The 57,671-nt window shown below is 70.8% G+C and carries 46 protein-coding genes (2 of these 46 cut by a window edge); 26 read left to right on the top strand and 20 right to left on the bottom strand.

What is annotated here, in order from left to right; all coding sequences use genetic code 11:
• The 4 genes from ABZ780_RS07060 to ABZ780_RS07045 all read left to right on the top strand — a co-directional run.
• Positions 1-1,020: the 3' portion of a condensation domain-containing protein gene (locus ABZ780_RS07060; RefSeq protein WP_357484876.1), read on the top strand. The gene continues 279 nt to the left of window position 1, outside the view; 1,020 of the gene's 1,299 nt are visible here — the last part of the coding sequence; its start codon lies beyond the left edge, outside the window; the stop codon is at positions 1,018-1,020.
• A gap of 158 nt (positions 1,021-1,178) precedes the next feature.
• Positions 1,179-2,279 carry an LLM class flavin-dependent oxidoreductase gene (locus ABZ780_RS07055; protein WP_357484873.1) on the top strand — a complete coding sequence of 367 codons (1,101 nt, stop codon included), beginning with the start codon at positions 1,179-1,181 and terminating at the stop codon, positions 2,277-2,279.
• Positions 2,276-2,890 (top strand): NAD(P)H-dependent oxidoreductase, encoded by a 615-nt coding sequence (locus tag ABZ780_RS07050; RefSeq protein ID WP_357484870.1) that lies wholly within the window; start codon positions 2,276-2,278, stop codon positions 2,888-2,890. The genes ABZ780_RS07055 and ABZ780_RS07050 overlap by 4 nt, the downstream gene beginning before the upstream one ends.
• 45 nt (positions 2,891-2,935) lie before the next feature.
• Positions 2,936-3,223, top strand: a complete 288-nt coding sequence (locus ABZ780_RS07045; RefSeq protein ID WP_357004556.1) for a phosphopantetheine-binding protein — start codon at positions 2,936-2,938, stop codon at positions 3,221-3,223.
• 56 nt (positions 3,224-3,279) lie between these two features.
• Here the strand turns inward: ABZ780_RS07045 and ABZ780_RS07040 are convergent, their stop codons facing one another.
• Positions 3,280-4,368, bottom strand: a complete 1,089-nt coding sequence (locus ABZ780_RS07040; RefSeq protein ID WP_357484867.1) for a methyltransferase domain-containing protein — start codon at positions 4,366-4,368, stop codon at positions 3,280-3,282.
• A gap of 184 nt (positions 4,369-4,552) precedes the next feature.
• Here ABZ780_RS07040 and ABZ780_RS07035 point away from each other — a divergent pair, with 184 nt between their 5' ends.
• Positions 4,553-5,689, top strand: a complete 1,137-nt coding sequence (locus ABZ780_RS07035) for an acyl-CoA dehydrogenase family protein (RefSeq protein WP_357484864.1) — start codon at positions 4,553-4,555, stop codon at positions 5,687-5,689.
• Positions 5,690-5,706: 17 nt separating this feature from the next.
• Here the strand turns inward: ABZ780_RS07035 and ABZ780_RS07030 are convergent, their stop codons facing one another.
• Positions 5,707-6,147, bottom strand: coding sequence for a hypothetical protein (locus ABZ780_RS07030; RefSeq protein ID WP_357004548.1), 441 nt, complete (start codon positions 6,145-6,147; stop codon positions 5,707-5,709).
• Positions 6,148-6,442: 295 nt separating this feature from the next.
• Positions 6,443-7,900 (bottom strand): aldehyde dehydrogenase family protein, encoded by a 1,458-nt coding sequence (locus ABZ780_RS07025; RefSeq protein ID WP_357004546.1) that lies wholly within the window; start codon positions 7,898-7,900, stop codon positions 6,443-6,445.
• A gap of 220 nt (positions 7,901-8,120) precedes the next feature.
• Between ABZ780_RS07025 and ABZ780_RS07020 the strand changes: the two genes are divergently transcribed.
• Positions 8,121-9,809: an MFS transporter gene (locus ABZ780_RS07020; protein ID WP_357484861.1), complete on the top strand. Its 1,689-nt coding sequence runs from the start codon at positions 8,121-8,123 to the stop codon at positions 9,807-9,809.
• 155 nt (positions 9,810-9,964) lie between these two features.
• On the opposite strand, the gene ABZ780_RS07015 is transcribed toward ABZ780_RS07020, so the two are convergent.
• The gene (locus ABZ780_RS07015; protein ID WP_357484858.1) at positions 9,965-10,528 is read right to left on the bottom strand and encodes a DUF4188 domain-containing protein; all 564 of its coding nucleotides are present in this window, start codon (positions 10,526-10,528) and stop codon (positions 9,965-9,967) included.
• Positions 10,529-10,661: 133 nt separating this feature from the next.
• Between ABZ780_RS07015 and ABZ780_RS07010 the strand changes: the two genes are divergently transcribed.
• Positions 10,662-11,456, top strand: a complete 795-nt coding sequence (locus ABZ780_RS07010) for a DUF427 domain-containing protein (protein WP_357484856.1) — start codon at positions 10,662-10,664, stop codon at positions 11,454-11,456.
• 69 nt (positions 11,457-11,525) lie between these two features.
• On the opposite strand, the gene ABZ780_RS07005 is transcribed toward ABZ780_RS07010, so the two are convergent.
• Positions 11,526-14,264, bottom strand: coding sequence for a sugar-binding protein (locus ABZ780_RS07005; protein ID WP_357484853.1), 2,739 nt, complete (start codon positions 14,262-14,264; stop codon positions 11,526-11,528).
• Positions 14,265-14,788: 524 nt separating this feature from the next.
• On the opposite strand from ABZ780_RS07005, the gene ABZ780_RS07000 reads away from it, so the two are divergent.
• From ABZ780_RS07000 to ABZ780_RS06965, 8 genes are all read left to right on the top strand, one after another.
• Positions 14,789-15,940, top strand: coding sequence for an ROK family protein (locus ABZ780_RS07000; RefSeq protein ID WP_357004532.1), 1,152 nt, complete (start codon positions 14,789-14,791; stop codon positions 15,938-15,940).
• A gap of 256 nt (positions 15,941-16,196) precedes the next feature.
• Positions 16,197-17,255 (top strand): extracellular solute-binding protein, encoded by a 1,059-nt coding sequence (locus tag ABZ780_RS06995; RefSeq protein WP_357484851.1) that lies wholly within the window; start codon positions 16,197-16,199, stop codon positions 17,253-17,255.
• Between the two features lie 62 nt (positions 17,256-17,317).
• Positions 17,318-18,391, top strand: a complete 1,074-nt coding sequence (locus ABZ780_RS06990; RefSeq protein WP_357004525.1) for an ABC transporter ATP-binding protein — start codon at positions 17,318-17,320, stop codon at positions 18,389-18,391.
• Positions 18,388-20,136, top strand: a complete 1,749-nt coding sequence (locus ABZ780_RS06985; protein ID WP_357004521.1) for an iron ABC transporter permease — start codon at positions 18,388-18,390, stop codon at positions 20,134-20,136. Before ABZ780_RS06990 ends, ABZ780_RS06985 begins: the two co-directional genes overlap by 4 nt.
• Entirely contained in the window at positions 20,124-20,999 is an 876-nt protein-coding gene (locus ABZ780_RS06980) for a creatininase family protein (RefSeq protein ID WP_357004518.1), read from the top strand. Before ABZ780_RS06985 ends, ABZ780_RS06980 begins: the two co-directional genes overlap by 13 nt.
• Before the next feature lie 46 nt (positions 21,000-21,045).
• A complete protein-coding gene (locus ABZ780_RS06975) occupies positions 21,046-22,503 on the top strand; it encodes a lyase family protein (protein WP_357004513.1) in 1,458 nt (485 codons plus the stop codon).
• Between the two features lie 98 nt (positions 22,504-22,601).
• Positions 22,602-23,501 (top strand): ROK family protein, encoded by a 900-nt coding sequence (locus ABZ780_RS06970; RefSeq protein WP_357004510.1) that lies wholly within the window; start codon positions 22,602-22,604, stop codon positions 23,499-23,501.
• Positions 23,502-23,662: 161 nt separating this feature from the next.
• Complete coding sequence (locus ABZ780_RS06965; protein ID WP_357004507.1) at positions 23,663-24,919, top strand: PP2C family protein-serine/threonine phosphatase; 1,257 nt, start codon at positions 23,663-23,665, stop codon at positions 24,917-24,919.
• On the opposite strand, the gene ABZ780_RS06960 is transcribed toward ABZ780_RS06965, so the two are convergent.
• Positions 24,920-25,282 carry an STAS domain-containing protein gene (locus ABZ780_RS06960; protein ID WP_357004504.1) on the bottom strand — a complete coding sequence of 121 codons (363 nt, stop codon included), beginning with the start codon at positions 25,280-25,282 and terminating at the stop codon, positions 24,920-24,922.
• A gap of 198 nt (positions 25,283-25,480) precedes the next feature.
• On the opposite strand from ABZ780_RS06960, the gene ABZ780_RS06955 reads away from it, so the two are divergent.
• Positions 25,481-25,960 (top strand): ATP-binding protein, encoded by a 480-nt coding sequence (locus ABZ780_RS06955; protein WP_357004500.1) that lies wholly within the window; start codon positions 25,481-25,483, stop codon positions 25,958-25,960.
• Here ABZ780_RS06955 and ABZ780_RS06950 read toward each other — a convergent pair whose 3' ends face one another.
• Together ABZ780_RS06950 and ABZ780_RS06945 are read right to left on the bottom strand one after the other, a co-directional pair.
• Complete coding sequence (locus tag ABZ780_RS06950; RefSeq protein ID WP_357484848.1) at positions 25,961-28,813, bottom strand: hypothetical protein; 2,853 nt, start codon at positions 28,811-28,813, stop codon at positions 25,961-25,963.
• A 150-nt stretch (positions 28,814-28,963) separates the two neighbouring features.
• Positions 28,964-29,182, bottom strand: a complete 219-nt coding sequence (locus ABZ780_RS06945; protein ID WP_357004494.1) for a hypothetical protein — start codon at positions 29,180-29,182, stop codon at positions 28,964-28,966.
• Between the two features lie 241 nt (positions 29,183-29,423).
• On the opposite strand from ABZ780_RS06945, the gene ABZ780_RS06940 reads away from it, so the two are divergent.
• Positions 29,424-30,224, top strand: coding sequence for an SDR family oxidoreductase (locus ABZ780_RS06940; protein ID WP_357004491.1), 801 nt, complete (start codon positions 29,424-29,426; stop codon positions 30,222-30,224).
• A gap of 7 nt (positions 30,225-30,231) precedes the next feature.
• Here ABZ780_RS06940 and ABZ780_RS06935 read toward each other — a convergent pair whose 3' ends face one another.
• Positions 30,232-31,299: a DUF2855 family protein gene (locus ABZ780_RS06935; RefSeq protein WP_357484845.1), complete on the bottom strand. Its 1,068-nt coding sequence runs from the start codon at positions 31,297-31,299 to the stop codon at positions 30,232-30,234.
• A 355-nt stretch (positions 31,300-31,654) separates the two neighbouring features.
• Here ABZ780_RS06935 and ABZ780_RS06930 point away from each other — a divergent pair, with 355 nt between their 5' ends.
• Positions 31,655-32,386, top strand: a complete 732-nt coding sequence (locus tag ABZ780_RS06930) for a SigB/SigF/SigG family RNA polymerase sigma factor (RefSeq protein ID WP_357004871.1) — start codon at positions 31,655-31,657, stop codon at positions 32,384-32,386.
• A gap of 36 nt (positions 32,387-32,422) precedes the next feature.
• On the opposite strand, the gene ABZ780_RS06925 is transcribed toward ABZ780_RS06930, so the two are convergent.
• The 6 genes from ABZ780_RS06925 to ABZ780_RS06900 all read right to left on the bottom strand — a co-directional run bounded on the left by ABZ780_RS06925 (position 32,423) and on the right by ABZ780_RS06900 (position 39,137).
• Positions 32,423-33,886, bottom strand: a complete 1,464-nt coding sequence (locus tag ABZ780_RS06925; RefSeq protein ID WP_357004486.1) for a glycosylase — start codon at positions 33,884-33,886, stop codon at positions 32,423-32,425.
• Complete coding sequence (locus ABZ780_RS06920) at positions 33,883-34,935, bottom strand: glycosyltransferase (RefSeq protein ID WP_357004483.1); 1,053 nt, start codon at positions 34,933-34,935, stop codon at positions 33,883-33,885. Before ABZ780_RS06920 ends, ABZ780_RS06925 begins: the two co-directional genes overlap by 4 nt.
• The gene (locus ABZ780_RS06915; RefSeq protein ID WP_357004480.1) at positions 34,932-36,068 is read right to left on the bottom strand and encodes a glycosyltransferase; all 1,137 of its coding nucleotides are present in this window, start codon (positions 36,066-36,068) and stop codon (positions 34,932-34,934) included. Before ABZ780_RS06915 ends, ABZ780_RS06920 begins: the two co-directional genes overlap by 4 nt.
• Positions 36,069-36,185: 117 nt before the next feature.
• Positions 36,186-37,193 (bottom strand): glycosyltransferase family 4 protein, encoded by a 1,008-nt coding sequence (locus ABZ780_RS06910; protein WP_357004478.1) that lies wholly within the window; start codon positions 37,191-37,193, stop codon positions 36,186-36,188.
• Positions 37,190-37,363 (bottom strand): hypothetical protein, encoded by a 174-nt coding sequence (locus ABZ780_RS06905; protein ID WP_357004476.1) that lies wholly within the window; start codon positions 37,361-37,363, stop codon positions 37,190-37,192. Before ABZ780_RS06905 ends, ABZ780_RS06910 begins: the two co-directional genes overlap by 4 nt.
• A gap of 226 nt (positions 37,364-37,589) precedes the next feature.
• Positions 37,590-39,137 (bottom strand): MFS transporter, encoded by a 1,548-nt coding sequence (locus ABZ780_RS06900; protein WP_357004473.1) that lies wholly within the window; start codon positions 39,135-39,137, stop codon positions 37,590-37,592.
• Positions 39,138-39,242: 105 nt separating this feature from the next.
• Here ABZ780_RS06900 and ABZ780_RS06895 point away from each other — a divergent pair, with 105 nt between their 5' ends.
• The 4 genes from ABZ780_RS06895 (at position 39,243) to ABZ780_RS06880 (ending at position 47,179) form a co-directional block, all read left to right on the top strand.
• Positions 39,243-39,722, top strand: a complete 480-nt coding sequence (locus tag ABZ780_RS06895) for a helix-turn-helix domain-containing protein (RefSeq protein ID WP_357004470.1) — start codon at positions 39,243-39,245, stop codon at positions 39,720-39,722.
• A 337-nt stretch (positions 39,723-40,059) separates the two neighbouring features.
• Positions 40,060-41,310 (top strand): DUF222 domain-containing protein, encoded by a 1,251-nt coding sequence (locus ABZ780_RS06890; protein ID WP_357004467.1) that lies wholly within the window; start codon positions 40,060-40,062, stop codon positions 41,308-41,310.
• A gap of 330 nt (positions 41,311-41,640) precedes the next feature.
• The gene (locus tag ABZ780_RS06885; RefSeq protein ID WP_357484842.1) at positions 41,641-44,655 is read left to right on the top strand and encodes a S8 family serine peptidase; all 3,015 of its coding nucleotides are present in this window, start codon (positions 41,641-41,643) and stop codon (positions 44,653-44,655) included.
• A 55-nt stretch (positions 44,656-44,710) separates the two neighbouring features.
• Positions 44,711-47,179, top strand: a complete 2,469-nt coding sequence (locus tag ABZ780_RS06880) for an AAA family ATPase (RefSeq protein ID WP_357484839.1) — start codon at positions 44,711-44,713, stop codon at positions 47,177-47,179.
• Between the two features lie 79 nt (positions 47,180-47,258).
• On the opposite strand, the gene ABZ780_RS06875 is transcribed toward ABZ780_RS06880, so the two are convergent.
• From ABZ780_RS06875 to ABZ780_RS06855, 5 genes are read right to left on the bottom strand one after another with little or no spacing between them, the layout of a single operon-like run.
• A complete protein-coding gene (locus ABZ780_RS06875) occupies positions 47,259-49,481 on the bottom strand; it encodes a glycoside hydrolase family 27 protein (protein ID WP_357484836.1) in 2,223 nt (740 codons plus the stop codon).
• A 45-nt stretch (positions 49,482-49,526) separates the two neighbouring features.
• Positions 49,527-51,614: an alpha-galactosidase gene (locus ABZ780_RS06870; protein WP_357484833.1), complete on the bottom strand. Its 2,088-nt coding sequence runs from the start codon at positions 51,612-51,614 to the stop codon at positions 49,527-49,529.
• A complete protein-coding gene (locus ABZ780_RS06865; protein ID WP_357004452.1) occupies positions 51,611-52,432 on the bottom strand; it encodes a carbohydrate ABC transporter permease in 822 nt (273 codons plus the stop codon). Before ABZ780_RS06865 ends, ABZ780_RS06870 begins: the two co-directional genes overlap by 4 nt.
• Complete coding sequence (locus ABZ780_RS06860) at positions 52,432-53,349, bottom strand: sugar ABC transporter permease (protein WP_357484830.1); 918 nt, start codon at positions 53,347-53,349, stop codon at positions 52,432-52,434. The genes ABZ780_RS06865 and ABZ780_RS06860 overlap by 1 nt, the downstream gene beginning before the upstream one ends.
• Position 53,350: 1 nt before the next feature.
• Positions 53,351-54,646, bottom strand: a complete 1,296-nt coding sequence (locus tag ABZ780_RS06855; protein ID WP_357484827.1) for an extracellular solute-binding protein — start codon at positions 54,644-54,646, stop codon at positions 53,351-53,353.
• 159 nt (positions 54,647-54,805) lie between these two features.
• On the opposite strand from ABZ780_RS06855, the gene ABZ780_RS06850 reads away from it, so the two are divergent.
• The 4 genes in view from ABZ780_RS06850 to ABZ780_RS06835 are tightly spaced (at most 40 nt apart) and all read left to right on the top strand, a layout consistent with a single transcriptional unit that may run on beyond the window.
• Positions 54,806-55,552 (top strand): SDR family oxidoreductase, encoded by a 747-nt coding sequence (locus tag ABZ780_RS06850; protein ID WP_357004442.1) that lies wholly within the window; start codon positions 54,806-54,808, stop codon positions 55,550-55,552.
• A 40-nt stretch (positions 55,553-55,592) separates the two neighbouring features.
• Positions 55,593-56,303, top strand: a complete 711-nt coding sequence (locus ABZ780_RS06845; RefSeq protein WP_357004440.1) for a FadR/GntR family transcriptional regulator — start codon at positions 55,593-55,595, stop codon at positions 56,301-56,303.
• The gene (dgoD, locus tag ABZ780_RS06840) at positions 56,300-57,445 is read left to right on the top strand and encodes a galactonate dehydratase (RefSeq protein WP_357484824.1); all 1,146 of its coding nucleotides are present in this window, start codon (positions 56,300-56,302) and stop codon (positions 57,443-57,445) included. Before ABZ780_RS06845 ends, dgoD begins: the two co-directional genes overlap by 4 nt.
• Positions 57,439-57,671 carry the 5' portion of a hypothetical protein gene (locus ABZ780_RS06835; RefSeq protein ID WP_357004434.1) on the top strand. The gene runs 682 nt beyond the window's last position, so only the first 233 of its 915 coding nucleotides appear in the window; its start codon is at positions 57,439-57,441; its stop codon lies off the right edge, out of view. The genes dgoD and ABZ780_RS06835 overlap by 7 nt, the downstream gene beginning before the upstream one ends.

Genomic DNA, 57,671 nt, shown 5'->3' with positions numbered 1-57,671 from the left:
GACGCGGCGCTGGCCCGGGAACTCCAGACGCCGATCGACGCCGGGGAGTGGCCGGCGCGGGCCAGCGTGTGGCGGGTCGGCCCACGGGAGCACCTGTTCTGCCTCAACCTGCACCACCTCGTCACCGACGCGTGGTCCACCGGCATCCTGCTGCGCGACCTGGTCGCCTGCTACGACGCCGCCTGCGGCGGGGCCACCGTCGGCACACCCGCGGGTTGGCAGATGTCCCGCTTCGCGCAGGCGCAGCAGGAGCTGCTGGCCTCGGACCGGCTCGCCCGGTACCAGCGGTACTGGCGACGCCAGTTGGAGGGCAGCCAGATCCCCCGGCTCGACGCGCTCTATCCGGCCCCGGACGCCACCGACGCGGCCGCCGGGGCGACCCGGTCCGTCGCGGCGGAGCTTCCGGCCGCGACGGTGGCCGGGCTGCGCGAGCTGGCCAGGCGGGAGAAGACGACCATGTTCACGGTGCTGCTGGCGGCCTTCCACGCCCAGCTGCACCGCCTGACCGGTCAGCCCGACCTGGCGGTCGCGTCGATGTTCGCCAACCGGTCCCGGCCCGAGGTACGCGACACCGTCGGCCTGCTTGCCGGCATGGTGCTGCTGCGCGCCCAGGTCGCCCGTCAACACCGCTTCACCGACCTGGTACGCCACGTGCACGGTGCGGTGATCAGCGCGTTCGCGTACCAGGATCTGCCCTTTCACCTGCTGCCGACCGGCATCGTCGACACCGGCGGCGGGCGGGCCGACGACGTGATGTTCAACGTGATGTCACCGCTGCGACATGACCTGACCGGCGGCGGGGCGCGCTTCGAGCTGGTGGTTCCCACGGAGATCGGCAGCCGCTTCCCGTTCGAGCTGGCCCTGGCTCCGGTGGGCGAGCACCGGGTGCAGGCAGTGCTGTTCCGCGCCGGAGGTTGGGCGGACCCGGCGCTCGGGCAGGACTTCCTGGCCGGCTACCTGGACGTGGCGGCAGCGGCGGCGCGGCGTCCGGACGTCGCGCTGCCGTCGCCCGGGCGGTGACGGGTCACGGCCACGGGTATTGACAGCGTTGTGGGCATCCTGAGAACCTTCCAGCACATACTCGTAAATGCACGTGGATAGCAGGAAAGACAAGTGCGCACGGGGATGGCAGGTCAATCCGGGGCCGGTCGGCCGGCCCGAGGCGGAAGGGACCGTTGATGACAATGCGACTGCACTGGTTCCTGCCATTGCACGGCGACGGCCGGGAGGTCTCCAAGAGCGCGGACGGTGCGGACGGGACCAGGAACATCCGCCGGGAGCCGGGGCTGAACTACCTCAGCCAGGTCGCCCAGGCCGTCGACGGGCTCGGCTTCGCCGGCGCGTTGGTGCCGACCGGCCTGTTCTGTGAGGATCCCTGGCTGGTGTCGGCAGCGCTGTCGCAGCAGACCCACACCATGCACTTCATGATCGCCTGCCGACCCAACGCGCAGCCGCCGATGGTGTGCGCCCAGTCGGCCGCGACGTTCCAGCGGCTCTCCGGCAGCCGGCTGATGCTCAACATCGTCACCGGCGGGGACGCCGACGAGCAGCGACGCTACGGCGACTGGCTCGACCACGACGAGCGCTACGCCCGCACCGAGGAGTTCCTCGACGTCTTCCACCGTGCCTGGCGCGGTGAGCCGTTCGACTTCCACGGCAAGCACTACCAGGTCAAGGCCGGGATGCTGAGCCGTCCCCACCACACCCGACCGACGATCCTGCTGGGTGGCTCGTCCGCTGAGGCGCAGCGAGTCGCCGCCACGCACGCCGACGTCTACCTGGCCTGGGGCGAGCGTCCGGACGGGCTGGCCACCCTCACCAGCCGCGTCGCCGAACTGGCCGCCGCCCAGGGCCGCACTGTCGAGTTCGGCACCCGGTTCCACGTCATCAGCCGGGACACCGCGCAGGAGGCGTGGGCGGTGACCCGTCGGCTGCTCGACGGCATGGACGCAAGCCGGATCGCCGACGCACAGCGGCGGTTCCGCCGCACCGACTCGGAGGGGCAGCGCCGGATGGCCGCCCTGCACGGCGGCCAGGTCGACGACCTGGAGGTGTACCCGAACGTGTGGGCCGGTTACGGCCTGGTCCGCCCTGGCGCCGGTGCCGCGCTCGTCGGCAGCCACGAGCAGGTGGCCGAGCGGATAGCGGAGTACCACGCGTTGGGCATGACCCATCTCATCCTCTCCGGGCAGCCCCACCTCGAGGAGGCGTACAACTTCGCCGAGGGCGTGCTGCCGCTGCTGCGGCGCCAGGGGTTGCTCGGGCGGGAGGCCTCGTGACGGACCGGAGCGCGCTGGTGGAGACGACGCTGCTGCTGGGCAGCCCCCGTGCGGGTTCCCGTACCAGCGGCATCGCCATCCGGCTGGTGGAGGAGCTGTCACTCGCCCTCGCCGCGGAGGGCGTCGAACTCGCCGGGCCGGACATCGTCGACCTCGCCGACATCGGCGCCGCGCTGCCGCTGCGCGCCAGCCGCAGCGTGCCACTGGGGCCGGAGATAGAGCGGGCCCTGGGCCTGGTCCGCCGCGCCGGCCTGCTGGTGGTGGTCAGCCCGACGTTCAAGGGCACCTACACCGGCCTGCTGAAGCTGTTCCTGGACATGCTTCCGATGGACGGGCTGACCGACTGCGTCACCGTCGGCGCGATGACCGCGGGCTGGGCCAAGCACCGCGGCGCGGGGGACCAGTACCTGCGTCCGCTGCTGACGGAACTCGGCGCGACCGCGCCGGTGCCCTGCCTGTCGGTCCTCGAAGACGAGTTCGAGGACGTGCCAGAGGTCGTCGCGGCGTGGTCGCGCCGTTGGGCGCCCGCGCTCGGGGCGGTGGTGCGCCACCAGCGCCACAGCTTCTCCGCCCCTCGTGTCCACCCGCTGACGGGCGCTCGGGCCTCCTGAGCGACCCATTCAACCGTCATGCCAGCAGCACAGAGGAGATCGACCATGACCGAGCAGACCGCTCCCGCCCGCCGTACCGAGGAGGAGATCCGCGCTGCCGTGGCGGCGGTCATCTCCGACATGGCGCCGAAGGACGGCGTGGAGGTGACGACGGAATCCCACCTCATCAAGGACCTGGGCTACCACTCCCTGGCCCTGATGGAGGTGGCGTTCGCCATCGAGGACGAGTTCGACCTCGATCCGATCGACGAGGACACCGCACGCAAGATCACCACTGTCGGGGCAGTGCAGGATCTGGTGGTCCAGCGGCTCGAGGAGCGCGACGGGGCCTGAGCACGGGTCGGGTAGGGTCCGGGCCGCCCGGACCCCTCCCGAACCACGGGCGCGGGTCAGCCCTTCAGTCGGTAGAGCCGGTGGAAGCGGTCGTTGACCGCCAGGATCGTCATCCCCGAGAAGCCGGCCCGCAACGCCATCTCGCGCACCATCCCGGGGCGCAACACCGTGCCGGTGCCCGTCGAGTCCTCCCCGGTGCGGCTCGCCGGCAGGCAGTGCAGCACGCTCGTGCCGTACTGGAACCGCTCCACGTCGTCGCCGGGGGCGGTGAAGGCCGGCGCGACCTTGGCATCCATCACGAGCACGGCGCCGTCGGCGGCACGCAACTGCCGGCACGCCTGAAGCACGGCGACCGGCTGGGACACCTCGTGCAGCGCGTCGAAGAGGCACACCAGGTCGTACTCGCCCGCCAACTGCGGGTCGGCGGCGTCGCGACAGGCGAAGCGGACCCGGTCGGCGACACCCGCCTCGGCGGCGTTCCGCTCGGCCTGCCGCAGGGCGGCTCCGTCCAGGTCCAGGCCGGTCACCTCGGCACGCGGGTACGCGCGGGCCAGCGCGATGCTCGACCAGCCGGTCCCGCAGGCGACGTCGGCGATGCGTTTCCCGGGCGCGTCGAGGCGGGCGTGCACGTCGGGCATCTGCTCGACGATCCAGCCGGCGAGCTGGTGGGCGAACAGGGCCCGGTTCGCGCCGGAGTGGCCGTCGCGCCAGTCCACACCGAACACGTCGTCGGGCACACCCGCGCCGCTGCGGTAGGCCGCCACGAGGTCCGGCAGGGCGGCGGCGATGCCGCCGAGCGGCAGCACGGCGAGGGAAGCCAGGGACATCGGGTCGTCCGAGACCGTCAGGACGGCGGCGTGCCCGGCGGGGAGCCGGTACGCGCGACGTTCGGCCGGTAGCCGTACATCGTCGGTCTCGACGATGCCGCAGACGGCCTGCTGCTCCAGCCACTCCCGGGCGTACCGGGGGGCGATGTCGGCGGCACGGGCCAACTCGTCCGGGCGCAACGGCCCCGGCGCGGCGGCCAGCGCCTCGTACAACCCGAGCTTGACCCCCAGGTACGCCGACAGCAGCTCCTGCGTGGCGAGAAGAGACTTCCACATTCTCATCGCGAACACGTGTGTCTGCGCGTCAGACGCCGTCATGAGACACCTCCCCGGGCAGCACAGCTGCGCTTGTGGAGTGTCTACACACAACACTCCTATGTCTGTTGCACGATACATGCAGACAGTAGGATGGTCATCGGTCGTTCCGAGCCGCCCGCGGTGGCCGGAGCAGGCGCGGCCCGGCACTCGGACCGACACGTCAGACCGGAGGGCGAGGCTCGGCATGACGACTCTGCAACTGGTCCGTGATCTCCTTCCGGAGATCGCCAAACACGCCGACGAGGTCGAGCGGGGCCGGGGTCTCCCGGACCATCTGCTCGACGGGCTGCGCGCGGCGGGCTGCCTGCGCATGCTCGCGCCCGTGGAGCACGGTGGCGCCGGCCTGAGCGTGCCGGACACGCTACGGGTCGTCGAGACGTTGGGCACGGCGGACGCGTCGGTGGCCTGGCTGGTCGGCCAGGTCGCCCTGTCCCAGCTCATCATCGGCTGTGCGCCGGCGGCGACCGTCGCGGCTATCTTCGCCGACGGCCCGGACGTCTACGCCGCCGGCGCGGTGGCGCCCAAGGGCCGGGCCACCGAGGTCGACGGAGGGTGGCGGATCTCCGGCCAGTGGCCGTTCGTCACCGGCTGCGAACGCGCCGCCTGGGTCTACCTCAACTGTGTCCTGGTACGGGGGCGCGCGGTGGCGCTGAACGACGGCCGGCCCGCCACCCGGATCATGCTGCTGCCCGCCGCCGACGTCACAGTGGTCGACACCTGGCACACCCTGGGCCTACGCGGCACAGGTAGCCACGACCTCGCCGTCTCCGGCGGCTACTGCCCCGCGGAGCGAGCCGTGGAGTTGGTGCCCGGTTCGGCGAGCGCGGCGCGGGCGTCGATGAGCATCGCGCAGTCCAGCCTCATCATCGCGGCGGCGGCGCTGGGCATCGCCGAGGCGGCCCTGCGGAACGTCGTCGAGCTGGCGGCGGGCGGCAAGCGGCCGGCGCTGAGCGCGACGCGGCTGGCGTCCTCGGCCGCCTTCCAGGAGCGGCTGGGCGAGGCTCGGATGGTGGTACAGGCGGGTCGGGCGCTGCTCTACGACCAGGCCGGTGACGAGTGGGGCGGGTTCGCGGGCCCGGATGCGGCGCTGCGGCGAGCGCAGGTCCGGGCTGCGGCCGCGCAAGCGACCGCTCTGGCGGTCCGGGCGACCGACGCGGCCTTCGAGCTGGCCGGCGGGACAGCGGTGTACGACTCGTCGCCCCTGTCCCGGAGGCTGCGGGACGTCAACACCGCTCGGCAGCACTTCGTGGCCAGCCGCAACTCCTACACGGCCCTCGGCGCGCACCTGGTCGGTGAGGGCGGTGACGGCGGCCCGCTGTGACCGGCGGGCCTCGGGGTTCACTTCACGCTGGGGATGACACCCTTGCGGCGCAGCCGGGTGATCCACCCCTGGGCGGTGTGGGTGGGCACGCCGTAGTGTTTGGCGACACCGGTGACGGTGCGGTTCTTCAGATAGATGTTCTTGAGCTCGCTCGGGTCCGGCATGCGACGGTAGGCGCGGTCCGACTTCGCCGTCCGGCTCGGCGTGGAGACGCGGTAGGGCCTGGTGGCCTCCGAGCTCTCGGCCGACACGGCGGCGGTTGCCGCTGCTGCGGGACGCTTCGCGGCGAACGCCTGCATCAACAGGTCCAGGTCGACCTGGAGCAGGTCGGCAGCGCCGAGCTTGACGTCATCCGCGACGCGGACGGTCAACTCTTTGATGTAGACCTGGCCGTCCTCGGCGAACACGCGCATCGTGGTGCGGGAGGACTCCTCTCCCGCGTCTTTCGCACCAAGCACCGGAGTGATCGTGACGATGTACTGAGCCATTGCCTCTGCCCTTCTTCCCTACCAACATCCGGTGCCCGCGAGACGCTAGGCCACAGTCTCATACGTTGCGTAGATTTAGTTGGCCCCTCCGGACGTACACGGCAAACCCTCCGCACCCAAAGTCACTCCAGCATAACGGAAAGCGACTCTCAGACCCACCATCGACACCGGTGGTTGTCGAAGGATCACTTCACGTGTGAACAGCGCGAAAAGCACGTTCCGAAGCTTCCTAGTGTCACCAAGATTACTCGGTCGTTACGAGCGTTCAGACTGGCATCCACACGTTCTTCGGCCGGAGAAACTCGCGCAGGCCGGCGAGGCCGCCGATACGCGCGGAACCACTCTGTTTCACCCCGCCGAACGGCGCCGACGGCATCAGGCCCGGTGCGCCGTTCACCCATACGCTGCCGGCCGCGACGGCCCGGCTTACCCGGTGGGCGCGGCGCAGGTCGTTCGTGTGCAGGTACGCCCCCAGGCCGTATCGGGTGGCGTTGGCCAGCCCCACCGCCTCCTCCTCGGTGTCGAAGCTCGACACCGCCAGCACCGGCCCGAACACCTCCTCCTGAACGAGTTCGGTGTCGTGGTCGGCGTCGACGAAGACCGTCGGTTCCACGAAGAAACCGTCGGCGAGTTCCCCGCCGCAGCGCCCGCCACCCGCCAGCAACCGCGCGCCCGACGCACGGGCCCGGTCGACCACACCGAGGATCCGGTCGCACGCCTGCCCGGAGACCACAGGACCCATCACGGTGGCCTCGTCGGCCGGGTCGCCCACCCGGACGCGACGCAGCCGCGAGGTCAGTGTCTGCAGCACCTGCTCGCGGACGGCCGAGTGCACCAGCAACCGGGTGCCGTTCGCACACCCCTGCCCCGACAGGGCCACCACGCCGCTCATCGCGTACCGCGCCGCCGACCGCAGGTCGGCGTCGTCGAAGATGACGTGGGGGGACTTGCCGCCCAACTCCAACGCCACCGGCGTCAGGTTCCGGGCCGCCTCGGCGAGCACCTGCCGGCCGGTCGCCGCGCTGCCGGTGAAGTGCACCTTGTCGACGCCGGGGTGCCCCGCCAGGGCCGCCCCGGCCGGCGGCCCGCCGGGCACGACCACCACCACCCCCCGCGGCACCCCTGCCTCCACCGCCAGCTCGGCGAACCGCTGGCCGACGAAGGGCGCCAGCTCCGACGGCTTGACCACGACGGCGTTGCCGGCAGCGAGCGCCGGACCGAGCAGTTGCGCCATCGACATCAGCGAGCCGTTCCACGGGATGATGCCGGCCACCACGCCGTACGGCTCGTCGAGGGTGTAATCCAGGCTGCGCCCGGGCCAGGTGGGCACCACCTCGCCGCCGATTTTGTCGCACCACCCGGCGTAGTACCGCAGGTGGTCGGCCGCCAGCGCCGGCAGCCGCCGCGCGAGTTGCGTCGGCAGGCCGATCTCCAGGCTCTGCACCGCGGCGAGGGAATCGGCGTGGACGAGCAGCAGGTCAGCCAGCCTCAGCAACGTGTCGCGTCGGACCGCTGCCGAGCTGTCCCTCCACAGGGGCAGACTCGCCCTCGCCAGCGCCACGGCCTGGTCGATCTCGGCCGGTCCGGCGAGGACGACCTCGGTCGTCGGCTTCCCGGTCGCGGCGTAGACGTGTTCCGCCCGCCCGCCGGAGGACTCCACCACCCGCTCCTCGCCGATCCACAGCGCCGGCTCGGGCAACAGGTGCGTGGGTGGTTCGCTCATTCCCATCGCGCGCTCCTCACGTCGAGGCGGGTTACCGGTCGTACGGTGCTTTCAGAATCCCATCAAAGCCTCGTAAGAAACCAGAGGCATCTTTGATAGACACTCTCACACACCGTAGATAGCCTGTCTCCAGCAACCGAACCGGCAGCAGTATCCGTGCTGGTCGCACCGCCTTCCCAGCCGGCAAAGACGCGTAAAAACGATCATGGAAGGTACGCGAATGACACCATCGAGGACGCGACCGTCCCCCAGTCCTGCGGAGACCCCTCCGAAGCCGGCTCCGATCGCCGGTCGGGCGCGGTCCATCGCGCTCTTCGCCGTTCTGGTCGGCCTGCTGCTCGACCTGCTCGACATCGTGATCGTCAACGTCGCCCTGCCGACCATTCAGGAGGACATCGGCGCCACCAGCTCGAACATGCAGTGGATGGTGGGCGGGTACACCCTCGCCTTCGCCACCATGCTGGTGACCGGTGGCCGGCTCGGCGACATCTACGGCCGCAAGCGCGTCTTCATCATCGGCATGGTCGGGTTCGCCGCCGCCTCGCTCGTCGCGGGGCTCGCGGCAAACCCGGAACAGCTGATCGTGGCCCGCTTCATCCAGGGCGGCATGGGTGCGCTCATGGTCCCGCAGGTGCTGTCGATCCTCCAGGTCATGTACCCGCCCAACGAGCGGGCACGCGCCTTCTCCGCCCTGAGCGTCGTCTTCGCCGTCGGCACGGTGGCCGGCCCCATCGTGGGCGCCCTGCTCACCGCCGTCAACGTCGGTGGCCTCACCTGGCGCACGATCTTCCTGGTGAACCTCCCCATCGCCGCGGTATGTCTCCTGGTCACCGCGAAGCTGGTTCCCGAGTCCAAGGGTGCGTCGGCCCAGCGGCTGGACGTGAAGGGCGCCATCCTGGTGGGTCTCGGCATGCTGCTGCTGGTGTTCCCCCTCATCCAGGGTCCGCAGCAGGGCTGGCCGGCGTGGACCCTCGTCAGCCTGGCCGCCTCGATGCTGGCCTTCGCCGCGCTGGTGGCGGTGCAGCGCCGCCGAACGGAATCGCCGCTCATCCCGGTGTCGCTGTTCTCCCACCGCTCCTTCCGCGGCGGCCTCGCCGTCTCCCTGTTGTTCATGAGCGGCGTCATGCCGTTCTTCCTCGTCAACACCCTCTACCTACAGTTCGGGCAGGGGTTCTCGGTGATCAAGGCCGGCCTGATCGGCGTGCTGTGGGGCTTCGCCGTCCCCCTGTTCACCGCCATCTCCGCCCGCCGCATCACCCCGAAGCTCGGCCGGCTCGGCCTGCAACTCGGGCTGGTCATGCTGATCGCGGCGATGGTCATCCTGATCACCGTGATCCACCAGTTCGACACCGTCACCCCCTGGGCGCTTGCCCCCGGGCTCATCCTCGGCGGCGCGGGCATGGGCATGACCTTCGCACCACTGCTCACCTACACGCTCAACGACGTGCCGCTGGACAGCGCGGGCGCAGCCTCCGGGGTGTTCAACACCGTGCAGCAGATGGGCGCCGCCATCGGCATCGCCCTGAGCAGCATGGTCTTCTTCATCGCCCTGGCTGTCCAGTCCCCCGCCGTCGGCGACGACCTCCGGAGCACTTTCAAGGACGAGCTGACGGCCCGGGGCCTGCCGGTGGCGACCGTCGACGCCGCCGCCGACAACGCCCGGGCCTGTTTCAAGGAGCGGATCGAGGCCGCCAACCCGGTCGCCGACCTGGAGCCGTGCCGCGCCGTGTCGTCCCAGTCCGGGGCCGGCGCGGACGTCGCAGACCGGCATGACGAGTTGCAGTTCACCGCGAACCGCACCGCCTACCAGCAGACCACCGAACGGGCGCTGGTCTACCAGATCGTCGTGTTCGCGCTGGCCATCGCCGCCAGCTTCCTGCTGCCCCGCCGCGTCGAGCACAAGGGCTGAGCCACGATACGCCGGTGCCCGGGTCGGGTCCGCCGTCAGCTCTGGCTGCGGACCCGGCTCGGGCACCGGCGTATCGTGTTCCAGTCGGGACAGTCAGCGGCGCGAGGTCGGGGCGCATCGGGTCGACCCGGAACGCCACCGCCGGCCGCGCGGCCTCACTCGGAGGCGACCCGGACAGCTGCCGCTTTCTCTTCCCCGGATTCCTGCGCGGCCGTCCGCTCCCTCGCCAGCCGGGCACCTGTGGCGCGACGGTGCACGGCGAGATCGCCGCGGCGTTCGACCGGCACGTGCGACGTACCCATCGCCAGGCCGGTGGGCGACGGCATGTAGTCGTAGACGGCCTCGTACTCGCCGGACCGGACGACGAACGTCTCGTGCCACACCCCGACGTCGCCGTTCTTCTTCATCCGCTTGAAGTAGCGTGCCCAGACCTCGGCGTGCGGCTGCTGCGGGTCGCTGGCGAACCGCTCCAACTGCTCGACGCTACGGAAGTAGCCGATCAGGATCGGCCCCCGCCGAGTCCAGGCGTGGTGGGCGGACATCGCGCCGTTCTCCGGATCGCTGAACAGCGCCATCAAGATCTTGCGCATGTCGCGGAAGTTCGGATACCACTGGTGGATCTTCCAGTAACGGTTGATCCGCATGCCGGTGATGAAGACGGCGAAGTCACCTTCGACCTCCGCGGTCATCCGCGGTCGCTGCTTCGGCTCCTCGCCCATGCCGATCGCCTCCCTCGTTCGGTGCCTGCACACGGCACTCGTATGTAGGATTTCAGCAGAGCAGTAGAGACTCGAAAATACAAGCTTTGACTGTCAAACACGTGAACATACACGTGTTGTCGAGGGGGTTGCCATGCTTGCGCCCGCACCGCGCTTCGCCCCGCCGGAGGACCGGCTCACCTACCACCACAGCGAGCGGTGGATCCGCGGCAGCATCGGCGAGGTCGTCGTCGTGGACAGCCGGAGACCACTGCTGGTCTGGGAACCCGGGTTCCCCGTGCCGTTCTACGCCTTCGCGCTGTCCGACGTCACCGGCGGGACGCTGCGGCCCGCCGCGCGGCCAACCGCGCCCGGTAGCCGGGCCGGCAGCAGTTTCCACGACCTGACCGTCAGCGGGCAGACCTTCCACAACGCCGCGTGGACCTACCCGGGAGACATCTTCGCCGAGACCGTGTGCCTCGCCTGGCGGGAGTGGTTCGGCCAGGGAATCGAGCGGTGGTACGAGGAAGACGCACGGTTTTTCGTGCATCCCGCCGATCCGTTCTCTCGCGTTGACGCGCTGCCGAGCTCAAGGCATGTGGTCGTCACACACGAGGGAGTCGTTCTCGCCGACACCCACCGCCCGGTGCTGCTCTTCGAGACCGGTCTGCCCACCCGCTACTACATCCCCGCCGACGACCTGGTCCGGGATCTGTTGCTGCCCTCCGACCACCACACCCGCTGCCCGTACAAGGGAGTCGCTTCGTACTGGTCGCTGGGCGACGCACCCGGCAGCGACGGGAGCAACATCGCGTGGTTCTACCCCGACCCCCTGCCCGGCGTGGCCAACATCGCCGGGATGACCGCGTTCTACCCGGACCGGGTAACGATCACGGTGGACGGCGAGTCGGTGAGTCCGACGCCAAGCGGTTCGGCTGCCGGTACGTAGATACGGCTGATGGGCCGGGCCTCGCGGCCCGGCCCATCAGTGCGTCAGGTCGACGCGGTTACCGTTCGATCAGCGCAGCTGCTGGGCGAGACCGGTGGTGGCGCCGCCCCGCTCGTACGAGACGAGCACCGACGAGCCGGCCGGAAGAGCACCGCTGAGCGGCAGGACCAGGGTGCGGTCCTTGCTCAGGTTGGCCGTGGTCTGCGCCACGACCCGCTCGCCGTCCCAGATGAAGACCCGGGCGGTGCCCGACTGCTTCACCTTGAGCTCCACCGAGACCTTCGAGTTGGTCTTGGTGACCTTCTTGATCTTCACGGTGTTGTCCGCCAACTTGGCGTAACCACCCGGTGCCACCCCGTCCCAGGAGGACTGGAGGATGGTCTGCGGCGAGTCGACGCTCTGCACCGCGGTGTCGGGCATGATCGGAGCCTTGGGCGCCGACGGCCGCGCCGTCAGACCCGGCAGGACCGCGTTGCCCCAGCGCCACGGGTCGGCCCGAACGCCGCTCCAGGTCGACCAACCGACCCGGGTCTGCGAGCTCAGGTCCTGCGTGTCCGAGTCGTTGACCAGGATGTTCAGACCCATCCGGGCCGGGTCGATGGCGTCCGGCAGCACGCTGAACGGGATCTTGACCTCGATCCGGTAACCCGTGTACGGGTTGCTGGTGACGACCGAGGCGATCTCGAGACCAGGTGCGGTCTCGGGGCCACCCTGGTAGTTGTCCCGCTCCCGGGCGAAGCACGGCGGGTTGCCGTTGGCCGGGTCGATGGTGGTCGGGAAGAGCGCCGCGTTGAACACCGTGGAGGTGTTCGCCGAGTTGCCCCGCGGGTCGATGCCGAGCTCGATGTTGTCGTTACGGCGCGGACGCTTGCAGTCCACGGCCGGCAGCACGGTACCGAGCACATCGTCGGTGATGTTGAAGACGCCGTACAGGGCGTCGTCGGTGTAGGTGAACTGGGCCGTGCCGGAGATGTCCGACGCCGGAGCGGCGGTGCCCTCCCAGCGCGTCGAGATGTCGATGACCTCGCCGGTGTACTCGTGGTCGTGGCCGTGGCCGTCGACGACAGGCGCGGTGGCGGCCCGCGGGATGGTGGTGGTCGGCACCAGGTTGAACGCGCCCGGCTCGATGGCGCTGCCACCGCTGAAGCTGGTCTCGATCCCCACCCGGTACGCGCCGTTGTCCGGCGCCCGGTTGGCGGTCGGCAGCGACGTGTCGGAGTTGGTGACCGTGAAGGTCACCGAGGTGCGGGCACCGGGCTGCAGCCCGCTGTACGCCAACTGCTGCTGCGCCACAGTGAAGCCGGCCGGGACGTTCAGCTTGACCGTTCCGGACTGGACCCGGGTGCCGTGGTTGGTCAGGTTGACCTTGACGCTACGGGTGCCACCACTGGGGATGTTCAGCAGGGACTCGATGAGCGCGTCGAGCTGCTGGGTCTTGTTGCGGACGGACCACTCGCGGAAGTCGGCGATCTCCTCCAGCGGCTCCAGGGTGCCGCGCACCGGAGCAGTGCCCTGCACGCGGGCGCTGCTGGTGCCGCTGCCGTCCTTCTTGCTGGTCAGCGTGGCGTTGATCAGGAACCGCTCGCCCACCGTGACCTGTGCCGGCGGGGTGACCGTGAAGCTCTTCACGACCTCCTTGCCCGGGGTCAGCGTGCCGACGTTGCCGTTGCCGGTGACCTTCCAGCCGGCCGGAACGTCCAGGGTGACCTTGGCGCCGGTGATGGCCTTCTTGGCGTAGAGAACCGTGTCGACGCGCAGGGGCTGCCCGGCGAGGGCCTCCCAGTTCTGCGGACGCACGTGGACCTCGGTGCCGAGCGGCAGGCCGCCGGGAGCGCGGAGGTTGGCGCCCTGGAGCGCACCGGTGCCGGCACCGACGTTCGGGGCCGGGTACGGGGTGCGGGTGTCGATCAGCGTCAGCCGGTTGCAGCCGATGTTGGCCGGGTTGGTGGTCGGGAAGGCGCTGTTGCCCCAGCCCTGAGTCACGTACTCGCGGCGGGCCCAGGTCTGGACCGTGTTCCACCGGTTGCCGTCGTGACGCGCCGACTCGTAGCCCTGCCAGGTGCCGAAGATGACGTTGCTGGCCTCAGCCGGCGTGAACGTGGTCTCGCAGGCGGGGCCGTTGGTGCCGGTCGTGCCACTGCCACCGGTCTGGAAGATGCGGGAGACCCGCCAGGGCTCGAGCCCTTCCTTCTTGATCTGCTCCGGGAACGCCTTGGGGTCGGCCGCAGCGTAGAAGGCCTCAACGGCCAGCATGGCCGCCTTCTGGTGGTTGCCGTGGTTGCCCTGGGTGGCCGAGGGGTTCATCGTGAGGATGACCTCGGGCTTGGTGGTCCGCAGCACCCGCACGATCCGGGAGAGAGTCTCCTGGTATCCCCAGACCTCTTCCGTCAGCGGAGCGCTGGCGGTGTACCAGAAGTCGAGAGCGTCCAGGTTGTAGATGTTCTCGATGCCGGCCCAGCCCACCGCCTTGCGCTCCTCATCCTCCCGGAGGAGGCCGAGCTCGGGGCCCTCTTCGAGGCCGGTGGCGTTGCCGCCGCCCTCGCCGCGGGTGGTGGTGATGACGCCGGCCTTCATGCCGTGATACTCGTTCCAGTATCCCAGCATCGCGAGCTGGCCGGCCTCGTCGTCCGGGTGCGCGCCGATGAACATGACGTCCAGGTCGACCGCCTTACCCGGCTTTGCCGGCGGCGGGGGCTTCGGAGACGAGTGCTTGGGGGATGAGTGCTTGGAGCCGGCCTGGACTGGACTGGCCAGGCCTAGCGACAGCAGACCGCACATGGCGATAGTCGCCGTGGTGCGCCATTTCATTGGCATACCTCTTCGTGTGGGGGTGAGTGCTGCGTGGGGGACGGTCTCGGGGCCCGGCAGAGCGCAACTGGCCGTTGGCTCCTGCCGGGCCCGAACGTGAACAGCTGTCCACTGGAGGCCGTGGAACGGCCTCCACTCGTGCGGGCAGCTCGACAGCGGGGGTGGTGCCGGCCCACCGCCCGCTAGCGAGCGGTTCGCACAGTGGTAGGGATGGATTCACCAGAAGGCCTTCGGCCGGTAACGCTAGGGATCTTGCGGCGAGCCAGTCAATAGTCCTGGACGACTTTATTTTTTCTTTGAAGAAACGATGTGCCTGTTCACGGGCCATGGGGCGTCGGTCCACTTTGGCGATAGGAGCCTTTTGCCCGGCTTTAGGGCGCTCGACTTCTACACTGAGGCCGCTTTCGTCCCGCCGGGGGCAGATCGCCTGACCACGGGCCCTCGTGGATCTATGTTTTCCCTAGCCAACGGCCGAGATGATCTCGTTACTTGACGCCATAGTTTTTTCTCAGTAGGAAATAACTGTGTCCGACAAAGCAACGACCAGCCCGGTCAGCCGTGAGCGGTCCCGAGAGATCAAGCGTCTCTCGGTGATCCTGGCTGCCCGGCAGGCGCGAATGCTGTCCCGAGTGGATCTGGCCGAGATGACGGGTCTGCCGGCGGCCACGGTGACCGTGCTCGTGCGGGAGCTCATCGCCGAGGGTTACCTCATCGAGCGAGGGCCGGGTGCCCCCACCACCGGCCGCCCTCGGGAGATGCTCGAGTTCAATCCGCGCGCCGAGCTCGTCGCCGCGGTTTCGCTCGAACCATCCCGGATCAGTTGCGAGATCGCCGACAGCGAGGGTGCGCTCATCGCGCACCGCACCGCGCGGTTCGGTGGCGACGTGGTCGAGACCGTCTGTGCGTTCGTCCTGGACCTGGTCGGCGACAACCTGCCGTCGCTGCGCGGCGTCGCCATCGCGGTGCCGGGTGTCTCCACCAACGGCGCGGTACGCCTCGCGCCATCGGTGGGGCTGGTCGAGGCGTGGCCGATCGGCGAGTCGGTTCAGCGGCGGCTCGGCGTGCCCGTCGTCGTCGACAACGACGTCAATCTGATGGCCGCCGGCGAGTGCGTCGCCGGCGCCGGGGCGGACGTCGCCAACCTGTTGCTGATCCACGTCGCGGACGGCATCGGCGCCGGGCTCGTCCTCGACGGCAAGGTCCGCCGGGGCGCCAGCGGCGCGGCCGGCGAGGTGGGTTTCCTGCCTCTGGACGGCGCCCCCAGACGCAGCAGCTACAGCGGCGTGGGTGAGTTCGAGGCCCGCTGGTCGGTGAACGCCATCGCCGAGCGGGTGGTCGCCCTGCGCCCGGGGCGGCGACCCGAGTCTCCGGTCCGGGAGCTGATCGAGCTCGCCGCAACGTCGCGTCCGGCCCGCGACTACCTCGACGAGGTCCTCGACGCCTGGGCCCGGCTCATCCTCTCCTGCGTCTGCGTGATCGACCCGGGGATGGTGCTGCTCAGCGGTGCCGCCGCTGAGCTCGACGACGCCGCGCTCGAACAACTCCAGGGACTGCTCTCGGCCAAGACCCCGGCCCCCACTGAGGTACGCCGGGCCACCCTCGGCGACCAGGCCGTGCTGCACGGAGCGATCAGCTACGCGCTGTCGGCCGCGGTTCCACTTCCCTCCCTGCCCTGACCACCACCACCACCGACCCCCGACCCCGACCCCCCACCACCTCCGCCGCCTGCCACGGCGCCCTCGTCCGTACCCCGAACAACCGGACGCTGCGCGCCACGTCCCGCTCCGGCGGAACCCCCGAACCCCGCTCCGGGCACGACGCGATCTTCAACGTCGTGTCCCGGGCCGGCGAACCATCGTATTTCGGCAGAACCAATTCGATTTACGACTCTCGATCAGAACTCCCGTAGATCCCCCCTGAGTGGAGGCAACAATGAGACGTCCCTGGGTCATGGCGATCGCGCTCGGCGCGATGCTGGCAACCACCGCAGCCTGCGGCAGCAGCGACGACAACGACGCCGCCGACGGCGCGTCCCCGGCCGCGGCGGCCGAGAAGTTCGTCATCTACAGCGCCCGCGACAAGGCGGTCACCGACTTCGTCGTCGAGCAGTTCACCGCGAAGAACCCTGAGTACAAGGGCAAGGTCGAGGTGCTCAACATGGGCGCCCAGGAGGTGCTGGAGCGGGTCCGTGCCGAGAAGGCCAACCCGCAGGCCTCGGTGTGGTGGGGCGGCACCCAGCAGGGTCTCGCCTCCGGCGCCGCAGAGGACCTGCTGACCTCCTGGCAGCCCTCGTTCGCCACGAAGATGGACGCGCGGTACAAGGACGCGCAGGGCCGCTGGTTCGGCGAGATCCTGCTGCCCGAGGTCATCATGTACAACAACAAGGCGCTGACCCCGGAGCAGGCTCCGAAGGACTGGGACGAGCTGCTCGACCCGAAGTGGAAAGACAAGATCATCATCCGGGACGTGGCTGCCTCCGGCACCATGCGCTCGATCTACTCCTCGATGATCCAGCGCCTCACGCCCGACGGGTCCAACCCGCAGCCCGGCTACGACTGGCTGCGCAAGCTCGACGCCAACACCGTCGAGTACGCCGCCAACCCCGCCGACCTGTACCTGAAGATGTCGCGTGAGCAGGGCGTGGTCAGCGCCTGGAACCTGCAGGACGTCCTGCTGCAGGCCGACAAGAAGATGCCGTTCGGCTACGTCATGCCGACCTCGGGCGCCCCGGTGCTCGTCGACGGTGTCGCCGCGGTCAAGGGTGGCAACGACGCCGCCGCCAAGAAGTTCCTCGAGTTCATCTTCGACGACTCGCTGCGGGCCACCCTCGCGAAGGACTACTTCCAGATCCCCGCCGTGGAGATCTCGGAGAAGCCGGAGTGGCTCGGCCAGCTCAACCTCAAGCCGATGGAGGTCGACTGGGACGTCATCGGCAAGAACGAGACGGCCTGGATCACCCACTGGAACGCGGAGATCAAGGACAAGGGCTGAGTTGACAGGGACCGGGTCGTGCCACGGCACGACCCGGTCCCGTCCTGGAAGGACCCAGAACAATGATCGATGTCCGGCTGACGACCGTCAGCAAGCGTTTCGACAAGTCAAGCGACTCAGCGGCGGTCGACAACGTCAGCATCACCATCGGAGCCGGTGAGTTCTTCACCCTCCTCGGACCGAGCGGCTGCGGCAAGACCACGACCCTGCGGATGGTGGCGGGGTTCTATTTTCCGACCTCGGGGAACATCCACTTCGGCGACGACGACGTGACCCGCTGGTCGCCGAACAAGCGCGACACCGGCATGGTGTTCCAGAACTACGCGCTCTTCCCGCACATGTCGGTGGCGCAGAACGTCGCGTACGGGCTGAAGGTCCGTCGGGTCTCCCGCGCGGAGCGGGCCCGCCGGGTCGAGGAGGCACTCGCCCAGGTGCACCTCGACGGGTACGGCGACCGGCGCATCGACGCGCTCTCCGGTGGTCAGCAGCAGCGGGTCGCGTTGGCCCGGGCACTGGTCATCCGGCCGCGCACCCTGCTGCTCGACGAGCCACTGTCCAATCTCGACGCCAAGCTCCGCGAGGAGACGCGCACCGAGATTCGGCGGATCCAGCGCGACAGCGGCCTCACCAGCCTCTACGTGACGCACGACCAGGCCGAGGCGATGTCGATGTCGGACCGGATCGCCGTCATGCAGTCCGGCCGGGTCCAGCAGGTCGGCGCTCCGCACGAGATCTACTACCGGCCCACGAACGCGTTCGTGGCCCGCTTCATCGGACGCAGCAACGTCCTGCGCCTGCCCGTGGTCGGCGCGGGAGAGACCCAGGTGACGGTACGCCTTCCCGGCGGCGCGACGCTCGACGTCGGTGCCACCGCGGGGCACGGCCTCACCGAGGGGGACACCGCGCTGGTGTCGGCCCGGCCGGAGCACATCACGCTCGCCGGCCCGGACGAGGAGTCGGCGCTGCGCGGCCGGATCAGCCACATCGAGTTCACCGGTATGGCCACTCACATCAGTGTCGACGTCGACGGCACCGAGGTGATGGCGGCAGTGATCGACCCACCGACCGGCATCAAGATCGACGACGTCGTGAGCCTGTATCTCGTACCCGAACGGCTCTGGGTGGTCCAGCCGTGACCGTTCGTTCCCAACCCACAGCCGGCTGGCGGGCGGGGCTCAGCAAGCGCCTGTCCGGCGGCACCAATTCACGGTGGTTCCCCTACCTGCTCGTGTTTCCCCTCGTCCTGGTGCTCTGGGGCTACGTCGTACAACCGATGTTCGCCACCTTCGCCGAGAGTGTCAGCGCCGACGGTACGACGAACTACCTCCAGTTCTTCACCTCCTCCGGGGTGGCACGGGAGTCGCTGCTCACCTCGCTGTTCATCTCGGCGGCGAGCGTGCTGCTCTGCGGCATCGTCGGCGTCTCGATGGCCTTCCTGCTCAAGCGGTTCACCTTCCGTGGCCGTCGGCTCCTCGAGGCGTTCATCCTGGTGCCGGCGGCGCTGCCGCCACTGATCGGCGCCGTGTCGTTCCAACTGCTCTACAGCAACATCGGCATCCTGCCGCGTGGGCTGCAGTCGCTCTTCGGCACCGAGCAGCCGGTCCTCGCCTTCGACGGCATCGCCGGCGTGCTCGTGGTGCACACGTTCACCATGTACCCGTTCTTCTACCTGGCCGCCGCCGCGGCGCTGGCCGGAATGGACCCCTCGGTCGAGGAGGCGGCGTACAACCTCGGCGCCAGCCGGGTGCGGGTCTGGCGGACCGTCATGCTGCCGATGCTCACCCCGGCGCTGGTCTCGGCGTCGCTGCTGGTCTTCATGACCTCGCTGGCGTCGTACACCGCGCCACTGCTGTTCAACGTCAGCCAGACCATGACGATGCAGATCTACATCAACCGGACCAACGGCGACCTGCCGATGGCCTCGGCGTACGCCTCCGTGCTGGGCATCGTCTCCATCATCTTCCTGCTGTCGATGCGGTGGTACGAGGGCCGGCGCAGCTACCAGTCGCAGTCGAAGGGGATCTCGGCCAACCGGCGGGAGATCAACAATCCGATCGGTCGCTGGTTGGCGCCGATCGCCTCGGTGCTGGCCACGATGATCCTGCTCGCACCGGTCGCCACGATCGCGCTGGTGGCCTTCTCCGAGAACCGCACGTGGACCACCTCGGTGCTGCCGACGACGTACACGCTCGACAACTTCGTCACGATCTTCTCCGACCCCAAGGCGTTCCAGCCGATCCTCAACTCGGTGCAGATGAGCCTGATCGCGGTCGTCGGCTGCGTGGTGATCGGCGTGCTGATCGCGTACGCGGTGCGACGGCTGCGCTTCGTCGGGCGGGGTCTGCTCGACGTGGCGGTGATGATCGCGTGGGCGCTGCCCGGAACGGTCGTCGCGATCAACCTGATCTCGGCGTTCAGCACCGGCAACGCGTTCAGCCTCGGGCAGGTCCTGGTCGGAAGCTTCTGGATCCTGCCGCTGGCCTACTTCGTGCGATTCCTGCCGATCGTGTTCCGGTCCAGCTCGGCGGCGCTCGCGCTGATCGACCCGTCGTTGGAGGAGGCCGCCCGCAACCTCGGCGCCTCCTGGCTGCGGGCCTTCTACACGATCACGGTACGGCTGATGCTGCCCGGCGTGCTCGCCGGCGCGCTGCTGGCGTTCGTGAACGGTGTCGGCGAGTTCGTCGCCTCGGTGCTGATCTACACCTCGTCGACGGTGCCGATCTCGGTGGCGATCAACAACCGGATGTACTCGTTCGAACTCGGCACCGCAGCGGCGTACGGAATGCTCCAGGTGCTGCTCATCTTCGTGGTGATGTGGTTCTCCGGCCGGCTGGACAGCAGCCGCACCGCGAGCAGAAAGGCCGTCCAGTGGACGAACTGATCGAACGGTGGCGCCGCGAGGGCGGGCTGCTCCCGGTCACTCGGGTCCCCGGCCACGCGTTCGCCGCCGTGGCCGAGGCGGCGGACCTCGCGGTGCTGCCGGTCGGCGCCGTCGAGTGGCACGGCCCGCACCTGCCGCTCGGCACCGACCTGCTCCTGGCCGAGGGGTTCGCCGGGGAACTGGCGGCCGGTTCCGCCCGAGCCGTGCTCTTCCCGGCCGCGCCGTACGCCGCCTGCCCCGGCCAGACGCGACCCTGGCCGGGCACGGTGGCGCTGCGGCCCGAGATCGCCGTCGGGTACCTCAGCGACGTGATCGCCGGCATCGTCGAGGCGGGTTTCCCCCGGCTCCTCGTGGTCAACGGTCACGACGCCAACCTCTCCACGGTTCGTGCCGCAATGGAGTGGGTCTCCGGCCGGCACCTGGCGAGCCTGCTGCTCGCGAACTGGTTCCAGCTGGTCAGCCCGGACGAGACGGGCGAGATCTTCGGCGCCCTGCCGGCCCGGGGGCACGGCGGAGCGTACGAGACCTCCGCCGTGCTCGGCTTCGACCCCGCGACGGTGCACCTGGCCGCCACGCCGGACCTGCCGCCGAAGCCGAAGCTGCCCACCCCGTACCCGTACGTGCTGGTGGAGTCGCGGCCCGATCCGTGGCAGGGCTGGTCGGGTCACGTCTCGCTGGCCAACGAGGCGGCCGGGCAACAGATCCGCCAGTTGGCCGGCGCGCGGCTCCGCGAGGTGATCGAGGCGTGGCTGGCCGCGCCGCTACCCGGCCCACCCGGGGCGGACCGGCCCGCCTCGTCCGATAGGACCGCCTGGTCCGACCGGCCTGGCGGGACCGGTCGGTCGGACCAGGCCATCGGATGACCCCGCTCGCCACCCGAACGACAACGCACCGCATTGGGAGACCACGATGACCCCCTCACTGACCATCTACCAGCAGCATCACCTCCGCGTCGTGTTCGAGCACCACGCCGCCCACCTGTACCCCGCGATGGTCAAGGCGAGCCAGGCCCACGTGGTCATGCTCGCCGAGCAGCGGCTGATCCCCGACGACTCCGCCGCGATGATGCTGCGCGGGCTGCTCGTGCTCACCGAGGACCGGCCCGAGGAGTTCGACTACGACGGCAGCGTCGAGGACGTCTACTACACACTGGAGAAGCGCCTCGCCGCCGCCTGCGGGGTCGACGTGTCCCAGCTCAGCGTGCAGCTCGCCCGCAGCCGTAACGACCTCGACGCCGGGGTCTTCCGGATGGTGCTGCGCGACCAGCTCCTTCAGGTGCTCGACGCGGTGCTGGCCGCCGGCCGGATCATCCTGGACCGCGCCGACCGGCACGCCGACGTGGTGATCACCGGTTACACCCACCGGCGCCCGGCCCAGCCGACGACCATCGGGCATGTCTACGCCGGCTACGCCGAGGCGCTGGCCGGCGAGGGTGCCGCCTACGCCGACCTGCTGGACGAGATGAACCGCTCGCCCCTGGGCTCCTGCGCCTTCGCCGGCACCGACCTGGACATCTCGCCCCGCCGCCTGGCTGACCTGCTCGGCTTCGAGCGGCTCATCGTCAACTCGTACGAGGCGGTGGCCGGTGCCGACCACCTCGTCCGGGTCGCCACCCTCAACGCGCAGACGCTCGCCACGGGCGCCCGGCTGGCCCGCACCCTGATGGACTGGCTGAGCTGGGGCTGGGTCGTCACACCCCCCGAGTTCACCCAGGGCAGCAGCATCATGCCGCAGAAGCGCAATCCGGTCGTGCTGGAACACCTCGTCTCGATGGCCGGCGCCGCAGCGGCCGATGCCGTCAGCGTGCTCAACAACGTCGGCGCCGCCTGGTGGGAGGACTCCAACAACGCCACCACCGACGTGCAGGCCCGACTCTGGGACGGCGACGACCGGGCGTACCGGTTCTTCTCCCTGCTCGGCGGGCTGATCGCGGAGCTGGACCCGCTGCGTCCGCCGGCCGGTGAGGAGATCGTCGCCTCGGGTGCCACCACGACGGCCGCCGCCGACGCGCTGGCCCGGCACGGCGTGCCATTCCGCGGTGCCCACTCGCTGCTCGGCCGCCTGGTGCGGACCGGCCCGCCCGCCACCTGGACCGAACAGGACGTCCGGTCGACCGCCGCTGACCTCGGTCTGGCCGAGCTCGACGAGGCCGCGATCCGGGACCTGCTGGCCGCCGCGGTCCGCCCGGAACTCGTGCTCCGCCGGGCCCAGGCCGACGGCCCGGGAGAGGCAGCCGTACGGGATCAGGTCGCGCAGTTGCGGACCGTCATGGCCGAGGTGGCGACGCGGGTCGATGCGTTCCGGGACCGGTTGGTCCGTGCCGACGAGGCGCTCTCCGAGGCGGTCGCGGCGAGGGTGGGCCGGTGACGGGACAACAGACACGGCACCGCGTGAACGATGATGTTGTGTCGCCGCGATCGCGGCACGACGTGGACCGACGGCCCGAAGGGCGATCTGACATCACCATGGAACAATCGGCAAACCCGCGGCTGCTCGGCATCGATTTCGGCGGCACGAAGATGGCCATCGGTGTGGGTGACGTCGACGGTCGGCTGCTCGTCTCCGAGCGACTGCCCACCAACGCCGAGCAGGGTGCGCAGCAGGCCCTCGTCCGGGCTCTCGACCGGGCGCGGGAGCTCGCGGACCGGACCGGCGGCACGCTCGTGGCGGCCGGCATCGCCTCACCCGGCGTCGTCCACGACGACAACATCGAACTGGCGCCGAACGTGCCCGGCTGGGAGCAGTTGCGGTTGGCCGACGCCGTCCGCGCCCACCTCGGGTTGACCTCCGTACGGGTGTCGAACGACCTCAACGCGGCCGCGTACGCCGAACTGCGCTTCGGGGCGCTGCGCGGCGTCGATCCGGGCCTGGTGCTCGGGCTCGGGACCGGGGTGGCCGCGGCGGTGACGGTCGGCGGCGAGGTGATGCCCGGTTACCACGGCGCGGCCGGCGAGATCGCCTACGGTCTGACCGACCACAGCTGGCCGTCGGGCCTGGAGCCGATGCTGGAGGCGACCTTCTCCGGTCGAGCCCTGGACGAGCTGGCGCGGCGGCTGGGGCTGACCGGCCAGGCCGCCGCGCTCTGCGCCGCCGCGGCGCAGCCCGGCCTGGCCCGTGAGGAGTTGCGGCAGCGCGTCGACGAGTTGGCCCGCCAGCTCGTCACCTGCTGTCTCCTGCTCGACCCGCAGCGGATCGTGCTGGTCGGCAGCGTCGCGGGCAACGAGGTGGTGCGGCAGTTGCTCATCGAGCGGCTCGCCCACGCGCTGCCGTACCGGCCGGACATCGTCCTGTCGGCCTTCGCCCAGGACGCCGCGCTGCTCGGTGCGCTCGCGATGGCCATGTCGGTCCTGCCCGCACCGGTCTGAGCGACGCCGACCGTCCCGGATCTCCCCGTGGCCGGTCCGGTAGGTGACCGCGTTTCAGCGTCGAAGCTCCGGTCGATGGCGAGGGCGGTGTCCGTCGATCGTCGGACACCCGCCCTCGACCGACCGGCCGTCACGGTGGTCGCGTCTCGTAGGCTCCGAGGGTGGAACGCACCGAGGGGCAGATCATGAGCCACGTGTTGCAGGCGGCGGAGAACGCCTCGCCGGTCGACGCGGTCGAGGCCGTCACCCGGGAGATCGGTACGGGGCTGGGGGCACGCAGCGTCGCGTTCCTGATCGCGGATCTCAGCGGCCGGGCACTGGTCCGGTTGGCCCACTCGCCGCTCGAAGGCTCCGGTGCGGGGCGCCGGGACGGCTCCGAGGTCGCCACCGTGATGCCGTTCGACGGCGGCCCCGCCGAGCGGGCGTTGCGCACCCAGACGGTGCAGGTTGTCACACAGGCCGACGGGTGGATGGTGTTGGCGCCGGTGACCGACCGCGGTGAGGCGATCGGGCTGCTCGAAATGATCCTGCCGAACGAGCCGGGTCCACGGGACCTGAAGGAGATCAGCCGCACGGCGCACCTGTTGGCGTTCGTGGTGATCGCCAACCGCCGGCACACCGACCTGTTCGAGTGGGGCCAACGCACGACCCCGTTCACCCTGTCCGCGGAGATTCAGCGTCGCCTGCTGCCCGCCGCGTTCACGTGTGAAGGCAGCGCGTTCACCCTGTCCGGCTGGCTCGAACCCGCCGCCAGCATCGGCGGCGACACCTTCGACTACAGCCTCGCCCGTGACGTGCTGCATTTCAGCGTCACCGACGCGATGGGCCACGGGGTGGCCAGCGCCCTGACCGCGACCCTCGGTGTGGGTAGCCTGCGCAACACGCGCCGCCGCGCGGTCGGGCTGGTGGAGCAGGCCCAGGCCGCCAATGCCGCCGTGGCCGAAAACCCGCCGGTCCCGGGCAGTTTCGTCACCGCGTTGCTCGGCCGTCTCGACCTGCGCACCGGGGTGTGCGCGCTGCTCAACGCCGGGCACGTGCCGCCGATGCTGGTCCGCGACGGAGACACGCAGACAATTTCGCTACCGGGCAACTTCCCGCTGGGAATGTTCGCGGCGTCCGACTACCACGCGGGCGAGGTCGCGCTGCGGCCCGGGGACCGTCTGGTGGTGATCACCGATGGCGTGCGGGAGCGCAACGCCGCCAGCCTGGACCTACCGGCCATCCTGCGGTCGATCGTCGGTCTGCACCCACGCGAGGCTGCCCGCGCCTTGGCCGACGCCGTACTTGAGGTCAGCGGGCCGACCCTGGCCGATGACGCCACCCTGCTCATCCTCGACTGGCACGGAGGGCACAGCGAGCAACGGCGTACCAGCGCCGGCGCCGACCAGGAGCGCGCCAGCACCGCGCTGCCCGAATGACTACCGGCCTGTCGCGTCGGTGGGTGCCACCTCGGCTTCGGCAGCCTGCACACTGTCATAGACATCGATGGCCTGGTCCAAGGACGTGACCGTCAGGACGCTGTGCACGGCGGGCTGCACCGAGGCGAGGGACAACTGACCGCCGATGTCCCGCAACGCCTTGAACATCACCACCAGCGCGCCCAACGCGCTGGAGTCCATGAATCCCACGCCGGCCAGATCCACCACCACCCGGCGATCACCGGCGTCGATCAACTGTTGCAGACCGTCGCTCAACTGGGGGGACGTCGCCATGTCCAGTTCGCCGTGCACTTCGAGCACCGTGCAACCCCGGCCCGGTCGGGCCGACAACAGCAGATCCACAACGACCTCCCCACGCCGGTGATGCCGTTTACCCTATTCGGCCGAACGGCGAACCACCCTCGGCCGACGCACGTCGAGCCGGCACGGGGTCGTTTCACCTCAGCCGCTGCGGGTAGTGCTGATCACGACCACAGCGCCCGACTCGGGTATGAAACAGTAGTCCGGCCGCCGACGTCGGGGCCGGGGAGGAGCTGCGCGATGCGGGTGAGCATGACCCTGTCGCTACCGCGCCAGCCGTCCTCGGTGACCCGCGCCCGCCATGTGCTCAACACCCTGCTGGGCCTCACCGACGCCGCCGAGGACTCCCGTGGTCAGCTCGCCGTGCTGATCAGCGAGGCCTGCGCCAACGCGGTGATGCACGCCGATCCCGACAGCGCGGTCGACATCACCATCGTCATCGACGACGACGTGTGCCTGCTCGAGGTCGGCAACCGAGGCAGCACCCCCGGCGGAGCCGGGCTCGACGCCGAACTTCCCGCCCCGCTCACCGTCGGCGGCCGTGGGCTGCCCCTGATCGCGGCACTCGCCGACTCGGCTGCCTTCGTCGCCGGGCCACCGGACCACGTGCTGCTCCGCATCACCAAACACCTCGGCGGCGTACCCGCGGAGAAGGCGACGCCCCGCAGGCCGTCACCGGCCCGCGGGGCGTCACTGCACCAGTCGTGGCCCGAGGACTGATCAGCTCGACGTCACCAGGATGAAATACCAGACCTCGTCCGTCGTGCTGCCGTCGGCCTTGTGCCCCTTGACGACCAGGTAGAGGCCGGTGGCCTCGGTCGGCGTCCACGTGATCGACGCGCGACCCTGCGCGTCGGCGTCCACTGTGCCGGCGGTGCCACCGATCGTGTACTCGAACGACGTGATGCCGGGCGTGCCCCCGCTGAACTCGAAGCGGCCCTCGACGCCGACACCGCCGCCGGGAGTGTCCCGCGGGTACGCCTCGGAGAAGACGTGCGGCGCGGTGCCGACCTGGAACGGGTACTCGGTGACCGGCGAGAACCGGCCGTCCGCGGTGCGGCCCCGCACGGTGAGCGTGTTGGGCCCGTTGCGGTCGGGAACGACCGTGACCAGGGTGTTCCAGCTGTCCCCGATGGGTGCGGTCAGCTCGGGGCCGTCGTTGAGGCGGTAGCGGTACTCCACCACCTCGGGCGTCCACGACGTGCTGAAGGCGAAGTCACCGGGCACGCCGATGCCGCCCCTCGGGCTCCACTCGCTGTACTGGCTCCACACCGAGACCCGGGTGTCGCGGACCGGGACGGTCATCTCACGCTCTGGCGACGTCGTCCCGTCCTGGGCGACGCCGGTGACGCGGGCCGAGAACCAGCCGTCCCACTGGGGTGTGAACGGTACGGTCGCCGTGCCGTCCGGCCCCGCCGCGATGGTCTGGTATTCGCCGAAGTCCAGGGAGTAGCGGAACTCTCTGGTGTCGGGCAGCACCGAGCGGAACGTCAGTGTCATCGGCTGGGCGGCCGCACCGCCGTTCGGCGGGTCGGTGGTGACGACCGGCGCCTCGAACGGCTGCCAGGTGAAACTCTTCTCGGGCGACCGGGTGCCATCGGCCAGCAGCGCCTCGACGATCAGCGTGTTGTCACCGGTGTGCACCGGCGTGACACTGATCGACACGCTGCCGCCGTCGGAGGGCACGACGGTTTCCGGGCCGCCGTCGAACCGGTAGGCGAAGCCTGTCACGTTCGGCAGCTGGCTGAACAGATAGAACTCGACCGGCAGGCCGACGCCGTCGATCCGCGTCAGGTATTCCAGCGTCGGCGCGTACGCGGACGGCACCGGATCGAGGACGTTGAACTGGTGGTAGGTCTCCATCGACTTCGAGCCGTCCGCCTTCACCGACCGCACGGCCATGAAGTGCCACCCCGCGGTCGCCGTCCACGGAACCACTGCGGTGTCGTCCGCTGCCGCCGGTACGGTCTGCGTGGTGTCGTCCAGGACGTACTCGTACGAGACGACGTCGGCGTTGCGCGGCGTGAACGTGAACGAGCCGGTCTTGCCGGCGATCGGCTCGCTGTCGAAGTTGAACTCGGCCGACTCGACTCCGGGGGCGTCGGTGACATAGATCCGCAGGGTGTCCTGCCCGATCAGCTTGTTCTTCGCGTAGCTGCTGACGACGACCTCGACCTCGCCGACCTCGGCGAAGGTGAGCTGACCGGTGGCTTTGCCGTCGACGGCCGGCACCCGGGTCTGCGGGCCGCCCTTGAGCTGGTAGCCGAAGGCTGTCGTCTCGGGCTTGCGCGCGGTCAGGCTGATCGTGCTCGGCAGCCCGACCCCGCCCAGCTCGATCTGCGCGCTCGGCGCGGTGTCGGCGATCCGGAACCGGTACTCCCTCTCCGGCCCCCGGTTGCCGGCCGCGTCGATCGAATTGACGTAGAGGGTTTCGATCCAGTCCCGCTTCGGGGTGTATTCGAGAACCGCCGTACGGCCCGGCTTGCGGGCCTTCACGCTGCCGGAGTAACCGGTCGAGTCACGCCACGCGAAGGCGACCACGTCCTGGTCACCACCTGCGTCGATCCGGAACTTCCCGGTCAGGCCGGAGCCACCGCCCGGGGTGTCGCCCTCCGGGTAGAGCTTCGACGTGACGGCCGGCGGGTTCGCCGGTGCCGTCTTGTCCATGATCACGTAGCAGACCTTGCTCCACGGACCCGCGTCGTAGTAGTCACTGGCGCGGGCCTGCCAGGCGAGCAGCTGACCGTCGGCGTACTGGCTCAGGTCGGTGCCGAGGTTGTAGCTGTTGAACTCGCGGCGCTGGTCCGGGTGCTCCACCGGCCAGATCGCGTACAGGATCGTCGCGTAGTCGCCCTCGTCCGGATCGTTGGCGGTGGCCTTGAAGTAGGTCGTCGCCGCGGCCGGCGACGGTCTGGTGACCGTGCCACACGGCCGGTTTGGCCCCTCAAGCCGCGGGTCGGACACGGTCGGCGGATGGTTCGAGGTGGAGCTCAGCGTCGGCTGCTGAAACGTGCGGCCGGCGCGCGGGTCCGTCTCCTGGGAGGCGGTGATCCGATATTCGACCGTGATCGACTTCTCGTGCCGGCCGAGCGCGGCATTGAGCGTCTGCACCATGTCGAAGCCCAGGTAGCCGGGGCAGTAGAAGGAGCCCTGCCCCCGGTTGACGGAGATCAGCTTCTCCAACTCGGCGGGCGGGTTGTTCCAGGTCGTCCCGCTCTTGACCGGGGCCGTCCGCCACACCTCGATCGTCGCTGCCGTGGAGCAGTCGGTGACCGTGTCCTCGTACGTGTACAGGTATGAGTTGTGCACGACCGCGCCCTTGAGTTGGGTCAGGTCGTAGGTGAAGTAGGAGCGGTAGGTGTGCGCCCTGCCCGCGTCGTCGACCAGTGTGCCGACGGGCGGCGCGACCGCCGGGTTGACGAACTTGGTCCTGGGGCTCTGCGAGTCGAGGTAGGCCCAGCTCGACAGAGGAAGATTGACCGAGTCGGCGGCGAGGGCCGGCTGGCCGGTGGCCAGGACGACTGTGGCAACGCCGACAGCGGTTGCCAGAATCGCTGATCCGATGCGCTTCATATTGGACTTGTACCTCCACTTGACGGCGCATCGATCGACGCCGGCGGCGTCATCGTATCGACGGGCGCCACAAGTTTTTGGCCCCTGAATCCGTACGGATCATCCCCGCACCACCAGGCCCATCCGGGCTTGGCCGTGCCGACTGGCGGTCTAGCGGTGGGCTGGCTCGTCGGCCGGCTCGCGGTCTGGGGTTTCCGCCGCGAACGGGGTCCGCAAACGGGTCATCGAGTCGGCGCTGACGTCGGCGGCCGGACTGTGCTCGTCGTTGGTGACCCCGTCCCCCTCGACGCTGAAGGGATTCAGGGCGGACGTCATATCGGACACGAGGTGCTCCAAGGGAATGTGCACGGCAGCGCTCGACTCAGTCATCGGCAGCTGGGGAACCGTGGGGAGACAGCGGGGCGGGGCCGGCGATGGGCCATCGATATCCCGCCCCCACAGCCTACCGGTCTCCCGCCGCCCGAACCCATTCGAGCGGTCGCTGGGCGGGCGACCGGGGCGGCGCCGGAGTTTGCGCGGCTCAGGCTGCCGGGTACGACCAGCACCGCTACGGTCGAGAACGGCCCTCCGAACCGGGAGGGCCCCTGTGACACGGACGAACGGGGTAACGATGACGGTGCAGATCGATCTTTCTGGCAGGACCGCGCTGGTGACCGGCTCGACCCAGGGGATCGGCGCCGCCATCACCGTCGGGCTGGCCCGCGCCGGCGCCCGGGTGGCCGTGAACGGCCGTAGCGCCGCCGGGGTCGAGCGCGCGGCGGCGGCGTTGCGCAGCGCGGTCCCCGGTGCCGACGTTGTCGAGGTCGATGCCGACGTGTCGACCGACGAGGGCGCGGCCCGCACGCTCGACCTTCTGCCCAGCGTCGACATCCTGGTCAACAGTCTCGGCATCTTCGGCCCCAGCCCGGCGTTGGAGATCCCGGACGACGAGTGGCGTCGCTACTTCGAGGTGAACGTCCTGGCCGGCGTCCGGCTGACCCGCTCCTACCTGCCCGGAATGATGGACCGCGGCTGGGGCCGGGTGCAGTATGTCGCCAGCGACTCGGCGGTCGCCATCCCCGCCGAAATGATCCACTACGGCGTCTCCAAGACGGCGCTGCTCGGCGTCTCGCGCGGGTTCGCGAAAGCTGCCGCCGGCACCGGTGTGACGGTCAACTCGGTGCTCGCCGGCCCGACCCACACCGGGGGTGTCGAGGATTTCGTCGCCGATCTGATGGGCGACAGCCTGCCCTGGGAGCAGGCGCAGCGGGAGTTCATGCGCCTGCACCGGCCGCAGTCGCTCCTTCAGCGACTCATCGAACCCGAGGAGATCGCCAACATGGTCACCTACCTCGCGTCCCCGCTCGCCTCCGCGACGACCGGCGCGGCGGTCCGGGTCGACGGCGGGTACGTCGACGCGATCCTCCCGTGACTCGGGCTCAGAGCTGGATGACGTGGCCCGTCCGTGGCGGCGTACGACCCGCGAGGACGTCGAGCCACGCGTGCCGCAACGCCTCGGGGCCGTCGCCGACCCGCACGTCGAGCCACCCGCGCACCACCGGGGCGAAGCGCTGCCAGGCGACGGCGAACCGTTCGTCGAGCCCGTCCCGACCCCAGTCCTGGCTGCGTTTGCGCATCTGCACCGGCGCGAAGAAGACCTCCTCGGCGGCGTCGGCGTTGGGCGTCTGGTTGGTGAGCCCGACCGCGATGTCCCGCACGAGCCGGTCGCCGAGGTGGCCGCGTAGGGCGGCCCGGGTGGCCGGCGCGCCGGACAGGTCGAGGTAGGCGGTCTCGACGGTGTCGAGGGTGGCGATGTCGTCGTAGGAGACGACCTCGTCATAGCAGCCGAGCGACCGCGTGAACGCGAGGTTGCCGGGTGAGGTGAGCCCGACCAGGCGTGGGCCCCGGCCGTGCAGTTCGAAGGCGGCGGCGTACGCCGTCTTGCTCGACGCCGACGACAGCACGAGCGACCGCGCGCCGTAGAAGTCGTTGTCGACGACCTGGTCGGCCAGCATGAAGGAGGTGAAGAACAGCGGCCGGAACAGGATCAGCAGGTCCTCCTGCTCGGGCCGGTACGCGGGGTCACCGGTGGTCGACCGGTACGCGTTGTACGGCGAGGGCAGCCCGGCCCGGTGCGCGCTCGTGTCGCGGAACCCGGCCGCGTCCACCCGGTCCGGGCGCACCACCAGGTGACCCGCCGGAGGCAGGTAGCCGTAGACGCGCTGACCGGCCTCGACACCATCCACGGTGGACGCGACGACATCCGCGAAGCCCCACAGCGGCGGCAGCCCCCACTGGCGGTCGAGCCCTCGGGGTTCGGGCGGAAAGAACTGCCAGTAGCGCATCGCGTCGCCGAGCACCGCGTAGGTGACGTTGTTGGCGGTGAGGCCGACGCGGTCCACGCGCAGCAGCGCCTCACCGTCGGCGAGTGCGGGTGCCGCGCTGTCGACGAGCGTGGTCCGGCCAAGGTCGTCACGGGCCACGGCGAATGTCCACGAATCAGCCATGGTGTGACGCTAGACAGCCCCGGAATCGGAGACAAGTGCACTGGGAGTGCAAAATCCCACTCGTCTCACCCACCACCACCCCACCTCATACTTTCGGCTAGTAATTGCTCCGACTTTCGGGTAGCGTTCCCGCCATCACCTGAACGACATGACGGCGGCGGAGAGGCCCGTGGTTGTGGCCCATGCGACAGCGCGCCCCGCCCGCACGTGCGCTCCGGCATTAGCCGGCTCGGAGATCCTCCGGTCGACCTGATCGACGGGCACGCACGGGAAGGACCCACTCGTGGTCACTACCTTCGAGCCCACGACCAGCACCAGCATCGGCCGGCGGAGCACCGCCCGGGCGGACGAGCTGATGGCCGAGTTGGCCGCGACGCTGGCGGACGATCCCCGCCGGCCGGCGCTGCGGGACCGCACCATCGAGGCCTGGTTGCCGCTCACCCGCCATCTGGCACGCCGCTACGTGGGACGCGGCGCTCCGGAAGAGGATCTGACCCAGACCGCCGTGGTCGGCCTCATCAAGGCTGTCGACCACTTCGACGCCACCCGGGGCATCGACTTCAGCGGGTACGCCATCCCGACCATCGTCGGCGAGATCAAGCGATACTTCCGGGACCGCACCTGGGCGGTGCGGGTGCCCCGCCGCCTCCAGGAGCTCCGGCTCTCGATCAGCGCCGCGAACAGCGCTCTGACGCACACCCTGGGTCGCTCACCGACGGTCGCCGACGTCGCGTCCTACCTCGACGTCTCGGAGGAGACAGTTCTGGAAGGGCTGGAGGGTGCGCGAGCGTACCGGACCACCTCGCTGTCGACACCCATCGGCGCCGACGGCACGATGGAACTCAGCGACACCCTCGGTACGACCGACCACGAGTTCGACCTCGTCGAACTCCGCGTCGCCCTCGGCCCGGCCCTCGCCACGCTGCCGGAACGCGAACGCAGAATCCTGAGCCTGCGCTTCCACGGCAACCTGACCCAGGTCCAGATCGCCGAGCAGATCGGTGTCTCCCAGATGCACGTCTCACGGCTCATCACCCGAGCGCTGGGCAAGCTGCGCCACCAACTCGGCGAAGGCGACCTCACCTGATCCACGGCACCGTCCTTCCGGCCGCGCGTGGGCGGGTCAGGCCACCATCGCGGCGAGCAGAGCCGCCACCGGCACGGTCGCGAAGCCGACCCGGGCGTCGCTGGCCCCGTACGGCAGCCACAGCTCGCCGTCATGGACGAGCCCGCCACAGGAGTAGACGACGTTCGGCACGTAGCCGTCCCGGTCGGACTGTTCGGGTGACAGGAGCACGCCGGGAAGGTGCGCGACCACCTGCTCCGGTCGGTGCAGGTCGAGCAGAAGCGCGCCGATCGCGTACCGACGCATCGGGCCGACACCGTGGGTGAGCACGAGCCAGCCCGCCTCGGTTTCGATGGGAGACCCGCAGTTGCCGACCTGAATCAACTCCCAGCTGTCCCGGGGGGCGTGCAGCGGGACCGGGCGCTGCCAGCGGCTCTCGGCGTCCAGAACGGTCAGGCCGATGGTCTCGCCGTCGGCGCGGCAGAGAGCCAGGTGTCGGCCGCCGACGGTACGGGGAAACAGCGCGATCCCCTTGTTACGAGCCCCCGGCCCACGCATCGGGGTCATCTCGAAACGACGTAGGTCGGGGCTGACCAGTGCACGGGTGCCGACGTTCCGGCCGTCGTAGGCGGTGTAGGTGGCCCGATACACCGATCCTGACTCGTCGGTGAACCTGACGAACCGAGCGTCCTCCATGCCGTTGCTCTCCGCCGGAGTGGCCGGCCAGAGCACGCGTTCGTGCAGAGCCGTCTCGGCGGAGAAGGCCGTGGCGTAGCTGCCCGCGTTGGTACGCCGCAGGTGTTCCAGGGTGCTCAACCCGGTGCTGCGGGAGAGCAGATCCGGCGGCAGATCGCCGAGCACTCGCTCGAAGGTCGCCTCGTCGTACCGGTCGGGCAGTGCGTCCAACACCGTGGCGGTGACCTCGTTGTCGCAGTCCTCCTCGGCCAGGCCGGCCACCAGTAGATCCCGCCGGTGCCGTACGCCCGTCCGCTGTCCGACCGCCAGAAGGCCGGACCGGTCGGTGACGGTGAGCCCGCGCCCGGGTCCGAGGACGGCGGTGGCGAACCCGATCGACGACAGGTGACCCTCACCGATCTGGCGCAGGCTGACCGCGACACGCAACTGCCCGACGCCCAGCTGGGTCTGGTCGGGGTGGGCCACCATGGACGGGTTGCACAGGGCGGCGGCCTCGACCGCGTACTCGTGGCTGAAGTAGGCGCCGACGAGGAGCCGGCTGGCGGGAGAGAGATCCTCGGCCCGGGCGGCGCGGTGCCGCACGAGGTCGTAGTGATGCTGGAATGTTCCGGCCAGGTCGCGGTGCCGGGCACCGAAGCGGTCGAAGGTGTCCCGCAGCAGCCGGTCGATCTCGTCGTCGTCGAGGTGCGCGACACGGTCGATGAGAGCCCTCGCGCGGGTACGCACCACTGCGGCGTCCTCGCCCGGGACGAAGAGCTTGACGATGACCCGGCGTGGATCAGGGGTGAGGGTGACGTCCTGCCGAACGGCCAGTATTCCGGTCACGACCATCGCCGGGCGTGCTGCAGGGTGGAGATGAGCGCGAGGGTGGATTCGGCGCCCTGGTTGAGGTTGGGTCCGTGCGCGGTCAGTCCGTCGTAGCCGCCGCCGGTTTCCGGATCCCACATCGGCGTGCCGATGTCGTTGTCACCGAGGAACCACCCGATCGCCTGCCGTACACCGTCGTCCCAGACCGGATCGCCGGTGACCATGGCGGCCGTGGCACAGGCGTCGGCGAAGGCGGCGACCTCGATCGGCTGCTGGTCATGGTGGAGCCGTACGATTCCGCGCTGCCACCCTGCGGCGGGCACGACGGACAGCCGTCCGTCGCGGAGTTGGACGTCTCGCAGCCAGGTCAGCATCCGCAGGCCCTCGTCGAGGGGCGGGCCACCGTGGCGCAACTGGCTGGCGACGATGACCACCTCGGCGAGGGCCGCGTTGGCATAGGTCAACCGCTGCTGCGGCCAGGGCCACCGCGCATCGGAATCCGGTGCGCCGACGGTGGCTGCGGCCTCGGTCAACAATGCGGCCGCGGCGACGTGGCCCGGATGGCGACGCAGCACCTCGGCCGCTCCGAGCCCGGCGAAGGCCATCGCGTGCGGGGCAGCGGCACGGCGGGTCGCACCCCGGCTGAAGGCGACCAGCGCCTCCTCCCGTATCCAGGCGGCGGGACTGCGGGCAACGGCCGTGCCCAACCCCCACAGCGCCCGGCCCCACCAGTCGCCGAGCCCGGGCTCGTCGGTCCAGCGCCGGTCGTACCCGAGCCGGTTGTGGAAGGCGCCGCTGGCGTCCTGCGCGTGGGTCAGGAAGGCGAGGTAGCGCTCCGCGAGCCGTAGCAGCTCCTCGGTCGGCTCTGGCTCACGGCAGACAACGATCAGGCCACGGGCCACGTCGTCGGTGCAGTAGCCGTGCTCCCGGCGGACGATGGCGTGCCGCGCGTGCTCGAACAGACCGGTGTCGTCGCTCAGCCGGGTCAGGTGCGCGAAGCTCGGCGCGGGCGCGGTCGCCCACCGCCGACTGGTCGCTGTCCGGGGGCGGCCGGTGGTCGCGGTCACGCCGACGCCCCGCTGACGGCGGGCCTGCGGACCTCGGTGAGTCGCTCGGCGAGGGCGCCGTAGCGGGCCGCCACCGCGGGCCAGCGCAGATCCGCGGCCAACGGCCGGACCCGGCCGGCCAGCCGGGCGGCGAGGCCCGGCTCGGTCAGGATCCGCCGGATCGCCACGGCCAGCGCCGCCGGATTCTGGTGGGGTACGACCAGACCGGGTCCGCCGGTGAGCAGCTCGACGGCGTGCGGGAACGCCGTTGCCACGACAGGCACCCCGGCGGCCACCGCCTCGATGAGCACGCCGGAGGTGACCTGTTCGCGGGAGTCGTACGGCAGCACGACCACGTCGGCGGAGCGGATCAGGCGGCCAAGGGTCTCCTGGTCGTGATAGATGTCCTGGTAATCCACGCCGTGCGCGATGCCGAGTTGGGCGCCGAGCTGGTGCAACCCCGCCCGGTACGTCTCGCCGTGGTGCTCGATCACCTTCGGGTGGGTCCGACCCGCGACGGTGTAGGTGGGCGTCGGTTCCAGGTCCTGCAACCGGGCGAGGGCACGCAGCGACCACTCGATCCCCTTGCCGGGGCCGATCAGCCCCCAGGTCAGCAGGTGCGGTCGGGTACGCCGTTCGACGGGCACGCCGGCGAGTTCCGCGGCGCCGTGCGGGATGACCGTCACCTTGCTCGCCGTCACGGCGTAGCCGACGAGCAGGCGGTCGCGGGCGGTGTCGGTCATCGTGACGACCGCACCGGCCGTGGCGACGATCCGCTCCAGCAGGGACTTCTGCCGGGCGGAGGGCTGGCGCAGCACGGTGTGCAGGACCACGATGCTCGGCACGGTGAGCCGGCGCAGCAACGGCAGGACGTCCTCGCCGTCGGTGCCGGGGTAGATGCCGTACTCGTGTTGGACGATGGCCACGTCGAAGGAGTTCAGGGCGGCGGCGGCGTCGCGCAAACCGGCCGGCGTCCGCGCCGACCAGGTGTGCACCACCCCCGGTCCGGGCCGCTGGTCGTCGCCGTGGTCGGTGACCCGCACGATGCCACCGCGCGTGCCGTCAGCGGTGAGCTGCGCGGCGAGGGCGGAGTTGAAAGTGGCCAGTCCACACCGGGTTGGCGGGTGGGTGCTGAGGAATCCGTAGCTGGGCATGAACGTCTGGCCTTCCGGGTTGTCGGCGGCCACCTCCGTACGGGGGCGCACCTCACGCGGTGACGGCGCACGCCGGTCAGCGTGTGTGACCGGCGGAACGTGTTCGGGGACGGTCAGCTACGGCTGGGATCTGACACGGTCGTAGACGGCGAGGTAGTCGGTGACCATCCGCTCCGCGCTGAAGCGCTGTCGAGCCCGCGCCCGGCAGGCGACCCGGTCAAGGCCGACGACCCGGGTCACCGCGTCGACGGCCTGCTCGACGGTGTGGACGAGGCACCCCGTCACGCCTTCGTCGACGACCTCCGGCATGGACCCTCGCGCGTACGCGACGACCGGTGTGCCGCAGACCATCGACTCCACCACCGACAGGCCGAACGGTTCGTCGAAGGCGATCGGATGCAGCAGGGCAGCGCTGGCGCCCAGCACCTCGGCGCGTCGTCGGGGACCGACCGATCCGAGGTAGACGACCTGGTCGCCGTCGATGTGCGGGGCCACCTGCTCGGCGAAGTACCGTTCGTCCTGCACGATGCCGCAGATGGTCAGGGGTCGACCGGCGAGGCGGGCGATCTCGATCGCGGTGTGGGTGCCCTTGTCGGGGTGGATCCGGCCGAACGCGGCCAGCCCAGGGCCGGCATCACGGGTGAACGGCAGACCGGTGAGGTCGACGCCGTGCTGCACCGTGGCGACGTAGTCGAGTTCCGGCGACCGGTCGGCGTCGGAGATCGACACATACGACGATCGGGCTCGGGCGTAGGCCGGCAGGATCCCCGCTCCCGAGAATCCGTGCACGGTCGTGAGCAGTGGTGCTCGGCAGTGCTCCGCGAAGGCCAGCGGCAGCCAGTCGAGGTGGCTGTGCACCAGGTCGAACTCTGCAGAGCGGGCAAACGCGTGGGAGACGTGCATCGCCTCCCATACCCGGCCGTCCATGTCCGGGTCGTCGGCGTACCCCCGGGAACACACACCGTCGAGTCGGGCGGAGGTGACCGAGTCCAGCGTCGCGAAGAGGGTCACGTCCACGCCACGGGCGACCAGCCCTTCGGCGAGCAGGCCGGTCACCTGTTCCCAGGGGCCGTAGTGGTGCGGGGGCGTACGCCAGGCGACCGGTCCGAGCAGCGCAACCCTCACGGGGATGGAGCGTCGGCGAGGTCAGCCGGGTCGAGATGCAGGGTGGCGAGCAGGCCGGAGTGCTTGGCCGGGTCCACCCGCTCGGGCAGCTCGCGCTCGACCCAGTCGGCCCTGGCCTGCTGGCCGCGGTCACGAAGTGCGTTGACGATCCTGTGCTTGGCGATCCTCATCTGGTGCTCCCTGGTTGAGCCGTCCGGAATATTCCTGCGCGTGGACGGCGGTGCGAAAGCGCGGGTGGGATGCCGTGTCATCACCGCAAGCCCGATTGGGCCGTGGTCGGGCGACATACCTACCGTACGCCCCCAACCTGTACGGCTGCTTGCGCACCGACGGCGCGGCTCGTCGCAAGCCTTCTGCGCAGCCGGGTTGTTCACCCCAACCCGACTGCCGCCACCGTCAAGGCTGGTGCGGTCGGTTGCGGATCAGGGTGAGCGCGAGAACGGCGGTAGCGAGGAAGACGATGCCGGTGACCCACAACCCGGCCTGAACTCCGGAGGTCAGGGCCTCGGCGAGCGCCGCCCGTACCGGATCAGGCAGCGGTTGGTCGCCGGTGGCGCCGGTGGCCGCCGCCGCCTGTACGGCGGCCCGGGTGGGCGCGTCGACCTGGTGGGCGGCGAGCCGGTCGGGCAGGTCGGCCAGCATCGTGGTGGTGAGGAGCGTGCCCAGCAGGGACGAGCCGAGCACCGAGCCGACCTGACGGGCGGCGTTGACCGCGCCGGAGGCCATGCCCGCCTGGGCGGGTGCGACGCTCGCCAACGCCGCCGCGGCCGCCGGGGCGACTACCAGGGCGCTGGCCGCGCCGAACAGGGCGAGCAGCGGCCAACGGTGGGCGAACGGGGTGGTCGGGCCCTGGGCGGCCAGCCCGAAGCTGGCCAGGGCGCCGAGGACCAGACCGGCGGTGAGGGGCGCCTTGAACCCGGTACGCCGAATCAGTCGCCCCGCGCCGAAGGCCGTGACCGCGTACACGCCGAAGAGGACGAGCATCCGCCAGCCGGTGTCCAACGGGCTGAGCGCCTGGGCGCGTTCGTGGAACAGGACGAGCAGGATCGCCACGCCGGTGAAGCCGAACAGCGACACCGCGGCGACGACCATGACCGCGCTGAACGATGCGGACCGGAACAGGCGTACGTCGAGCATCGGCGCGCTGGCGCGCAGTTCGACAAGCACGAACGCGACAAGCGCGGCTGCCGAGGCGACCCAGGCCGACGCCACCACTGGGCTGGTGTAACCGTCCCGGCCACCCCGGATCATGGCGTAGACGGCGGCGGCGATGGCGACGGTGCCGAGCAGCAGGCCGGGTACGTCGATGCGGGCCGCGCTCGGCCGGGACTCGACCACTCCGATCGCGGCGACGACCAGGGTGACCACGCCCAGCACGATCGCGGAGATGTAGACGCTGTGCCACGAGTGGTGCCGCAGCAGCGCCCCGGCGATCAGCGGGCCGACCGCGAGACCGACGCCGGAGGCCGCCGACCAGGCGGTGATGACCTCGGTGCGGCGGTGCGGGTCGGTGAAGGCCGCGCCGAGGATCGCCAGGCTGTTCGGGAGGATCAGCGCACCGCCGAGCCCCGCGACCAACTGACCGATGATCACCCAGGTCACGGTGGGGGAAGCCGCCACCACGGCACTGCCGGCGATCATGGCGAGGATGCCCGCGCTGAAGATGCGCCGACGCCCGTACCGGTTGCCCAGGGTGGCGGCGGACAGCACCACGCTCGCCACGACCAGGGTGTACGCGCTGGGAATCCAGATCAGGGTGGTGGCGTCGACCCGGAGGTCGCGCTGGATGGTGGTCAGGGCAGAGACGGTCGCGGTGATCTGGAGGAACGTGATCATCGCGCCCAGGCACATGGCGATCAGCGTGACCGCGGGGGAACCGCGGAGCGCTGAACGGGCGGTGGTTGCCGATCCGGGTGCGGGCGGCGCGGTAGCGCTGGTCGTCATGGGCATCCCTCGGGACGAGTCGGACTGACTTGCGTTTGCTGAAGTCAGCAATCACCGAGTGAAGCACCTGACTTGCCCCGCTGCAAGTCAGGTAAGCTGGAACACATGGGGGACCTACGGGATGACCGCGACTCCTGGTCGAACGCGAACTGCTCGGTGGCCCGGGCGATAGACATCGTGGGCGCCAGGTCGACGGTCCTGATCATGCGCGACGCGCTGCTCGGCACGCGCCGATTCGACGACTTCGTCCGCCGCGTCGGGATCGGCGAGCCCGCCATCGCCGCCCGACTCAAGGAAATGGTCGCCGCCGGCCTGCTCGAACGGATCCCCTACCGGGAGCCAGGCCAGCGCACCCGCCACGAATACCAACTCACCCCCAAGGGCCGCGAACTGCTGCCCGTCATCACCGCGCTCCGCAACTGGGGCGACACCTGGGCCGCCGACGAGGCCGGCCCGCCCATCGTCGCGACCCACCACGACTGCGGCCAACCCGTGCGGGCGGTACTCCGCTGCGCGGGTGGTCACGACGTCGACAGCGGCGACATCGACATCACCGCCGGGCCAGGCGCGATCCGACGCGATTGACGACCCACGCCGCCGGGGCGCGATCCGACGCGGCTAGGCCCTCGCCACCCGGGCGGCGATCCAACGCGGCCGACAACCCACGCCGCCCAGGCGTCATCCGCCGCAACTGACGCCCCGCGCCGCCCAGGCGCGATCCACACGGCTGGGCCCGGCCGCCCCGGCACCATCCAGGCTGTGCCCGGTCGCCCGGCCGCCCGGCCGCCCGGCACGATCCGACGCGGCTCACCCTCGCCGCCCCGGCGCAGCTGGCCCCGCGTCCCCGCAACCAGCCAACGACCGCCACCAGCTAATCGATCATGGGCGATAAATTGTCGTACGCCTGTCCTAATCTCAGGGCATGGTCGAGGAGTTGGCGCAGGCGGACGACGCGGTCGCTGCCTGCGTCGATGCCACCGTCTGGCCCCTCACGGACCACGAGCTGATCGCCGCGCTCGACGCCGCGCACCGTCTCCAACAACGCCTCTCCGCCGTCACCCTGGCCCTGGTCCGCGAGCTGGACGGGCGCGGCACCCCCGTGACACAGGGTGCCTCCGGCACCACGGTCTGGCTGCGCGAACGACTCCACCTCACCATCCCCGCCGCCCGCCGACTCGTGGACCTCGCCACCGCCCTGGACAGCGGCAACCCCGGGATCAGACAGGCACTTGCCGACGGAGAGATCACCCTTGACCAGGCGCGGGTCATCGCCGACAGCGTCGACACCGTGCAGGCCACGGCGGGCACGGAGGCCGCCGACAAAGCCGTGGGTGTGCTCACCGAATGGGCCAGGCAGTTCGACCCCACCCTGCTGCGCAAACTCGGCACCCGCATCCTCGACCACGTCGCCCCCGACATCGCCGACGCCGCCGCAAAGACCGCGCTGGAAGCCGAAGCACGCCGGGCGGCCCGCGATCGCCACGTGACCCTCTCCGCGCTGTCCGACGGCCGACTCCGACTGACCGGCACCCTCGACGCCGAAACGGCCGACCTGTTCCGCGCCGCCATCGACCCGCTGACCGCCCTGTCCGGCCCGGACGACCGACGGTCCCCCGGGCAACGACGCCATGACGCCCTCGCCGACGTCTGCCGACTCAGCCTGCGCACCGGCGACCTACCAGAGCACGGCGGTGACTCGGCCCAGATCGTCGTCACCACCACCTACAACGGGCTCGTCGGACAACTCGGCGCGGGCACCCTCGACGCCGGCTTCCGACTCACCCCGGAGACGGTCCGCCGGCTCGCCTGCGATGCCGCCATCCTGCCCGCCGTGCTCGGTGCGGCCTCCCAACCACTCGACGTGGGGCGGCAACGGCGGCTCATCACCGGGCCACTACGACGCGCCCTGGTCCTCCGTGACCGCGGATGCGCTTTCCCCGGCTGCGACCGGCCACCCCGCTGGTGCGATGCCCACCACATCCGACACTGGGCCGACGACGGCCCCACCAGCCTCGCGAACGCCGTGCTGCTCTGCGCCCACCACCACCGCCACATCCACCACAGCGACTGGGCGGTGCGGCTGGGCGGCGACGGGCACCCGGAGTTCATCCCACCCGCATGGCTCGACCCCGACCAACTCCCTCGCCGCAACCAGTACCACCGACGAACATGAGCAGCCAGCACGCCTCAACGGCCCGTCGGCTTCCTCCACAGTGATCGCCCGTACGACGCGCTCGACGGCACGGCACGTGCACGGCCGCGAGTGTGCGGGGTACCCGGAACTGCGGGGCTAAATGACGCGCAAAGTGCCCGTTGTGTTACGAGCTTGTTTCCGAGATGACAGCCAGGTTACGAGTGCTTCTCGTTGATCGGTACCGCTCCTAGGTTTCGGCCACCGTCATCAGTCGTGGCGGCCGGCACCGAACGTGGAGGCAACGACGTGCCACAACCGAACGCACATCGGACCGGACGGGCCAGGCGCGGGGCCAGCATGCTGGCCGCCGTGGCGCTGACCGCGGCCGGCCTGACCAGCCTGCCAGCCAGCGCCACCGCCGCGCCGGCCAGCAGCGGACCGACCGCCCGCTACCTCGTCCAGCTTGATGAGGAGCCGCTGGCCACCTACACCGGCGGTGTTCCCGGGATCGCGGCGACCAAGCCGAGCGGCGGCGCCAAGCTGAACCGCACGTCGGGCAACGCCAACGCGTACCGGGATCACCTGCGCCAGCAGCGCAGGTCGGTGCTGGACCGCGTCGGCGTTCCGGCCGATCGCACCCGCGTCACCATGGAGACCGCGTTCAACGGCTTCGCCGCCGACCTGACCGGGCCGCAGGCCGCCCGGCTCCGCGCCACCCGTGGCGTGCGGGCGGTGTACGAGAGCCAGAAGGTGCACGCGACCACCTCGCACACCCCCGACTACCTGGGCCTGACCGGCAAGGGCGGGGTGTGGAAGAACGAGTTCGGAGGTGACTCCCGCGCGGGCGAGGGCGTCATCGTCGGGATCATCGACAGTGGCTACTGGCCGGAGAGCGCGAGCTTCGCACCGCTGCCCAGCCCCCGCCCCGACCAGGCGGTCATCGACGCCAAGTGGAAGGGCACCTGCGACGTCGGCATCGAGGCGCCGGTCACCTGCAACAACAAAGTGATCGGAGCCCGCTGGTACAACGACAGCGGGATCGCCGACGCGTTCCCGGACGACTACTCCTCGCCCCGCGACCGCAACGGCCACGGCACCCACACGGCCAGCACCGCGGCGGGCAACCACGGCGTACGGGCGACGTCGGGCACTCAGGACCTGGGCATGATCTCCGGCATGGCGCCGGCCGCGCGGCTGGCGATCTACAAGGCGTTGTACGACAACGGCGCGGGCGGGGCGACGGGTACCGACGTCGACATCGTGCACGCCATCGACGACGCGGTCGCCGACGGCGTCGACGTGATCAACTATTCGATCGGTGACGACACCGAGCGGTTCGGGGCGATCGACGCGACGTTCTTCAACGCCGCCGCCGCCGGGGTCTTCGTCGCTGCCGCCGCCGGTAACTCGGGGCCGTTCGCCAACACGGTCGACAACTCGACGCCGTGGCTGACCACCGTGGCCGCGAGCACCACCGACCGGCAGAACACCCGGAAGCTCACCCTCGGCAACGGCACCACCATCGCCGGTGTGGGGATGGGCGCGACAGGTGTCGGGCCGGCCCGACTCGTCTTCGCCAAGGACAGCCCGCTCGACCCGGACGGTGCCTACGGTGCCAGCTTCTGCGCCGACGACACGTTGGACCCGGCCAAGGTCAAGGGCGCGATCGTGCTCTGCCTGCGCGGCGAGGTCCCGCGTACCGACAAGAGCATCGAGGTGGCACGGGCCGGCGGCGTCGGCATGGTGCTGTACAACGACGAGCTGAACTCCCTCAACGCCGACGTGCAGACGGTGCCGACCGTGCACATCAACGAGGTCGACCTCGCCACCGTCACCGCGTACGTCGCGAAGGGCAACGCCAAGGCCACCATCTCGCCGAGCAAGCTGGAGATTGTCGAGGCGCCCTCGGTCGCCGCGTTCTCCTCGGCGGGCCCGTCGAACCTGAACGCCGGTGAGCTGCTCAAGCCGGACATCAGCGCGCCCGGTCAGGACATCGTTGCGGCGTTCTCCCCGTCCATCGGCGGGAACAAGTTCGCCCTGGAGTCGGGCACCTCGATGGCGGCGCCGCACATCGCCGGTATCGCCGCCCTGCTGCTGGCCAAGCACCCCAATTGGTCGCCGTCGGCGGTCCGCTCGGCGCTGATGACCAGCGCGGTGGACCGGACCGACAAGGGCAACCCAATCAAGATCGGCACGTACGACGCCACCCCGCTCAACTACGGCGCCGGCCAGGTCGAGCCCGGCAGCGCCTTCGACCCGGGCCTGGTCTACGACTCCAACCAGGAGGACTGGATCCAGTACCTGTGCGGGGTGTCCGCCGACCGTGGCGGCGAATACGGGCTCGCCGACCTGCCCGGCTGCGACACGATCGGCGCGATCGACACGGCCCAGCTCAACTACCCGTCGATCGCGCTGGGTCGGATGGTGGGCAAGCAGAAGGTCACCCGTACCGTCACCAACGTCAGCGACAAGACCAGCACCTACACGTCGTCGGTGCAGGCCCCGCCGGGCTACAAGGTCAAGGTCACCCCGGCCAAGATGCAGATCAAGCCCGGCCGGACCGCCAGCTTCACCGTGGAGGTCACCAACACCGACGCCCCGTTCGACGCCTGGGCCGACGGTTCGCTGACCTGGCGCGACCAGTTCAAGCACGAGGTGCGCAGCCCCGTGGTCGTGCACAACTCCGGGCTGGTCGCCCCCGACACCATCACCGGCGCGGGCACCTCCGGCAGCGTCCGGATCGCCGCCGAGGCCGGCTACAAGGGCAAGCTGATCTCCCAACTCTCCGGCCTGACCTCGGGCACCCGCACCGTTGTCACCCTGCACGGTGACGGGCCGAGCTGGGACTGGAGTTCGTCGAACAACCTGCCGGTGCCGCTGCCCGCGTCGATCAGCCGGACCACGCTGCACGTACCGGCCGGCACCCGCAGCCCGCTCATCCAGGTGACCTCGGAGCGGCCCACCTGCTCGCACATCGACTGGGATGACGAGGAGGGGGTGATGGAGTGCACGGAGTTCAGCCTCAACGTCTACGACAAGGCCGGGAAGTTCGTCACGGCCACCGCCAGCGGCCGGGACGGCGCCAAGGTGTCGCTGCCGGACGGTGCCGGGGACTACATCGTGGTCGTCGAGCAGGAGTTCACCGAGAACATGCCGACGGGCGCCAACGCGTACACCATCACCAGTTACCTGCCGGGCGCGGCGGGCACCGCCACGGGCCGGTTCACCATCGACCCGAAGCAGCGCAGCGTGCAGCCGGGCGCTACGGCGAACCTGACCCTGCGCTGGTCCGGCCTCGCCCCGGGGCTGCGTTACATCGGGCTGGTGGAGTTCCGCAACGGTGACGGTTCGCTGAAGACCGTGCCGGTCACCATCCAGTCCTGACCGCTCCCCCACCCGGCGGACCAGTGTGTGACCCAGGTCACCACCGGTCCGCCGGATGGCCGGCGGGAACCGCGGGGGTGATCTGCTCGGCCCCACGGTGATCGACGGCGGCGAGGACAAGACGCGGGGCGGCGGGGGCCCATCTCCCGTCCGCCCCGAACGTCTGCGCGGACCGGTCGAGTTCGTCGGACGAGCGGCAGAGCTGGCCCAGCTTCGCCGGCTCGTCGAAGCCCCGCCATGCCTGATCCTGCTGGAGGGCGAGCCCGGGATCGGTAAGAGCCGACTCGTCTCCGAGTTGCTCGCCGACCTCCCCGGGCGCCACCTGGTCGGCGAGTGCGACGACGTGCCGGAGCCCTTCCCGCTCGGCGTGCTGCTGGACGCGATCCGGGGCAGCGCCGACCGACTCGGCGCGCTCAGCCCGGTGGCTGGCGCCCTCGCACCGCTGCTGCCCGAACTGGCCGACGCGCTGCCCGACGCGCCGCCCCCGTTGACCGACCCGGCGGCCGAGCGGCACCGCCTGCTCCGGGCCGTCGCCGCAGTGCTGGCCGCATTGGCCCCCGCGACGCTGCTCCTTGAGGACCTGCACTGGGCCGACCCGGCGACCTGCGAGTTCCTCGGCTACCTCAGCACCCACCCGGTGGACGGGCTGGCGGTGGTGCTCACCGCCCGCACGCCGGCACCGGGAGGCAGTACGCCGATCCACGACGCGCTGGCGCGAACTCCACCATGGACCGTCACCCGTGTCACGCTCAGCCCGCTGGACGCCGACGACGTACGCCGGCTGGCCGCCCGGACCCTGCGGCTCGACGATCCGCCGCAGCAACTGACCGCCACCCTGCTCGATCGCACCGCCGGCATCCCGTTCGTGGTCGAGGAGGTGCTGCGTACGCTCGCCGAGCGGGGCGGCGACCCGTTGGCGGACGACAGCGTCCCGTTCGTCCTGCGGGACGTGCTGCTCTGGCGGCTGCGTCCGCTCGACGAGGCCACCCGAGAGGTGCTCGGTGCCGCCGCCGTGTTGGGGTTGGCACCGGACCAGCGGATCCTCTCCTCGGTGCTCAACCTGGACAGAGTGGCGGTCGGCGCGGCGTTGGGCGCGGCCCACCGGGCGGGCCTGTTGCACGACGCCGGGGACGGCCTGCGGTTCCGCCACGACCTGGCCCGGCAGGTGGTGTACGACCTGGTGCCCCGGGAGAGCCGCGAGTGGCTGCACCTGCGTGTCGCGCGGGTGCTGGAGCAGGAGCTGCCGAAGCCTGTCGCGCAACTCGCGCACCACTATCGCCGGGCCGGCAGCGGAGCCGACTTCGTCCGCAACGCCGAGGCCGCCGCCGACCTGGCCACCGAGCGGGGCGACGACGCGACCGCCGCCAGCTTCCTGCTCCAGACGATGGACGTCGCCGAGCTTCCCCGACCGGTACGCGTCCGGCTCGCCGCCAAGTTGGGCCGGTCGGCCATCGACGGGCTCAGCCAGGCGGAGGCGATCCCCGTGCTGGAACGACTGCTCGCCGACCGGCGGCTGCCACCCGGCGCCCGGGGCGAGCTGGGACTCGTGCTCGGGCGGATGCTGCGTCAGCAGGGCGAGGCACTGCGCGGGTACGCCGAAATCGAGCGTGCCGTGCCGTACCTGCGCGCCCCACGCCGCAAGGCCCCGGCCCTGGCGGTGCTGGCGGCCCCGGACACCGTAGTCGGCCGGCACGTCGACGACCACCTGGCCCGCTGCGCGGAGGCGGAGAGCGCCGCGACGGCCAGCGGGGACCCGGCGGCGCACCTCGCGGTCCGCATCGCCCGCGCCTCCCTGCTGCTGGAGCTGGGTGACCCGGGAGCCTGGACGATCATCACGGAGTTGCGCGCGTCCGCCGAGTTGGCCGACCGGCCCCGAGAGCATGCTCGGGCCTGCCTGAACTGGGCGCAGGGCGCGTTGCACGCCGGGCACCCGGAGCAGGCCGAGGCGCTTCTGGCGGCGGGCCGGGGGTTGGTCGACGAGACCGGCTACGAGCGGCTGACGACCCTGGTGGAGGTCACCGAGTTGTCGATGGACCGGGCTGCCGGACGGCTCGACGGGCTCGCCGAGCGGCTCACCCGGCTGGTCGCCACCTCGGAACGGATGCCGGTCACCCTGCTCGACGCGCGGGTCGAACTGGCGACGGTGCGGGCCCGTACCGCCGTCGACGCCGACGAGGTGGAGACGGCCGAACGGGCGCTGCGGGAGGTGGTGGCCGACGCCCGGCGGGTCGGCGCGATCTGGCCGCTGGTGCAGGCGCTCTCGGCGCTGGCCCGGCTGACCCTCGCCGAGCGACCGGACGAGGCGGTGCGGCACGCTACGGAGGCGCTGTCACTGGTGCGCGGCAAGGGCATCCTGGCGTGGGCCGCCGACGCGGTGCTGGTGCTGGCCGAAGCCGCCGACGCGGCGGGTGAGCCGGCGCGGGCCGCGGAAGCGGTGGCCGAACTGGAAGCCGGCATCGCGGGCCGCGACGCGCCGCTCGCCCTGGCCGCACTGCACCGATGCCGGGAACTCGTCCCCGCCTGAGCCGACCCACGCGCGAAGCCAGCTCCACCCTGGATGGTGCGGTGGCGGGCCGCCGGACGACGGCCCGCCACCCTCTGGATCAGAGGACGATCTGGTGCACCCGGTCGTCCACGCCGCGTACCGCCAGCCAGGCGCTGCCGTTGGCGCCGGCCGCCGCCCCCGGGGCGCCCCGGAAGGCGTCGGTGGCGAACTCACCACGGCGGAACCAGCCGCCCCAGGCGCCATCGGCCAGGTTGCGCTGCCAGAGCCGGTTGTCGGCGGCCAACGCGAACAGGTAGACCCGGCCGGACGTGGCGAGCAGGGTCGGGCTGCCGCTGGTGGTGCCGCCCAGGTTGGTCCAGGCCGACCAGGTGGTGCCGGTGCGGCTGCGCCACCACACCTCGTCGGTCCGGCTGCGAACGGCCACGTGCAGCACACCCGCGTCGTCGACGACCGCACTCGGCCGGCCGTAGATGGGCCGGTCGTCGGGAGCGCCGATGCCGGTCCAGCCGGTGCTCGGGGTCCGCGACCAGAGCTTGCCGTCGGCACCGCGGACGACAAGCGTCCACTGCGTCGGGCTGGTCCACGCCACGGTCGGCCCGTCGGTCAGCGTGCCACCGAGGCTGCGCCACGGCCCCCACTTCCCGGCGACGTAACTGCGCTGCCAGGCCGCGTTGTCGGTACCCCGCACGAAGACGTCGATCCGGCCGTCCGCCGAGCCGTACGCCGCCGGCTGGCCGAGGATCCGGCCGCCGACCGGGCCGCCGAGCGAGGTCCAACCGGTCCCCCACGTCGTACCGGAGCGGGTGTTCATCGCCAACGCGCCGCGCGCGTTGCGGACGAAGGCGGTGGCGTGCGTGTCGTCCACCCGGACCAGCGCGGGGCTGGCGCTGGCGGTGCCGCCGAGGTTGGCGCCGGCGACCTGGTCGGTGCCGGTCAGACCCAGCATGGCCACGCCGTGCGCCGGGACCTCGACGGTGTACGAGCCGGTGAACGGCTGGACACCAGCGGTGCCGGGTACGGCGTCGACGTCGGCACGCGTCCACAGGTCACGAACGCGGACCGAGCCGCCGAGCGCGACGTCGGCGAAGGTCACCGTGATCTGCTGCGCGGTGTCGTGCCGGTTGAGCAGCGCGACCGCCCGCCGGCCGGCGCCGGTCAGCACCTTGCTCCAGACCTGCGCGTCGGTGCCGGTGTCGGCGACCTTGATCCCCTGCCGGACCAGCGGGTCCTGGTCCACCGCGATGATCTCCGGGTTGGTCAACGCCGAGATCATCTCGTTCGGCAGGCCACGCGGGTCGGAGCCGATCACCAGCGGCGCGGCCATGATGGCCCACATGCCGAGCTGCGTCTTGGATTCCTCCAGGCTCAGCTCGTACCCGCCGCCGGGCAGCGGACGCATCGGCAGCAGGTAGTCCGGGTCGTTGTAGTGCCCCGGCCCGGTGGCCGCCGGGTGGTACGCGTTGACGTCCATGTTGCGCAGGACCCACGGGAACGCCCACTGCGGTGTCGGGTCGGTCAGACCCACGTCGGTGTACGTCCGCCAGGAGTCGGCGACGGTGGGCGCGTACGTGTAGCTCCAGGTGGAGAGCTGCTCCGGGGTGTACGGCCCGCCACCCCAGTCGGAGCTGACCGGGTTGCAGATGTTGAGCAGCATCGGCCGGGGCGACTGGCGTACCGCCTCGGCCAGTTCACGGAAGGTGGCCTCCGGGTCCAGGCCGGCGGCCCGGCCGCAGAGCCAGTCGGCCTTGAGGGCGTCGAAGCCCCAGCCGGCGAACTGGGCGACGTCGGCGGCGTAGTGGCCGTTGCTGCCGAGCCCGCACTGCCCCGGCAGGTACGGGCCGGCGTCGGTGTAGATGCCGGCCTTCATGCCCTTGCTGTGGATGTACGCGGCGAGCGCGGCCATCCCACCGGGGAACCGGGCCGGGTCGGCGACGAGCTGACCGGCTTCGTTACGCGGGGTGGGCGCGGCCCAGTTGCCGTCGATCCAGACGTAGGTGTAGCCGGCGTCGCGGAGGCCACTGTTGACCATGTGGTCGGTGACCGACCGTACTTCGGCCTCGGTGGGGTCGCCACCGAGGCCGAAGTAGGTGTTCCAGCCCTGGTAGGGCGTGGGGGCGAGCCCGCTGTTGTGAAACGTCGGCGCGCCCTGGTCTTCGGTGCCGGTCGCGGCCGGGGCGTGACCGGGTCTACCCGGCCCGCCCGGTCCGTGGCCGGCGGGCGGCGGGGGTGCCTGCGGTGGGCCGGCGTTGGCCGGCAGCGGGCCGACGACGCCCAGGCCGAGCACGGCCAGGGCGACGGTCAGCGGTCGGATCAGGCGCATGGTGGTACTCCTGTCCCTCGGGGGTGGGGTGGTGGTGCTCCGACCTCAGTCGCGGGTCAGCACGATGAGGTCGGCGTCGTGGGTCGGGCTCCACCGCACCGGTAGACCGACGGCACCGAGGTGGCTGCCGGAGTAGTGCCGGTCGCCGTGCCGGTAGCGCGCTGCGGGGTCGAGCCCGCGCAGCGGCAGCCGCACCGGGCGGGACGGGAGCAGGCCGGTGCCGTCGAGCCGGCCGGTGTGCCAGGCCAGCACGACCACCCGGCTCTCGTCCGGCGCCGTGTACTGCACCGCGCAGCGCGCCTGGTCGGGGCCGCCGATCAGGTGCACCTCGCCGTACGTGACGACGTCCCGGATCTCCTTGTACCGGGCGATCCAGCCGGCGGCCTCGGCCCGCTCGGCCGGGGTCCAGGCCCGGATGTCCGCGCCGATGCCGAGCACACCGGCCATCGCCAGGACGAACCGGAACGCCAGCGAGCGGGGACGCGGGTCGAACAGGCCGGGCGCGTCGGTGACCCAGGAGCTGAGCAGGTGCGGGGCGTTGGCGTGCAGGAAGCCGTACTGGATGGCCAGCCGGTCCAGTGGGCCGGTGTTGTCGCTGGGCCAGAACACGTCGGCGCGGGCGGCCATCGCCAGGTCGGTCCGCGCGCCACCGCCGGCGCACGCCTCGATCAGCACGCCGGGGTGGTCCCGGCGCAGCCGCTCGTAGATCCGGTGCAGGTTGGCGACGTGCGCGCCGTCCAGGTCGAGCGGGCCGACCCCGCCCGGCCGTCCCGGCTCGGTACGCGGGCGGTTGAAGTCCCACTTCAGGTAGTCGATGTCGTACCGGCGCAGCAGATCGTCCACTGTGGAGTAAACGAACTCGGCGACCTCCGGACGGCCCAGGTCGAGCAGGTACTGGTTGCGTACCGGGGTGAGCGGCCGGCCGTCGACGGCGTAGACCCACTCCGGGTGCTCGGCGTAGAGCGCGGACTTCGGGTTGACGCACTCCGGTTCGACCCAGAGCCCGAAGTTCAGCCCGAGCGCGCGGACGTCGGCGATGAACGCGTCGAACCCGGCCGGGAACTTCGCCGGGTCGGGCGTCCAGTCGCCCAGCCCGGCGGTGTCGTCGTTGCGGCCGACGAACCAGCCGTCGTCCACGACGAACGTCTCCACGCCCAGCTCGGCGGCGATTCTGGCCAGCGCCAACTGACTCTGCGCCTCGACCGCGAAGTAGGTGGCCTCCCAGGAGTTGTAGAGCACCGGGCGCGGGGTGAGCCGCTCGGCGGCGAGCAGCCGCTGGTGGGTGTGCCAGACCCGGGCCAGCCCGTCCAGGCCGTCCGGGCTGTATGCCCCGGTGGCCACCGGCAACGTCAGCCGCTCACCGGGGGCCAGGTCCAGCGGACCGTCGACGAGGTGACGGCCGGCCCGTACCCGGGTCAGGCCGCCGGTGTCCCGCTCGGCGCTGATCTCCCACGAGCCGGTCCAGGCCAACGCCACCGCCCACGCCGGACCAGCCGGCTCGGCGGTGTCCCGCACGGCCAGCCAGGGCACGTGCAGATGCCCGGGTACGCCCTGGGAGCTGCCGACGGTGAACGTGCCGTGGCCCAACTCGACATGGGAGAGCTGGAACTCCTGCGCCCACTGCCCCCACTGGTGGCTGAGCAGCGCGCCGTGCGGCGTCGGTACGCAGAACCCGGCCGACCCGGCCCGGACCACCCGCAGCGGCCCGGTGCCGGCGTTGGTCAGCTCGACCCAGCGCTGCACCACGTCGGTGCCGGCGGGCACCCGGTAGTGCACGGTGGCGCGCAGCCCGGTCACCGGGTCGGCGAAGTCGACCGCCAACTCCCGCCCGTCGGCGGCGGCCCGCACGTCGGTGTGCACGAAACCGACCCGGCGCTCCCCGGCAGGGGTTTCCACCACCAGGTCGGCGCCCGTGAACGGGCGGTCGGCGTCGGTGGCGTACTCGATGGGGGCGGCGTCCCCGGCGGTGAGGAACGGGACCGGGCCGTCGTAGGCGACCGGCGACGGCCCCTCCGAGACGCCGTGCGGACCCCACGCGACCAGTTCCAGCCAACGGCCGTGCGCCGGCACGGTCACCGTGTACTCGGTGTGCGCGCCGCGCAGCGTCCAGCGCTGCCCGGACGCGGCGGTCACTTGACCGCTCCGAGCGCCAGGCCGGAGACGAAGTGCCGCTGGAAGCGGAGGAAGACCGCGACGGTCGGGACGGCCGCGATGACCGTGCCGGCGGCGATGACGTTCCAGGACGAGACGAACTGGCCCTGGAGGGCGAGCAGTGCCGGGGTGACCGGCATGTTGTCGTCGGTGCGCAGCACGGTGATCGCCCAGAGCAGGTCGTTGAAGATCCAGGTGAAGGAGAGCGCGCCGAGGGCGGCCAGCGCGGGCCGGGTCAGCGGCAACATCACCCGGGTGAAGATCTGCGCCGTGCCGGCACCGTCGATCGTCGCCGCCTCCTGGATCTCGCCCGGCAGGTCCCGCATGAAGCCGTGCAGGACGAAGGTGTAGAAGCCGAGCCCGAAGCCGACCTGCACGGCGATCAGCGCCCAGAGCGTGTCGTACAGGCCGGTGAGCTCGCTGAACTTCGCCACCGGGATGAGCAGGATCTGCGGCGGCAGGAGGTTGCCGGCGAGCATCAGCAGCAGGATGGTCCGCCGGCCGGGGATCCGGAAGCGACTCAGCGCGAACGCGGCCATCGCGGCCAGCCCCAGGCTCAACGCCACCGACGGAATGGTGACCAGCATGCTGTTGATCAGGGCGCGCAGCTCACCGCCGTCGGTCCAGGCCTGCTGGTAGGTGTCGAGCGTGAACGACCGGGGCAGGCTGCCCACGCCGTGCGCGGCGATGTCGTCGAACGATCGGGTGGACATCACCACGACCCAGATCACCGGGCCCAGCCACAGCAGCGAGAGCAGGATCATGCCGGTGTGGAAGGCCCCGGTGCGGAGCTTGTTCATCACGCTTCCTCCCGGAACGCGCGGACCAGGTAACCGAGGATGACGGCCAGCGCGAGCACGAAGATCACCACGGCGATCGCGGAGGCGTAGCCCAGCCGCAGACTCTGGAACGCGGTCGAATACATGTAGGTGCTGAGCAGCTCCGACGAGTGGTACGGCCCGCCCTTGGTCAGCGACCAGACGATGTCGAACGACCGCAGCGAGTCGATCACGATGACCGACAGCACGACGGCGTTGACCCCCTTGAGCTGGGGAATCGTGACGTGCCGCAGGCGCTGCCAGGAGTTGGCGCCGTCCATCCGGGCCGCCTCGTGCAGCGCCGGGTCGATGGCCTTCAGCCCGGCCAGGAACAGCACCATCACGTAGCCGATCTGCCGCCACAGCGCGGGCAGGATCACCGCGTACAGCGCGGTCTGCGGGTCGGCGAGCCAGGGCCGGATCAGGTGCTCCAGGCCGACGGCCCGCAGCACCGTGTCGGCGATGCCGTCGGGCTGGTAGAAGACCCGCCAGACCAGCGCCGTCACCACCAGCGAGAAGACCACCGGGGTGAACAGCGCGGCCCGGTAGAAGCCGACTCCCCGCCGCTCCTTCTGCAGGACCAGCGCCATGCCGAAGCCGCCCAGCACGGAGAGGCCACCGAAGAGCACCAGCCAGATCACGGTGTTGACCAGCGCACCCCGGAAGGTGGCGTCGCTGGCCAACTCGACGTAGTTGTCCACCCCGACGAAGCTGGGCGCGGACATGCCGTCCCAGCGGGTGAGGGAGAACCAGAAGCCCTGGAGCGCCGGCCAGAACACCCAGATGCTCTCGACCGCGAACGGCACCAGGACGAACGCCACCAGCAGCGGCGACAGTCGAGCCGACCGTCGCCGCCGCCGAGTGGGGGTGACCGAAGTCGTGGAGATCGTTGCTGTCACGTCAGCCCTTGAAGACCTTCTCGGCGCTGGCCTGCCACTCCCGCAGGATCGCGTCGATCTGGTCCGGCTTGTCGATGAACTTGGTCAGCGCGGTGTCCGCGGTCGGCTGGAGCGCGTCGCTGGAGTCGCGGTTGAAGAACTGGGTCAGCTCCTTGGCCTCGTCGAGCATCGCCTTGCCCTTGACCACCAGCGGCGAGTCGGACGCCTTGGCCTTCGGGTTGGCCGGCAGCACGATGCCGGAGCTGGCCTTGACGTACGCCTCCTGGGCCTCGACTCCGCCGAGGTAGGTGAGCAGGGCCTTCGTGCCGGTCGGGTTGCCGGTCTTCGCGCTGGCGAAGAAGCCGTCCGTCGGGGCCTCCTCGGCCAGGGGCACCGCCGGGTCGATGATCGGGAACCGGAAGAAGTCCAGGTCACCGAGGGCGTCCTTGGGTGCCGCGTCGGCGAAGAACGTGCCGATCAGGAACATGCCGGACTTGCCGGCCAGCAGCGCGGTGGTCGCCTCCTGGAACGGGTACGCCTTGCCCTTGGGGTCAAAGTAGGGCAGGGCCTCGCGCCAGCGGGTGAAGACCGCCTTGACCTTGGGGTCGTCGAAGCGCTGCTTGCCGGCGAGCAGCTCGCGGTGGAACGGCGCGCCGTTGATCCGGATGTTCAGGTAGTCGAACCAGGCCGAGGCGATCCATGGGGTGTCGCCGAGGCCGATGCCGATCGGCGGGATGCCCTTGCTCTTCAGCGTCTCGCACAGGGCCAGGAACTCGGTCCAGGTCTTCGGCTCCTGCACGCCCCACTTGGCGAAGTTGGACTTGCGGTAGAAGAAGCCCCACCAGTAGTTGTTCATCGGCATGAAGACCTGCTTGCCGCTGGCGTCGGTGGAGAGCGTGCGCAGCGACTGGGGGTAGTCGCCCAGTGACTTCCAGACGTCGGAGACGTCCAACAGCAGGCCACGGCTGGCGTAGTCGTTGGCGACCGAGCCCGCGTACCAGGTGTAGAGGTCCGGCGGGTTGGCGGAGGTCAGGTAGGTCGGCAGCTGGGTCCGGAAGGTCTCCGAGGCGACCGTGTTGAGGCTCGCCGTGCCCTTGCCCTGCGCGTTGAAGGTCTCGATCAGCTTCTCCATCGCCACCTTGGCCTGCGGCGAGGAGAGGTTCGACTGGATGGTTACCGCGCCGGAGCCGTTGCTCGTCGTCGGCCCGCTGGCAGAGCTGGCGCACGCGCTGAGCAACGAGCCGGCACCGAGGGCGCCGAGGCCGGCAAGCCCGAGGTGGCCAAGGAATCGCCGGCGACCGGGGTCGAAGTCGCTCACGAGGGTGTCCTTCCTCTACGACACGCAGCGTCACGACGCAATGTGTCGGCCATGTGAATGTGTGTGACCAGAAGGTTGCATCGGCCCTCGCCGCCTGTCAAGATATCTTCGTAATTAATGATTATTCGAGATCAAGGCGAGGGTCAGGAGGATCAGCCTATGCGCCGGCTTGAAGGCAAGAACGCGCTGGTCACCGGAGCGATGGGCGGGATCGGCGCCGCAATCGCCCGGCGGCTCGCCGCCGAAGGAGCGGCAGTCGCGCTGCTCGACGTGACCGACTCCGGCCCGCTGGCCGACGAGCTGACCGCACGTGGCGACCGGGCACTGTCCGTAATCGGCGATGTCAGTGACGACGCCGACTGGACGGCCGCCGTGGCCGCCGTGCGGGCCGGGCTCGGCCCGGTCGACATCCTGGTCAGCACCGCCTACGCGGTGCAGGTCGCTCCGGCCCACGAAACCAGCCGGCAGTCATGGGACCACCAGCTCGGCGTCAGCCTCACCGGTTCCTTCCTCGGCGTCCGCGCCTGCCTGGACGACCTGCGGGCACGGTCTGGCGCGGTGGTGCTGATCTCGTCGGTGCACGCCCTGGTCGGGCTGCCCGGCCGTCCCGCGTACGCGGCGGCCAAGGGCGGCCTGGTCGCGCTCGGCCGCCAGCTCGCTGTGGAGTACGGCCCACGGGTGCGGGTCAACACCGTGCTGCCCGGGCCGATCTTCACCGCCGCCTGGGCCGACGTGTCCGAAGAGGACCGCCAGCGCAGCGTCGACGAGACCGTGGCCAAGCGGTTCGGCACACCGGACGAGGTGGCCGCGACCGTGGCGTTCCTCGCCTCACCGGACGCCGCCTACGTCACCGGCGCGAGCCTGGTGGTGGACGGTGGCTGGACAGCGGTGAAAACCTCGGCCTGAGCAGATCGATACCGACACCAGCGAGAAGGCCAGGAAACCATTGGCACAGTACGCAAGCCGCGGCGTCCACGGGCAGACCGTCGAGGCCATCGCCCGCCGCATCCTCACCGGTGAGATCGCCGCCGGGTCGACGTTGAACATCGCCGCTCTGCAGGAGGAGTTCGACGTCAGCCTGACGGCGCTGCGCGAGGCGCTGAAGGTCCTCTCGGCCAAGGGCATCGTCGACGCCCGGCAGAAGCGCGGCACGTTCGTCCGGCCACGGGCCGACTGGAACCTGCTCGACGGCGACGTGATCCGCTGGCAGTTCGCCGAGGGCCCCCACGAACGGCTGCTCGACCAACTGCACGAGGTCCGCGCCATCATCGAGCCGGCCGCCGCGCGGCTGGCCGCCCTCCGGTGCACCGACGACGACGTCGCCGCACTGGACCGGGCGCTGACCGAGATGGCCGAGGCCGACGGTGATCCCATCGCCGCCGTCGCCGCCGACCTCGCCTTCCACCGCGGGCTGCTCGCCGCCACCCACAACGAGCTGCTGGAGCGCATGGAGGTGGTGATGGAGACGGGCCTCGCCGAACGGGACCGGCTCGTGCACGGCGGCGCCGCCCACGACGACCCGGTGCCGAGTCACCGCGCGGTGGTCGACGCGCTGCGCGCCCGGGACGAGACAGCGGCCGAGACCGCCATGCGTGAGTTGCTGGACAAGGCCGTCCGCGACGTCGAAAAGGCACGGGGACGAAGGGGCAGTCAGTGAAGATCGAGCGGATCGAGACCTTCCTGGTCGCGCCACGGTGGTTGTTCTGCCGGGTGGAGACCGACGACGGGCTCGTCGGGTGGGGTGAGCCGGTGGTCGAGGGGCGCGCCGAGGTGGTGCGCAGCGCCGTCGAGGTGCTCTCCGAATATCTGATCGGCGAGGATCCACTGCGGATCGAGCAGCACTGGCAGGTGCTCACCAAGGGCGGCTTCTACCGCGGCGGCCCGATCCTCTCCAGCGCGGTCGCCGGCCTCGACCAGGCCCTCTGGGACATCGCCGGGCAGGCGTACGGTGCGCCGGTGCACGCGCTGCTCGGTGGGCCGGTACGGGACCGGGTGCGCGTCTACTCGTGGATCGGCGGGGACGAGCCCGGCGAGGTGGCCGACGCCGCCGCCGCACAGGTCGCCGCCGGTCTCACCGGCGTCAAGATGAACGCGAGCGGGCGACTGTCCCCCATCCCCACCTCCGCCGAGGTGGACGCGGTGATCGGCCGGGTCGCCGCCGCCCGGGAGGTGCTCGGCCCCGACCGGGACATCGCGCTGGACTTCCACGGCCGAGCCGGGCTGGCCGCGGTCCGGCGGATCCTGCCCGAGCTGGCCGGGCTGCGCCCGTTCTTCGTGGAGGAGCCGGTCCTGCCCGACCAGGCCCACCACCTGCGCGACATCGTCGCCAGCACCCCGATCCCGGTGGCCACCGGCGAACGCCTCTACGGCCGTTCCGAGTTCCTCGGCCCGCTACAGGCCGGGGTCACCGTGGTCCAGCCCGACCTGTCGCACGCCGGTGGCATCTCCGAGGTCCGCCGGATCGCCGCGCTGGCCGAGACGTACGGCGCGCTGCTCGCTCCGCACTGCCCGCTCGGGCCGATCTCGCTGGCGGCAAGCCTCCAGGTGGCCTTCGCGACACCGAACTTCCTGATCCAGGAGCAGAGCATCGGCATCCACTACAACGTGGGTTCCGAGCTGCTCGACTACGTGGTCGACCGGGAGCCGTTCCGGTTCGTGGACGGGCACATCGCCCGCTTCGACCGGCCCGGCCTGGGCATCACCGTGGACGAGGCGGCGGTCCGCGAGGCCGCGCGTACCCCGCACGCCTGGCGCAACCCGGTCTGGCAGCACCGCGACGGGTCGTTCGCCGAATGGTGACCGGGCTCGCGCCGGTCCCGCTGCGCGCGGCGTACGACGCGGCGCACGGCGGTCGGTGGACCAGCCTGCGCGGCGGCGGCCGGGAGTGGCTGTGGCAGGGCCCGGAGCCCGGCCGACACGAGGTACGCCCCGGCGACGCGTTCGTCGACGCCGGCGGGCTGGAGGAGTGCCTGCCCACCGTGCGCGGCGAGCCCGACCACGGCGAGGTGTGGCCGCGCCCGTGGCG

This window comes from Micromonospora sp. NPDC047467 (assembly GCF_040643095.1).
In the GTDB taxonomy this organism is placed as follows: Bacteria; Actinomycetota; Actinomycetes; order Mycobacteriales; family Micromonosporaceae; genus Micromonospora.
The sequence above is the reverse complement of the archived record's forward strand: the minus strand, read 5'-3'. Positions and strand labels throughout refer to the sequence as shown.

Coding starts and splice junctions, on each gene's coding strand:
- ABZ780_RS07055 (WP_357484873.1), top strand. CDS start 1,179: ATGACAATGCGACTGCACTGGTTCCTGCCATTGCACGGCGACGGCCGG.
- ABZ780_RS07045 (WP_357004556.1), top strand. CDS start 2,936: ATGACCGAGCAGACCGCTCCCGCCCGCCGTACCGAGGAGGAGATCCGC.
- ABZ780_RS07040 (WP_357484867.1), bottom strand. CDS start 4,368: ATGACGGCGTCTGACGCGCAGACACACGTGTTCGCGATGAGAATGTGG.
- ABZ780_RS07035 (WP_357484864.1), top strand. CDS start 4,553: ATGACGACTCTGCAACTGGTCCGTGATCTCCTTCCGGAGATCGCCAAA.
- ABZ780_RS07025 (WP_357004546.1), bottom strand. CDS start 7,900: ATGAGCGAACCACCCACGCACCTGTTGCCCGAGCCGGCGCTGTGGATC.
- ABZ780_RS07020 (WP_357484861.1), top strand. CDS start 8,121: ATGACACCATCGAGGACGCGACCGTCCCCCAGTCCTGCGGAGACCCCT.
- ABZ780_RS07015 (WP_357484858.1), bottom strand. CDS start 10,528: ATGGGCGAGGAGCCGAAGCAGCGACCGCGGATGACCGCGGAGGTCGAA.
- ABZ780_RS07010 (WP_357484856.1), top strand. CDS start 10,662: ATGCTTGCGCCCGCACCGCGCTTCGCCCCGCCGGAGGACCGGCTCACC.
- ABZ780_RS07005 (WP_357484853.1), bottom strand. CDS start 14,264: ATGAAATGGCGCACCACGGCGACTATCGCCATGTGCGGTCTGCTGTCG.
- ABZ780_RS06995 (WP_357484851.1), top strand. CDS start 16,197: ATGAGACGTCCCTGGGTCATGGCGATCGCGCTCGGCGCGATGCTGGCA.
- ABZ780_RS06990 (WP_357004525.1), top strand. CDS start 17,318: ATGATCGATGTCCGGCTGACGACCGTCAGCAAGCGTTTCGACAAGTCA.
- ABZ780_RS06975 (WP_357004513.1), top strand. CDS start 21,046: ATGACCCCCTCACTGACCATCTACCAGCAGCATCACCTCCGCGTCGTG.
- ABZ780_RS06970 (WP_357004510.1), top strand. CDS start 22,602: ATGGAACAATCGGCAAACCCGCGGCTGCTCGGCATCGATTTCGGCGGC.
- ABZ780_RS06955 (WP_357004500.1), top strand. CDS start 25,481: ATGCGGGTGAGCATGACCCTGTCGCTACCGCGCCAGCCGTCCTCGGTG.
- ABZ780_RS06950 (WP_357484848.1), bottom strand. CDS start 28,813: ATGAAGCGCATCGGATCAGCGATTCTGGCAACCGCTGTCGGCGTTGCC.
- ABZ780_RS06945 (WP_357004494.1), bottom strand. CDS start 29,182: ATGACTGAGTCGAGCGCTGCCGTGCACATTCCCTTGGAGCACCTCGTG.
- ABZ780_RS06940 (WP_357004491.1), top strand. CDS start 29,424: ATGACGGTGCAGATCGATCTTTCTGGCAGGACCGCGCTGGTGACCGGC.
- ABZ780_RS06935 (WP_357484845.1), bottom strand. CDS start 31,299: ATGGCTGATTCGTGGACATTCGCCGTGGCCCGTGACGACCTTGGCCGG.
- ABZ780_RS06930 (WP_357004871.1), top strand. CDS start 31,655: ATGGCCGAGTTGGCCGCGACGCTGGCGGACGATCCCCGCCGGCCGGCG.
- ABZ780_RS06915 (WP_357004480.1), bottom strand. CDS start 36,068: ATGCCCAGCTACGGATTCCTCAGCACCCACCCGCCAACCCGGTGTGGA.
- ABZ780_RS06905 (WP_357004476.1), bottom strand. CDS start 37,363: ATGAGGATCGCCAAGCACAGGATCGTCAACGCACTTCGTGACCGCGGC.
- ABZ780_RS06900 (WP_357004473.1), bottom strand. CDS start 39,137: ATGACGACCAGCGCTACCGCGCCGCCCGCACCCGGATCGGCAACCACC.
- ABZ780_RS06895 (WP_357004470.1), top strand. CDS start 39,243: ATGGGGGACCTACGGGATGACCGCGACTCCTGGTCGAACGCGAACTGC.
- ABZ780_RS06890 (WP_357004467.1), top strand. CDS start 40,060: ATGGTCGAGGAGTTGGCGCAGGCGGACGACGCGGTCGCTGCCTGCGTC.
- ABZ780_RS06880 (WP_357484839.1), top strand. CDS start 44,711: ATGGCCGGCGGGAACCGCGGGGGTGATCTGCTCGGCCCCACGGTGATC.
- ABZ780_RS06875 (WP_357484836.1), bottom strand. CDS start 49,481: ATGCGCCTGATCCGACCGCTGACCGTCGCCCTGGCCGTGCTCGGCCTG.
- ABZ780_RS06865 (WP_357004452.1), bottom strand. CDS start 52,432: ATGAACAAGCTCCGCACCGGGGCCTTCCACACCGGCATGATCCTGCTC.
- ABZ780_RS06850 (WP_357004442.1), top strand. CDS start 54,806: ATGCGCCGGCTTGAAGGCAAGAACGCGCTGGTCACCGGAGCGATGGGC.